This is a genomic window from Propioniciclava sp. MC1683, from assembly GCF_014164675.1.
In the GTDB taxonomy this organism is placed as follows: Bacteria; Actinomycetota; Actinomycetes; order Propionibacteriales; family Propionibacteriaceae; genus Propioniciclava.
The window spans coordinates 57,672-112,845 of record NZ_JACJFX010000004.1 but is presented as its reverse complement, the minus strand read 5'-3'; the positions used below and the strand labels follow the sequence as shown (position 1 = coordinate 112,845).

Below are 55,174 nucleotides of genomic sequence, written 5' to 3'. Positions count from 1 at the left end.
ACGCCGAGGGCGCCGACGACGGCGACGACTCCGACGACGCGGCCCCGCGCCGCCGCCGGCGCCGCCGTGGTGGCCGCCGCCGCCGTCGGGGCTCCGACTCCGAGGACCGCTCCGAGGACGGCGACGACTCCGACGCCGACGACTCGGGCGACGACCAGGCCGAGGGCTCGGCGTCCGAGGACGACGACAGCGACGCCGACGACGAGAACGGCGAGGGCGAGGAGGCGACGCCCAGCAGCGGCCGCCGCCGCCGTCGCCGCCGCCGCCGCGGTGAGGACACCGGGACCGAGGGCGCCGAGGACGGCGTCGACGTCGTGGTGAAGGTGCGCGAGCCGCGCGCCAGCCGCAGCCGTGGCGGGTCCGAGAGCGCCGCCGACCAGATCACCGGCATCGAGGGCTCCACCCGCATGGAGGCCAAGCGCCAGCGCCGCCGCGAGGGGCGCGCCGCCGGCCGCCGCCGGGCTCCGATCCTGTCCGAGGCCGAGTTCCTGGCCCGCCGCGAGTCGGTCGACCGGCAGATGCTGATCCGCCAGGCCGACGACTACACGCAGATCGCGGTGATGGAGGACGGCGTCCTCGTCGAGCACTACGTCGACCGCGCCAGCTCCGCCTCGCTGATCGGCAACGTGTACCTGGGCCGCGTGCAGAACGTGCTGCCCAGCATGGAGGCCGCGTTCATCGACATCGGCCGCGGCCGCAACGCCGTGCTGTACGCCGGCGAGGTCGACTGGGAGACGTTCGGCGTGACCGGCGACGACCGCAAGGTCGAGAAGGTCCTGAAGTCGGGGCAGGCGATTCTGGTGCAGGTCACCAAGGACCCGATCGGCGCCAAGGGGGCGCGCCTGACCGCGAACATCTCGATCCCCGGCCGCTACGTGGTCTACTGCCCGGGCGGCCAGCTGTCCGGCATCTCCCGCAAGCTGCCCGAGAACGAGCGCAACCGCCTCAAGGGCATCCTCGACGAGGCCGTCGGCGACGACGCCTCGGTGATCGTCCGCACCGCCGCCGAGGGCGCCTCGCAGGAGGAGCTCGAGCGCGACGTCAGCCGCCTCAAGGCGCAGTGGGAGGTCATCGAGAAGAAGGTCAAGCAGGGCTCCGCCCCGCAGCAGCTCTACACCGAGCCCGACCTGACCGTCCGCATCGTGCGTGACCTGTTCACCGAGGACTTCACCAAGCTCATCGTCGACGGCAACGGCGAGGGCGAGGACGCCTGGGACACCATGGAGGCCTACGTCACCCACGTGGCACCGCACCTGGCCGAGCGCCTGCGCCGCTGGGACCGCGCGACCGAGGGCGACATCTTCGAGAAGTTCCGCGTGCACGAGCAGGTCGCCAAGGCGCTGGAGCGCAAGGTGCACCTGCCCTCGGGCGGCTCGCTGATCATCGACCGCACCGAGGCCATGACGGTGGTCGACGTCAACACCGGCAAGTTCACCGGCACCCAGGGCAACCTCGAGGCGACGGTCACGTCGAACAACCTCGAGGCGGCCGAGGAGATCGTGCGCCAGCTGCGCCTGCGCGACATCGGCGGCATCATCGTGATCGACTTCATCGACATGGTCCTGCCCGCCAACCGTGAACTGCTGCTGCGCCGCCTCGTCGAGTGCCTGGGCCGCGACCGCACCCGCCACCAGGTGGCAGAGGTCACGTCGCTGGGTCTGGTCCAGATGACGCGCAAGCGGATCGGCACCGGCCTCGCCGAGGCGTTCACCGTCCAGTGCGAGACCTGCAAGGGCCGCGGCTACCACACCCACGAGGCCCCGGTCGCCGACCAGGCGCCGGCCGACGGTGGCGACCGTGACCCGAACGGACGCCGTGGCGCCCGGTCGCGCGGAGGCCGGTCGCGGGGCGGCCGCTCCGAGTCCTCGCCGTCGTCGCCCACCGAGGCGCCCGCCGAGCCAGCGGCCCACGCCGAGGCCCCGGGCGAGCAGGTCGACACCGCGGGTCCCGCGGAGTCCTGACGCGTTGACGTGGGCGTCGGCCCGGCTCAGGCCGGGTCGGCGTCCAGCGCCGCCCGGAGGGCGTCTGCCGACGGGTTGACCAGCACCCGGTCGCCGACGAGCGCGGTGGGGGTGAGCTCGTTGCCGTCGTTGTGCGTGCGCACCGCGGCGTTGGCCTCGGGGTCGGCCCACACGTTGACCCAGGTGACGCGCGGGTCGCCGCCGACCGCGCGGAGGAGGAGCTCGCAGAAGGCACAGCCGGGCTTCCAGAGCACCACGGCGTGGCCGGGTGCCACCCGTCCCTGCGCCTGCGACCACGGGGTGTGGCGTCCGGTGCGCAGCTGGGGCAGCACGAGGGCCGCCCCGAGGGCGAGCACCAACCCGGCGACGACGAGCCCGCGGACCGGGTCCTCCCGCCCGAGGAGCGTCCCCGCGGTGACTGCCGCGAGGACCACCACCCCGGCCGTCGTGACCAGGGTGCGGGTGCGCTCCGGGCCGGCCATCACAGGACGAGCTGGCTGACCGCGTGGATCACGAGGCCGGCGAGGGCACCCACCACGGTGCCGTTGATGCGGATGAACTGCAGGTCGCGGCCCACATAGAGCTCGATGCGCTTGCTGGCGTCGCGGCCGTCCCAGCGCTGGATCGTGTGGCTGATCACCGAGCTGAGCTCGTGGCCGTAGGTGGTGACGAGCCAGGCGGCGGCGTCCGAGGCGGTGGAGTCGACGCGGTCGGCCATGGCCGGGTCGTTCTCGAGGGCCTCACCCAGCTCCTGGACGCCGCGGACCGCCCGCGCGTGCAGGTCGGAGTCGGCGTCGTCGAGGGCCGACTCGAGGCTGCGGCGCACGCTGGCCCACAGCGACACGACGGTCTGGCCGATCTGCGGGTGCGTGAGCAGGCGGGTCTTGAGCGCCTCGAACCGGGCCTGCACCGACGGGTCGGCCTGCAGGTCGCCGGCGATGCGGAGCAGCAGGTCGTCCAGCCCCTTGCGGGCCGTGTGCTCGGGGTCGTCGCGCACCGCGGAGACCCAGTCGAGGGCCTGCCAGTACAGCGCCGAGACCACCCGCTGGTTGACGAAGTGGGGCGACCACCGGGGCGCCCGCTCGTGCAGGATCGCGGTGAAGGCCTTCGGGTTCTTGGTCAGCCAGGTGTGCACCTCGCGCAGCACCAGGTCGACGAAGCCCTTGTGCGCGCGGTCGGCGACGATGGCGTCGAGCAGGGCGCCGGTCACCTGCGAGACGGGCTCGCGGTCGAGGCGGGGGAGCACCACGTCGACGGCCAGGGCGCGCACGTCGTCGTCCTTGATCCGGCCCAGCAGCGCCCGGGCGACCCGGACGCCCTCGCCCACGACCCGGCGGGCGTGGGCCTCGTCGCGCAGCCAGCGCCCACCGCGGCGGGCGAGGCCGGCGTCGGCGATGCGCTCGCGGACGACCTCCTCGGTGAGGAAGTTGGAGGCGAAGAAGGACTGCAACGAGCCGGCCAGCTCGTCCTTCTTGCGGGGGATGATCGCGGTGTGCGGGATGGGGATCCCCAACGGGTGGCGGAACAGCGCGGTCACGGCGAACCAGTCCGCCAGGGCGCCGACCATGGCCGCCTCGGACATCGTGTTCACGTAGCCCCACACGCCGCTGTGGTCGAGCCGGAGGGTGGCGAGGTAGACCACCGCGGCGAACACGAGCAGGGACAGGGCGATCGCCTTCATCCGCCGCAGGCGGGCCAGGCGGACCTCGTCGCCGGCGGTCAGGGACATCAACTGCACTCCTCAAGGTTGCCACGCCCGCGTTCTGGCACCATGGACCACCGTGTCCACCATCGTGTTCGTCCACGCCCACCCCGACGACGAGGCCAGCCAGACGTCGGGCAGCATGACCCGCCTGTCCGCCGAGGGCCACCGCGTCGTCGTGGTGTACGGCACGGGCGGCGACCACGGCACGATCCCCGACGGCCACGACGGCGACCTCGCCGAGCTGCGCCGCGCCGAGGCCGCGGCATCCGCCGAGGTGACCGGCGCCCAGCGCCTGGTCTGGCTCGACCACCTCGACTCCGGCATGACGGGCTGGGACACCAACGGCCACCCCGACGCCTTCATGAACGCTGACGTCGACACGGTGGCGCGCACGATCGCCGACGTCCTCGACGAGGAGGACGCCGACGTCGTCGTCGGCTACGACTGGCACGGCGGCTACGGCCACCCCGATCACATCCAGGTGCACCGGGTGGTGCGGCAGGCCGCGGAGCTGGCCGCTCGGCGTCCGCGGTACCTCGAGGTGACCATGAACCGGGACGCCGCCCGCCGCCTGTTCGCGCTCGCCGTCGAGGCGGGCATGGAGGGGGCGTGGGACGTCGACGCCCCCATGGACGACGGCAACCCGCTCGGGACGCCGGAGGCCGAACTGCACTGGGCCGTGGACGTCACGCCGTGGCTGGACGCCAAGCGCGCGGCCCTCGCGGCGCACGCCTCCCAGCCGGACGCCGCGGGCATGCTCGCGATGCCGGAGCAGGGGTTCGCGGCGATGATGGGCTGGGAGCACTACATCGAGCCCGGCCGCCCCGACGGGATGGTCGTGGGGTGGCCCTTCGCCGGATGAGAAACCTCTCATCTTCCCGTCAACGGATGCTCATGGTGGGCCGGTTGACTGGGGCGAGATCAAGGAGAGGTGTGTGGGCGTGCGCAACAAGGTGACGGTCATCGCGGTGACGGCGCTGCTCGCGAGCAGCGCTGCGATCGGCGCGACGGTGGGGATCCTGGGCGCCTCGCCCGACCACCAGCGCGAACTGGGTGCCGCGATCGTGGTCGGCGCCCGGTCGGGCGCGACGAACCCTCCCGCGACCGAGACCGCGACCGAGGCCGGCGCCGTCGACACCGCCGGCCAGCAGCCCGAGGGTGACGGCCTGGTCGCCCCCGGCGCCTCGTGGTCGGTCGCCCTCGACGAGGTCGTGGCCCAGCGCGAGGCCGAGGCCGAGGCCGCCCGGATCGCCGCCGAGCGGGCTGCCGCCGAGCGCGCGAAGGTCACCGCGGTCAAGAAGGTCGTGCAGAAGCCCGTGTACGGCGACGATGACGAGTGGGACGACGACGACGAGTGGGACGACTGAGTCCCTCCCGCCCCCGCTGAGGCCCCGTCTCCGGGGCCGGGGGCTCACACCAGCCGGTAACCCATCCCGCGCACCGTCTCGAACCGGTCGGTGCCCAGCTTGCGCCGCAGGTAGCGCACGTACACGTCCACGACGTTGGAGCCCGGCTCGAAGTCGTACCCCCACACGTTGGAGAGCAGCTGCTCGCGGCTGAGCACCTGCCCGGGGTTGCGCAGGAACGTCTCGGCCAGCGTGAACTCGCGCGCCGACAGGTCCACGGTCCGGCCGTCCACCTCCGCGCGTCGCGTGCGCAGGTCGAGGGCCAGGCCGCCGTGCCGCAGCACCGCGCCGCCGTCGGCGGCGGGGGAGGAGCCCTGGTCGGTGCGCAGGCGCAGGTGCACCCGCGCGAGGAGCTCCTCGAAGCTGAACGGCTTGGCCATGTAGTCGTCGGCGCCGCCCTGCAGGCCGGTCACCGTGTCGGTGACCGAGGAGCGTGCGGTGAGCATGATCACCGGCACCGTGACGCCCTGGCCGCGCAGCTGCTCCAGAACCTTGAAGCCGTCCATGTCGGGCAGCCCGACGTCGAGGATGACCAGGTCGAAGTTGCCGTGCGTGGCCAGCGCCGCGCCCTCGATGCCCGAGGCGGTCGCGTGGGTGGTGAACCCGGCCGCCCTGAGCCCCTTGGCGACGAAGTCGGCGATGCGGGTCTCGTCCTCGATGATCAGGATCGTGCTCATGCTGGGCCTCCGTTGGGGGTGAGTGGGATGACGATGGTGAACGTCGAGCCCATGCCGAGTGTGGACGCGATGTCGAGGTGCCCGCCGTGGGCCTGGGCGATCGAGTCGACGATCGCGAGCCCGAGCCCGGACCCCTCGACGCGCCCGCGGACGCTGGCCGAGCGGCCGAACCGAGACCGGATCACGTCCAGCTCCTCGGGGGCGATGCCGGTGCCGCGGTCGGCGACCCACAGGTAGGCCTCGCCGAGCGACACCCGGCTGCCGATCTGGATCGGGGAGCCCGGCTCGGAGTACTTCACGGCGTTCGCCGCGAGCTGGAGCCACGCCTGCGTGATCCGCTCGGGGTCGATGAGCGCGTCGGCGTCGGCCACCCGGGACATCGCCCACGGCCGGTCGCCCAGGGCCTTGGCCTTGGTCAGGACCGAGTCGGTCAGCAGGGCCAGTTCGGTGGGCCGGCGCTGGAGGAAGTCCGGCTGGCTGGCCTTGGCGAGCGTCAGGACGTCGCTGACCAGCCCGCCCATCCGGTCCAGCTCATCCAGGGCGATGGCGCGGGCGGCGCGCACGTCGTCGGGTGAGTCGCTGTCCATCAGCTCGAGGTGGCCGCGCACGACGGTGATCGGGGTGCGCAGTTCGTGGCCGACGTCGTCGAGCAGGTCGCGCTGGGCCTGGACTCCGCCCTCGATGCGGTCCAGCATCTGGTTGACGGTGGTCGTCAGGGCCGCCAGCTCGTCGTCCCCGGCGGACGACCACGCGTTCGGAGAGGTCCTCCTCGGAGATCCGGGCCGCGGTGTCGCGCAGCTCCGCGATGGGGCGCAGGAGGTGGCGCATCCAGAGGGCGACGATCACCGACGAGGCCACCAGGGTGGCCAGGGCGATCCAGAGGTAGCCCTGCATCATCTGGTTGAGCAGCCGCCGCTCGGCGTCCATGTCGGCGACGACGACGAGCGCGCCGCTGCGCGCGCTCCCGTCGAACCGCACCGGTGCCACGAGGTAGCGGTACTCGCGCTGGTCGGTCCGGACGACGCCGTCGACCACCGACGCGCCGACCGACAGCGGACCGACCACCTCGACCAGCTGGGGGTCCTGCCGCGCCTTGAGCGGGGCGCCGGCGACCTCCAGGGACGCCGTGCCGTCCACGAAGCCGATGACGTCCTCGGTCGGGGCGAGCACCGTGCGCTCGAGGGTCACGCGCAGCAGCGCCTCGGGGTCGGTGAACGGGCCGCCCGTGGCGGGGTCGATGCCCTTGGTGGCCAGCACCTCGAACTCGTCGGCCACCCGGGCGAACTCGCTCGCGACGCGGGCGTCGGTCTGGCCGCGGAGCAGGGTGTACAGGGTGCCGCCGACCAGCCCGAGCACGACCAGCAGCAGGGCCATGACACCGAGGATCAGGTGCCACCGGATGCTGCCGCGCCCCTGGGGGGCGGGTGCGTTCGAGGTGGGCATGTCCGTCATCGTGCCAGACCCCACCCTGCAGGCCGGTGAGACGACCATGAGAACAGATGAGAGGATGTGGCCCGTGACGAGCAGCGACACCCGCGAGGTGGCCACCCCCGACGGTCCCGGCCTCCTGCACGTGGCCGCACCCGACCAGGTGCGCGGCGTCCTGTTGCTCGGCGGCGGGCACTCCGGCCAGGTGCGCACCGTCGACCTGGACGCCGTGGCGGCCGAGCTGCCCGGCCACGGCTGGGCGGTCGTCACCTACGAGTTGCCCTGGCGCGTGGCGGGCCGCAAGGTCGGCCCCCGCCCGCCGGCGTCAGACCCCGCCTGGCTGTGCGGGGTGGAGGCGGTCCGCGCGACCTGGCCCGGCGTCCCGGTGGTCACGGGCGGCCGCTCGGCCGGCGCCCGCATCGCCTGCCGCACGTGGGAGGCCGACCTGGCCGGCGTCGTCGCGCTCAGCTTCCCGCTGCACCCGCCCGGCAAGCCCGCGCAGTCGCGGCTGGGGGAGCTGGCGCCGGTCGGCGTCCCCGTGCTGCTGGTCTCGGGCGCGCGCGACCCGTTCGGCTCGCCGGCCGAGCTCGAACAGGCGCTGGCCGAGCCCCAGGCGGGGCCGCGCGAGCTCGTCGTGGTGGCGGGCGCCACCCACTCCTTCCCGCGGCCCGCGGGCGCGCGCGTGGCGGCGGCGGTCGCCGAGTTCGTCGGGCGGCTCGCCGCAGACCGCTCGGTTTGACCCTCGTGGTGGCGGGACGTATTCTTGATCCCCGGTGCCCGTGCGGGCGTGCGTCCATGCGTCGCCTCCGGCACCGCGTGAATGCGAGGCGCTCGACGCCTCGTTGTTCGACACAGACGATTTGATTCAGGAAAGCAGGTCAGGCGTGTACGCGATCGTGCGCAGCGGCGGACGCCAGCACAAGGTGGCTGTCGGTGATGTCCTCACCGTCGACAAGATCACCGACGCTGAGGTGGGCTCCACCGTCAACCTCACCCCGCTCATGCTGGTGGACGGCGACGCCATCACCACCGACGCGGGCAAGCTGGAGAAGGTGTCCGTGACGGCCGAGATCGTGGCCGAGCACAAGGGCCCGAAGATCCGCATCCTCAAGTACAAGAACAAGACCGGGTACAAGAAGCGCATGGGTCACCGTCAGCGCTACACCCGCGTCAAGATCACCGGCATCGAGAGCTGAAGGGGTTCACGACATGGCACACAAGAAGGGCGCATCCAGCTCGCGCAACGGTCGTGACTCGAACGCGCAGCGCCTCGGCGTGAAGCGCTTCGGCGGCCAGGAGGTCAACGCCGGCGAGATCCTCGTCCGCCAGCGTGGCACCAAGTTCCACCCGGGCGACAACGTCGGCCGCGGCAAGGACGACACCCTGTTCGCCCTCAAGGAGGGCACCGTCGAGTTCGGTGAGCGTCGCGGTCGCAAGATCGTGAGCATCGCGCAGGCGGATGCCTGAGCAAGCACGTGACAACGGGGGTGGCCTGATGGCCGCCCCCGTTTCGCATGCACGCACCCTCGGACGCCGCGGGCTGCTGCTGGGTGCCGCTGCCGCGGTCGGGGCCGGCTGCGCCCGACCGCCGGCCGCGGAGCCTTCCGACCCCGCGACCACGGGTTCGGCGGCGAGCACCCCTGCAGCGGCGCCGAGCACCGCCCCGACCCCGGCCCCCAGCCCGTCGGCCAGCCCGAGCCCGACGGCCGGGCCGGCCACGGCGTCCCGTACCCTGCCCTCGCGCGCGGAGATCGTGTCGCGGTACGCGGGGCGCGCGGCGTCCGAGTGGGGCTGGGAGGTCGACGGCGTGGTCAACCGCCTCGGTGACCAGAACAGCCCCGCCCCCGACGCCGACGGCGTGGCCCTCACGCTGGACGCGTGCGGCGGCGGCACCGCCGGGTCGGGCTACGACGAGGCCCTGATCGAGACGCTGCGCCGCCACGAGGTGGCCGCCACCCTGTACCTGAACGCCCGCTGGATCGCCGCGAACCCCGCCCTGGCGGCCGAGCTGGCCGCCGACCCACTGTTCGTGCTGGCCAGCCACGGGACGCGCCACGTGCCGCTCTCGGTGGCCGGGCGCAGCGCCTACGGCATCGCCGGGACCGCCGACGTCGGCGAGGTGTACGACGAGGTCACGGCGGGGTTCGACTGGTTCGTCGAGAACACCGGGGCGCTGCCCGCCACGATGCGCCCGGGCACCGCACACTGCGACGAGGTGGCCGCGGCCATCGCCATCGACCTCGGGGCGCCCATCGCGGGGCTGAGCGTCAACCTCGACGACGGCGCCACCCTCGGTCCGGCGGGCGTCGCCCAGCGGCTGGCCAGGGCCCGGGCCGGGGACATCGTGCTGGGCCACTTCAACCGCCCGGCCGGCGGGACGGCCGAGGGCGTGGCGCAGGCGCTGCCCCGCCTGCTGGACGCCGGGACGAGGTTCGTCGGACTCGGCACGCGGGGGCCGAAGGCGCCCTAGGCTTCCGGCATGCGCCAGCCCAACCTCCAGGTCCGTTCCAAGCAGCTCATCAGCGTCGACGGGCTCGACTTCAAGGACCTCAACGGCAACGGCGAGCTCGACCCGTACGAGGACTGGCGCCTGACCCCGGCCGAGCGCGCCGCCGACCTCGTCTCCCGCATGGAGGTGGACGAGAAGGTCGGCCTGATGCTGATCAACACCCGGTTCACCGGCTACGGCGTTCCCGAGGGGGAGGCCACCTCCGACGACGGCGTCCTCGACGAGCGCACCATCGAGGCGGGGACGTCCATCTTCGCGACGCGGAAGGTGTACCCGACCACGCACACGATCGAGCAGATGCACCTGCGCCACTTCATCCTGCGCGACAACTTCTCCCCGTCGCAGCTGGCGGAGTGGAACAACCGGATGAACGAGGTCGCCGAGGGCACGCGGCTGGGCATCCCGACGATCGCGGCGTCCAACTCGCGCAACGAGAACGGCGAGATGGTGTTCGGGATGAACGACTCGGTCGGCATGTTCTCGACGTTCCCGGCGACGATGGGCATCGCCGCGGCGATCCTGGGCGACAAGGCCGCCGGCGGGGACGCCTCGCTGGCCAGCGAGTTCGCCGCCGCCGTCCGTGCCGAGTGGCTGGCCGCGGGTATCCGCAAGGGCTACATGTACATGGCCGACGTCGTCACCGACCCGCGCTGGCAGCGCATCTACGGCACGTTCGGCGAGGACCCGGAGCTGATCTCCGAGATCGTGGAGCGCCTCGTGGCCGGGCTGCAGGGCGACGAGCTGGGCCCCGACAGCCTCGCCACCACGATGAAGCACTTCCCGGGCGGCGGCGCCCGCGAGAACGGCTTCGACCCCCACTACGTCGAGGGCAAGTGGAACTGCTACCCGACCCCGGGCAGCTTCGAGACCTACCACCTCCCGCCGTTCCGCGCCGCGGTGAAGACCTCGTCGTTCATGCCGTACTACTCGGCGCCCTCGATCAAGAAGTCGAGCTGGCAGTCGGTGGACGGTCGTGACATCCCGTACGAGGAGGTCGGCTTCGCGTTCAACCACTACATCCTCAACGACCTGCTGCGCGGCCAGTTGGGGTTTACCGGCTACGTCAACTCCGACTCCGGCATCACCGACAACATGTGCTGGGGCGTGGAGGAGCTGTCGATCCCCGAGCGGTTCGCCAAGACCATCAACGCGGGCACCGACATCGTCGCCGACACCAACAACACCGCCGACCTGCGCGCGGCGATCGACGCCGGCTGGATCTCCCCGGCCCGCGTCGACGCGGCCTGCCGCGCGCTGCTGGAGGAGATGTTCACCCTCGGCCTGTTCGACGAGAAGACCTACGTGGACGCCGCGGGTGCTGACGCCGCGGTCAAGGGCTCGCCGGGCTGGGAGCTGGCTGCGCGGACGCACCGCAAGTCGCTGGTCGTGCTGAAGAACTCGGCCGGCACGCTGCCGCTCGCCCAGGGCGCGAGCGTGTACGTGGAGGTGTTCCACAAGGACCCGCGCCAGTCCGCGGCCAAGACCGCCAAGGCGCGGCAGGAGGCGCGCGAGAGCGCCGTCGTGGAGCTCGTCGAGACCCCCGAGGCGGCCGACGCGCTCTACCTGATCCTCGACCCGCAGTCGGGGCACTACTTCAACGCGACCCCGGGCCTGCTCGAGCTCACCCTGTGCGAGGACCGCATGCTCAAGGCGCTGAACGACGAGTGGTACACCGAGACCACGCTGACCGGCATCAAGAGGGTCACCGAGCTGTGCCGGACCGCGCGGGAACGCGGCCAGAAGGTGGTGCTGTCGGTCAACGTGTCCCTGCCGTGGATCCTCGACTCGGTCGAGCCGCTCGCCGACGCCGTGGTGGCGGGCTTCTCGACGTTCTACGACGCCCAGTACGACGTCATCACCGGGGCCAGCCCGGCCCACGGCCGGCTGCCGATCACGCTGCCGGCGTCCGAGGCCGTCATCGCGGTGGACGCCGACGGCGTCTGCGTCTCGCCCAACGACGTGCCGGGCTACGCCAAGGAGCAGTACATGCCCGAGGGCCTGACGTACGCCTACACCGACACCGACGGCAACGTCTGGCGGCTGGGCCACGGCCTGACCTACTAGGCTCGGCCGGTATGGCACGACTCGACGCCTGGCTGTGGGCCGTGCGCCTGTACAAGACGCGGTCCGAGGCGACCGCGGGGGTGCGCGGCGGGCACGTGCGCGTCAACGACAAGCAGGCCAAGGCCGCCCAGCTCGTCGCGACCGGGGACACCATCCGGGTGCGCCGGGCCGACGAGGAGCGCATCGTCGAGGTCGTCGACCCGACCCTGGTCAAGCGCGTGGGCGCCGCGATCGCCCAGCAGGCCTACCTCGACCACACGCCGGCCAAGCCGCCGCCCATCCCCGAGATGGTGGGGAAGGTGGCGGTGCGCGACCGGGGCGCGGGGCGTCCCACGAAGCGGGAGCGGCGGGTCATGGACGCGTTCCGCGGAACCGGGCCCGGCCGGGGCCGGTAGACTCTGCGCCCATGGCCATTCCCTCGTTCGTCGACCGCGCGACCCTGCGTGTCTCCGGTGGCAACGGTGGCCACGGGTGCGCCTCTGTGCACCGCGAGAAGTTCAAGCCGCTGGGCGGCCCCGACGGCGGCAACGGCGGTGACGGCGGCTCGGTCGTCCTGCGCGTCGACCTCGGGCTGACCACGCTCGTCGACTACCACCGCCAGTCCCAGCGCCGCGCCACCAACGGCCAGCCCGGCGAGGGCGACCACCGCCGCGGCGCCAACGGCGACGACGTCGTGCTGGCCGTGCCCGAGGGCACCGTGGTCAGCGACGCCGACACCGGCGAGGTCCTGGCCGACCTGGTCGGCGAGGGCGCCGAGGTCGTGATCGCGGCCGGCGGCAAGGGCGGCCTGGGCAACGCCGCGCTGGCGACCGCCGCGCGCAAGGCCCCGGGCTTCGCCCTCCTGGGCGAGGACGGCGAGGAGCGCACGATCGTCCTCGAGCTGAAGGTGCTCGCCGACGTCGGGCTCGTCGGCTTCCCCAGTGCGGGCAAGAGCTCCCTCATCGCGGCGATCAGCCGCGCGCGGCCGAAGATCGCCGATTACCCCTTCACCACGCTGGTGCCGAACCTGGGCGTCGTCGTCGCGGGGGAGACCACCTACACCGTCGCCGACGTGCCCGGCCTGATCGAGGGCGCCTCCGAGGGCCGCGGTCTGGGCTTCGACTTCCTGCGCCACATCGAGCGCTGCCAGGCCATCGTGCACGTCATCGACTGCGCCACCTACGAGCCCGGCCGCGACCCGGTCACCGACCTCGACATCATCGAGGGCGAGCTCGCCGCCCACGGCGGCCTGGAGGACCGGCCGCGCCTGGTCGCACTCAACAAGGTCGACATCCCCGACGCCGCCGAGCTGGCCGACCTGGTCACGCCCGACCTCGAGGAGCGCGGGCTGAAGGTCTTCCGCATCTCCACCAAGTCGGGCGAGGGCCTGCAGGGGCTCACCTTCGCGATGGCCGACCTCGTCCGCCAGCGCCGGGACGCCGCGCCCGCCCCCGCGCCGCAACGGATCGTGATCCGGCCCGCGCCGGTGGCCGGCGGCCCCGAGTTCGGCATCCGCCGCATGGGCGACGGCGAGGGCGGCTTCGTCTGGCGCGTCGAGGGCACCAAGCCCGAGCGCTGGGTCAAGCAGACCGACTTCACCAACCCCGAGGCCGTCGGCTACCTCGCCGACCGGTTCACCCGCCTCGGCATCGAGGACGAGCTGCTGCGCCTCGGTGCCCGCGAGGGGGACGCCGTGGCCATCGGCGCCGGCGAGAACCCGGTCGTGTTCGACTTCGCGCCCCAGATCCAGTCCGGCGCCGAGATCCTCACCCGTCGCGGCGACGACGAGCGCCTCCACAGCGAGCGTCCCTCCGTCGTGCGCCGCCGCGAGATGGACGCCGAGTACCACGCGGCCAAGGCCGATGCCGAGGGCAAGCCCCGTGACCCCAAGCAGAGCTGGCGCGCGGCGTCCGACGAGGAGGACGGCTGGTGAGTGCCGCCATCCGGCGCTCCGTCGGCGAGGCGCGGCGGATCGTCGTCAAGGTGGGGTCCTCCTCGCTCACCGACGCCTTCGGGCGCATCGACATGGCCCAGATGAACGCCCTCGTGGACGCCATCGCCGCGGCCCGGGCGTCCGGCCGGGAGGTCGTGGTGGTCAGCTCCGGCGCTGTGGCCGCCGGCCTCGACCCGCTCGGCATGCGGGCCAGGCCCCGCGACCTCGCCACCCGGCAGGCGGCCGCCTCGGTGGGCCAGGGCCTGCTGCTGGCGCGCTACACCTCGCTGTTCGCCGCGCACGGACTCACCGTCGGCCAGGTCCTGCTCACGGTGGAGGACATCACCCGGCAGTCCTCCTACGCCAACGCCCTGCGGACCCTGACCCGGCTCCTCGACCTCGGCGTCGTGCCCGTCGTCAACGAGAACGACACCGTCGCCACCAACGAGCTGCGCTTCGGCGACAACGACCGCCTGGCCGCGCTGGTCGCCCACGTGGTGCAGGCCGACGCGCTGTTCCTGCTCTCCGACGTGGACGCCCTCTACACCGACCACCCCGCACGCCCGGGCGCGCGGCGGATCACCGACGTGCCCGAGGTCGACGAGCTGGTCGTCGACACCTCCCGGAGCGGGTCCACCGTCGGCACCGGCGGCATGGCCACCAAGCTGGAGGCCGCCCGCATCGCCACCCACGCCGGCGTGACCACCGTGCTGGCCTCGGCGACCGCGGTGGCCGAGGCGCTGGCCGGCGAGCCCGTCGGCACCCTGTTCCACCCGTCGGGCCGCCGCCGCTCCCGGAAGATGCTCTGGCTGGCCTACGCGTCCAAGGTCGAGGGCGTCCTGACCCTCGACGCGGGTGCCGTGCGCGCCGTGGTCGAGCGCGGGGCGTCCCTGCTGCCGGCCGGCGTGACCGGCTTCACCGGCGAGTTCCACGCCGGGGACCCGGTGCGCCTCGACGGCCCCGACGGCCAGCTGGTGGGGCACGGCCTGGTCAACTACGACGCGACCGACGTGCCCTCGATGCTCGGCCGTTCCACTCGCGAGCTCGCCGCCGAGCGCGGGGAGGGCTTCGACCGCGAGCTGGTGCACCGCGACGCGCTCATCCTGCGCAAGAAGTTCCGGGGCTGACGCGCTCGGCGTCTAGGGTGTGGCCCATGGCGTCCGACCCCTCCGAGCAGCAGCAACTGGCCGGCTACCTCACCCGCAGCGGGGTGGCCCTGGTCGCCGGTGGCGTCCTGCTGTTCCTCAGTGGCACGTTCGCGCAGGCGGGCCCGCCCTCCCTCGGCCTGATGGGCGGCCTGGGCCTGGGCATGATCGTGCTCGGCGTCGCCCTGCTGTGGTACGCCCGCACCCTGCGCCGGGCCTGAACCAGTCCTCGGGCACGACCGGGGGAGCGGGCGCCGAATCCTAGACTGGCGGCCATGACGACCTTCACCGACCAGGCCCGCGCCGCGCGCACCGCCGCGCGCACGCTCGCCACGGCGTCCCGGGCGACCAAGGACGCCGCGCTGGGCGCGATGGCCGACCGCCTGCTCGCCGCGCAGGACGCGATCCTGGCGGCCAACGCCGAGGACGTGGCCGCCGCCGAGGCCGCGGGCACGAGCGCCGCCCTGATCGACCGGCTCCGCCTCACCCCCGAGCGCCTGCAGGGCATGGCCGACGGCTTGCGCCAGCTCGCCGGGCTGCCCGACCCGATCGGCGACGTGCTGCGCGGCTGGACCAACGCCAACGGCGTCACCGTGCGTCAGGTGCGGGTGCCCTTTGGCGTGGTCGGCATCATCTACGAGGCCCGCCCCAACGTGACCGCCGACGCCGCCGGCATCGCCCTGAAGTCCGGCAACGCGGCGCTGCTGCGCGGGTCGAGCTCGACGCTGGCCTCCAACCGCGCCGTCATGGCCGCCCTGCGCGACGGCCTGCTCGACGCCGGCCTGCCCGCCGACGCCGCGCAGCTCGTGGAGGGGGACCGCTCGGTCACCGCCGAGATGATGGGTGCCCGCGGCCTGGTCGACGTGCTCATCCCGCGCGGTGGGGCCGGCCTGATCAACGCGGTCGTCGAGGGCTCGAAGGTGCCCGTGATCGAGACCGGCACCGGCAACTGCCACCTGTTCGTGGACGCCTCGGCCGACCACGACATGGCCCTCGGCATCCTGCTCAACGCCAAGACCCAGCGCCCCAGCGTGTGCAACGCGGTCGAGACCCTGCTCGTGCACGCGGACGCCGCCCCCGCCTTCCTGCCCAAGGCCCTGGCCGCGCTGGCGGACGCCGGCGTGACGGTCCACGGGACCCCGGCCGTCGCGGCGTACTCGGCCGACGTCGTGCCGGCCGGGGACGGGGAGTTCGACGACGAGTACCTCTCGCTCGACCTCGCCTGCGACGTGGTGCCCGACCTGGACGCGGCCATCGGCCACATCCGCGAGCACACGACCGGCCACTCCGAGACCATCGTCACCGCCGACCTGCGCTCGGCCGACCGCTTCGTCGCCGAGGTGGACGCCGCGGCCGTCCTGGTGAACGCCTCGAGCCGGTTCGTGGACGGGGGCGAGTTCGGGTTCGGCGCCGAGATCGGCATCTCGACGCAGAAGCTGCACGCCCGCGGCCCGATGGCGCTGCCCGAGATGACCGCCACGAAGTACGTGGTCACGGGCCACGGGCAGACCAGGGCCTGAGTTCGGTATGCTCCCGCGCATGAACCTCCTGCTCGAAGCAGCCGCCGGCCACGGGGACCAGACCGGCGCCATCATCACCGGCCTCGTCGTGTTCGCGGGCCTGCTCAGCCTGCTCGGAATCCTCGTCGGCTTCGGCTCGGCCCGTCCGCACGCGGTGGCCGAGCGCGAATGACGTCCACCGGCCTGGCCAACGGCACGGGCCGCGCCACGTGGCGCCTCGGCGTCATGGGTGGCACCTTCGACCCGATCCACCACGGCCACCTCGTGGCCGCGAGTGAGGTGGCGGCGCGCTTCGACCTCGACGAAGTGGTCTTCGTGCCGACCGGCCAGCCGTGGCAGAAGGCCCACAAGAAGGTCTCCTCGCCCGAGGACCGCTACCTCATGACGGTCATCGCCACGGCGTCCAACCCCCGCTTCTCGGTGAGCCGGGTCGACATCGAGCGGCCGGGCGACACCTACACCGTCGACACCCTGCGCGACCTGCGCAAGCTCCGCGGGCCCGACACGCAGCTGTACTTCATCACCGGAGCCGACGCCCTCAGCCAGATCCTGACGTGGCGCGGCGCCGACGAGTTGTTCGAGCTCGCCCACTTCGTGGGCGTCTCCCGGCCCGGCGTCGAACTGGACCAGTCCGACATCGCGCACCTGCCGGCCGACAAGGTCACCCTCATCGAGATCCCGGCGCTGTCGATCTCGTCGACCGCGTGCCGCGAGCGCACGGCGTCCGGCCTGCCCACCTGGTACTTGGTGCCGGACGGTATCGTGCAGTACATCAGCAAGCGGGGCCTGTACATCCAAGGCCCCGATGACAAGGAGATTCATGGCGGCGACTGACCACGCGCTCCACCTCACCCAGTTGGCGGCCCAGGCGGCGGCCGACAAGCAGGCCACCGACCTGGTGGCCTTCGACGTGTCGGAGCGCCTGGCCCTCACCGACGTCTTCCTGATCGTGACCGCGAAGAACGAGCCCCAGGTGGGCGCCGTGGTCGACGCGATCGAGGAGGCCCTGTTCAAGGACGGCTCCAAGGTCCTGCGCCGCGAGGGCGAGGGCGAGAAGCGCTGGGTGCTGCTCGACTTCGGCGACATCGTGGTGCACGTCCAGCACGCCGAGGAGCGGCAGCTGTACTCGCTCGAGCGCCTGTGGCGCGACTGCCCGGCGATCGCGCTCTCCGTCGACGAGGGCGTCGCAGCCGTCGAGGCGTGATGCAGGACGCGCCGCGCACCAAGCTGGTGCTCGTCCGCCACGGCCAGACCGACTCGAACGCGGCCGGGCGGTTCCAGGGGCAGCAGGACGTCCCGCTCAACCGCATCGGGCGCTCCCAGGCCGCCACGCTGGCCGAGCGGCTCGTCCGCCTGAAGGCCGCGCGCGTGGTCACCTCCGACCTGCTGCGCGCCTCCGCGACGGCCGAGGCGATCGCCACGGCGTCCGGCATCGGCGTCGAGGTGGACGCCGGCCTGCGCGAGATCCACGTCGGCTCGTGGGAGGGCCGCACGGCGGTCGAGGTGGCCGTCGAGAACCCGTGGTTCGAGGACGCCCTCCACACCGGCCGCGACTTCCGCCGCTCCGAGACCGGGGAGACCGCCGAGGAGGCGGGTGAGCGAGTCGCCGGCGTGCTGGCCCGGGTGGCGTCCGCGCACCCGGGGGAGACCACCGTCGTCGTCGGGCACGGCCTCGCGCTGCGCGTGGGGCTGTCGTTGTTCCTCGGGCTGGGGCTGGACGCGTCCTTCTCCCTGTCGGGGCTGTGGAACTGCTCCTGGACGATTCTGGAGCACAACCAGCGCTGGCGGCTGCTGAGCTACAACAACGTCGTGGTGAACCACGGCGGACAGCCGCCGTCGGCCTCCTCGCGCTGAGCCGTCAGGCCCAGTCGACCGGGCCCTCGTGGATCGTGTCGCCCACGATGTAGTGGCGCAGCCAGTGCGGGTGCACGCGCACGATCGTGAACGCCGCGTCCGCCGCCTGCGAGTCGGGGAAGCGTGCCTCGTACGCGGCGGCCCATGCCCGCTGCTCGGCGGCGTCGGCCGGGAAGGCGGCGGTGCCCTCGACCTGGATCGAGGACTCCTCGGTCGTGCCGATGACCAGCGCGACCCGGGGGTCGGCGGCGAGGTTGTGGGCCTTGCGGGAGGACACCTGCGTGTCGAAGAGCACGTCGCCGTCGGGCAGGGGCGCCAGCGTCAGCAGGGCGGCCTCGGGGCCGCGCTCGGCGTCATGGGTGGACACCACGCCGAGCGGGTGGTCGGTGACGTAGCGGACGAAGTCGTCCCGTGGGATCGCCATGGCCCATCATGGCGCGCGGTGGGTCAGGCGAGCAAAGCTGCCGCGGCGATCCGAACGCTGGTGGCGTAGAGGGTCTCCCGCTCTTCGGAGCTCATGTCGCGGCTGGAGTCGAACAGGTGGTCGCTGACCGTGAGCACGGTGAGCGCCTCGCCGCCCTCGGCGGCCGCGCAGGCGTACAGGCCGGCGGACTCCATCTCGACGCCCAGGGTGCCGTACTTCGCCAGGCCACTGATGATGTCGGGGTTGGCGAAGTAGAAGTGGTCGGAGCAGTAGACCGGGCCGGTGTGGACGGTGGCGTCGGTGAGGCCCGCTGCGGCGTCCATGGCGCCGCGCAGGAGCGGGTAGGAGGCCGTCCACGACAGCGAGATGCCGGGGACGAAGAGCGTCGACAGCGACGCGTTGGTGTGGGCGGCCGTGGCCACGATGGTGTCGCCGACGGCGACCTTGTCGCTCATGCCGCCGCAGGTGCCCACGCGCACGATGCGCTCGACGCCGTAGAAGCGGAACAGCTCGGTGGCGTAGATGGAGACGCTGGGGATGCCCATGCCCGAGGCCATGACGCTCATCGGGGTGCCCTGCCACGAGCCCGTCCAGCAGCCGATGCCGCGGACGTCGCTGACCAGCTCGGCACCCTCGAGGTGCTCGGCGGCGATGCGGGCGGCGCGCTTGGGGTCGCCGGGCATGAGGACCAGCGGGGCGACCTGGCCCGGCTCGGCGGCGATGTGCGGGGTTGCCATGGGCGTGCCTCTCGTCGTGCGGATCACGGGCCCCCAGACGCGAAAACCCCGGCCGGAGCCGGGGTTCACGAGGGATCGTGGTGGAGCTAAGGGGATTCGAACCCCTGGCCTCTTCCATGCCATGGAAGCGCGCTACCAACTGCGCCATAGCCCCGATGTTCCGGTGCGGAACGAAGAAGAACTTTACCCCGACAACCCCGAGGAGTCCAAATCGGCCCGTACCGGACTCGTCTCAGTCGTTCTCCAGGCGCCCCCGGACGGTGAAGCCCGCGGCGGCCAGGTCCGCCTCGAGCTCGGTGGTGTCGGTGGTGTTGACGCCCAGCACCACGTCGGAGGTCTCGCCCGAGCCCCGGTAGACGGCCAGGTGCTGCACGTTGGCACCGTGCTTGCTGGTGATCGAGCCCATCTGCGCCAGGGCGCCGGGGACGTCGCGGGCCTCGATGACCAGGCGGGTGCCGTGGTCGCGGAAGCCCATGATCTCGATGACCGCGTCGATGAGGTCGGACTCGGTGATCACGCCCACGAGGCGGCCGCCCTCGACCACGGGCAGCATCTCGATCTTGGCCTCGCGCATGACCACGGCGGCCTGCTCGAGCAGGGCCTCGGGGGAGATCGTGATCGGGTCGCGCGACATCACCTTGGCGATCGACAGCTTGTTGACCAGGTAGGTGAGCTCGTTGACCGACAGCGAGGTCGCCTTGCTCGGCAGGGCCGAGTCGATGTCGCCCTCGGAGATGACGCCGACCACGCGGCCGGCGTCCATGACCGGCAGGTGGCGGACGTGCTTGTCCTTCATCAGGGCGATCGCCTCGGGGATCGTCGCGTCGGCACGGACGGTCCACGGGTTGGCGGTCATGCGGTTCTTGACGAACACGGTCATCCTCCCAGGTAGGCGCGCTTGACTTCGTCGGTGCTGGTGAGCTCGGCCGCGGTGCCAGCCAGCACGATCCTGCCGGTCTCCAGGACGTAGCCGCGGTCGGCGACCTGGAGTGCCATGTTGGCATTCTGCTCCACCAGCAGCACCGTCGTGCCGCCGGCGTTGATCTCGCCGACGATCGAGAAGATCTCCTGCACCAGCAGGGGCGCGAGGCCCATGGACGGCTCGTCCAGCAGCAGGATGCGTGGGCGGCTCATGAGCGCCCGGCCGATCGCCAGCATCTGCTGCTCGCCGCCCGACAGGGTGCCCGCGTGCTGCTTGCGGCGGTCGGCCAGGCGCGGGAAGCGCGCGAACACGTCGTCGAGGTCGCCGGCGACGCCCTTGTCCTTGCGGAGGTAGGCGCCCAGCTCGAGGTTCTCCAGCACCGACATCTGCGGGAAGACGCGGCGTCCCTCGGGCACCTGCACCAGGCCGCGCTTCACGCGGGCCTGGGCCGACAGCCTGGTGACGTCCTTGCCGTCGACCAGCACCTGGCCCGCGCGGGGCTTCACGAGCCCCGAGACCGTGCGCAGGGTCGTGGTCTTGCCGGCGCCGTTGGCGCCGATCAGGGTGACGATCTCGCCGTCGTTGACGGTCAGGGAGATGCCCTTCAGCGCCGTGATGCCGCCGAAGCTGACCTCGAGGTCCTTGATCTCAAGCATGGTCGACCTCCTCGCCGAGGTAGGCCTCGACCACCTTCGGGTTCGCGCGCACCTCGGCCGGGGTGCCGGAGGCGATCACGATGCCGTGGTCGAGGACGTAGATGCGCTCGCAGACCTGCATGACCAGGCTCATGTCGTGCTCGATGAGCAGGACGGTGAGCCCGAAGTCGCGCCGGATCTGCCGGATCAGCTCGGTGAGCTGGGCGGTCTCGGTGGGGTTCATGCCGGCCGCCGGCTCGTCGAGCAGCAGCAGGGTGGGTCGCGTGGCCAGGGCCCGCGCGATCTCGAGGTGGCGCTGCCCACCGTAGGAGAGGTTGACCGCGCGCTCGTCGGCGACGTGCTCCAGGTGCATGACCCGCAGCAGCTCCATCGCGCCCTCGCGGATCTCGTCCTCGGCCTTGCGGAAGCCCGGCAGGCGCAGGAACGTCGTCGGCAGGGGGTAGCGCTGGTTCTGCTGGAACGCGATCATCACGTTCTCGAGGACCGTGAGCTCCTTGAACAGGCGGATGTTCTGGAACGTGCGGCCCACGCCGGCGCGGCAGATGGCGTAGGGCGCCTTGCCGCCGATCGACTGGGTCTTCCCCTGCGAGGTGAACACGATGGTTCCCGACGACGGCGGGTAGACCCCGGTGAACAGGTTGAACACCGTGGTCTTGCCGGCGCCGTTGGGGCCGATCAGGCCGACGAGCTCGCCCTGCTCGAGGGTGAGGTCGACGTTGGAGACGGCGGTCAGGCCGCCGAAGCTGCGGGTCAGCGCCGTGACCTCCAGGATGCGGCTCACGGGGCCTCCGTCCCGGACGCCGCGGCGTCCCTTCGCCTGCCGAACCGTGGCAGGAGCCTCAGCGACAGCTCGCGGTTGCCCAGCAGGCCCTGCGGGCGGAAGATCATGATCACGATCAGCAGCAGGGCGTACAGGATCATGCGGACGCCGGGGAAGGGCTGCAGCAGCGTCGAGATGATGGCCAGCAGGAACGCGGCGATCACCGACCCCGACAGGGAGCCCAGGCCGCCCAGGACCACGATGACGAGGATGTCGATCGACTTCAGGAAGCCGAACTGCTCGGGCTTGATCACGTAGAAGTACGAGGCGTACATGCCGCCCGCGATGCCGCCGAAGAAGGCGCCGATCGTGAAGGCGAGCACCTTCGAGCGCGTGGTGTTCACGCCGATGGACTCCGCCGCGATCTCGTCCTCGCGCACCGCGATGGCGTCGCGCCCCTGCCGGGAGCGGATGAAGTTGCTGATCAGCATCACGCTGCCGACGGTGAGGATGAAGAACCAGGTCCAGTCCATGTGCTGGGGGACCGGGGACAGGCCCGCCGCGCCGTTGGTGAACTCGAAGTTCTGCAGCAGGATGCGGATGATCTCGGCCATGCCGAGGGTGGCGATGGCGATGTAGTCGCCGCGCAGGCGCAGCGTCGGGAGGCCGATCAGGAAGCCCACCAGCGCCGCGATCACACCGCCCAGGAGCAGGCCGCCGACGAAGCCGAAGACGTTGTCCCAGCGCATGGTGACCAGGGCGGTGGAGTACGCGCCGATCGCCATGAAGCCGGCGTGGCCCAGGGAGAACTGGCCGGTGAAACCCGTGATGAGGTTCAGCGAGACCGCCAGCACGATGTTGATGCAGATCGTGGCGATCGTCACCTGCATGTAGGCGTCGATGATGCCGGCCTGCACCAGCAGCAGGACGATGACGTAGGTGGCGACCAGCGGCAGCCACAGGGTGAGCGCCTGGCGCACGAGGGGGTTCTTCATCACACCTTCTCCCGGACGTTCTTGCCGAGCAGGCCGGTGGGCTTGAAGATCAGCACGAGGATGAGGATCGCGAACACGACGGCGTCGGTGTACAGGCTCGACCAGTAGCCGGCCACCAGCGTCTCGGACGCCCCGATGAAGTAGCCGCCCAGCAGCGCGCCGGGGATCAGGCCGATGCCGCCGAACACGGCGGCGACGAAGGCCTTCAGGCCGGGCAGCAGGCCCATGAGCGGGTTGATCGCGTTGTAGTAGACGCCCACCAGCACGCCCGCGGCGCCGGCCAGGGCCGACCCGATGGCGAAGGTGAAGGAGATGGTGTTGTCGACGCTGATGCCCATCAGGCGGGCCGCGTCCGCGTCCTGCGACACCGCGCGCATCGCCTTGCCGACCTTGGTGCGCCGCACGATGTACTGCAGCACCACCATCAACAGCACGGAGACGCCGACGATGATGACCTGCTTCATCGTGACCAGCACCCCGCCGACGTTGAAGCTCTGCTCCATGAACGGGGGCAGGACGCCGTAGGTGCGGGTGTCGGCGCCGACGAAGAACATCATCGTGTACTCGAGCAGGAGCGAGACGCCGATGGCCGTGATCAGGACCGCGATGCGCGTCGACTTCCGCAGGGGTTTGTACGCCACCCGTTCGATGACCACCCCGAGCACCGTGCACGCCGCCATGGCGATCAGGAGCGACTCCACGAAGCCGAGCTTCAGGTGGACCATGCAGAAGTAGCCCACGTAGGCGCCGACCATGTAGACGTCGCCGTGGGCGAAGTTGATGAGCTGGATGATTCCGTACACCATCGTGTAGCCCAGCGCGATGAGCGCGTAGATGCTGCCCAGCGCGAGGCCGTTGACCAGCTGTTGTGCGAGTTGCTCCACGGGTGTCGAGTCTCCCCCTGATCGGACGAGGAGTGGGACGGACGCGCCGTCCCACTCCTCGTCGAGTGGTCTACCGGGAAGGTCAGGCCTTCTCGGTCACGGCGACCTCGCCGTCCTTGTAGCCGATGAAGACGACGGCCTTCACCGGGTTGTGGTTCTCGTCGACCGAGAAGGTGCCGGTGACGCCGGCGAAGTCCTTGGTCTCGGCCAGGGCCTTCTGGACGCCCTCACCGGTCTTCTCGGAGGCGCGCGCGACGCCGTCCGCGACGAACTTCAGGGTGTCGTAGCCCAGCGCGTTGAACGCGTTCGGCTCGGTGTTGTACTTCGCCTGGAAGGCCTTGATGAAGTCCTGGACCTTCGGGTCCTGGTCGGCCGAGCTGTAGTGGTTGGTGAAGTACACGTCGGTCAGCTGGGCGCCGGCCTGCTCGGCGAGCACGGGGGAGTCGAAGCCGTCGCCACCGAGGATGGGCTGGGTGACGCCGAGGTCGCGGGCCTGCTTGATGGCCTTGCCGGCCTCGGTGTAGTACCCGGGCAGGTAGATGACGTCGAACTGCTGGCCCTTGAACTTGGTCATGACCGCGTTGAAGTTGTCGGCGCCCTTGGCGTAGGCGTCCTCGGACACGATCTCGCCGCCGGCCTCGGTGAAGGTGGTGCGGAACGCGTCGGCCAGGCCCTTGCTGTAGTCGCTGGAGCTGTCGCGCAGGATGACGGCCTTCTTGGCGTCGAACTTCTTCACCGCGTAGTTCGCCGCGGCGGTGCCCTGGAAGGAGTCGTTGAAGCAGGTGCGGAAGGCGAACTGCTTCACGCCGGTGGCGTCCACCGTCACGTCGTCGGCGGTCGCCGAGCCGGACACGACCGGGATCTTGTTCTGCTCGGCCACGGGGATGGTGGCCTTCATGCCGCCGGAGGTGGCCGGGCCGATCACCGTGATGACCTTGTCCTGCGTCATCAGCTTGGTGGCCAGCGTGGTGGCCTCGGCGGCGTCGGACTTGGTGTCGTACTTGACGAGCTCGATCTGCTTGCCGTCGATGCCGCCGGCCTGGTTGATCTCCTCGGCGGCCATCTCGATGCCCTGGACGTTGGCCTCGCCGTAGGTGGCCACGTCGCCGGAGAGCTCGAAGTTGACGCCGATCTTGATCGTGTCGCCGGCGGGGGCCTGGGCCTGGCCCGCACCGCCGGAGCAACCGGCGAGCATGGCGAGGCCGACCGTCGCGGCCGCGAGGCCGGTGAGGATGCGCTTCATGTGGTGTATCTCCCTGGTCGGCCGCTCCGGATGGGGAGGAGCGGATGCGCCGCATGGTACAAACGCACGGCTCCGGCGGGGGGCCAGTCTCACGGACGTGAGCCGGACGCCCCCGCCGGGGCCAGATTCGTGACCGGTCCGTTATGCAACCTCGGCTGCACGACGGGCCGCCGGGGCTCAGGCCTCGGTGGCCGCCCGCTGGACGGGCTCGTTCTCGGCCACGTCGCCACGGTCGCCGGTCAGGGCGGCGTAGGAGATGCCGGCGATCAGGGCGCCGACGATCGGGGCCACGATGAACGCCCAGACCTGCGTGAGGGCGTCCGCACCCGCGAACCACGCCACGCCCAGCGAACGGGCCGGGTTGACCGAGGTGTTCGACACCGGGATGGAGATCAGGTGGATCAGGGTCAGCGCGAGGCCGATGGCCAGCTGGGCGAAGCCCTTGGGGGCCTTGTTGGAGGTGACGCCGAGGATGATCCAGATGAAGATCGCGGTCAACACGACCTCGGCGACGAGCACGGCGAGCAGGGAGTAGCCGCCGGGGGAGGCGGTCGCCGTAGCCGTTGGTGGCGAGGCCTGACGCGACGGCGTCGAAGCCCGGCTGGCCGGAGGCGATGACGAACAGCACGAGGCCGGCGGGCGGCCTGTCACCCGCCCGGGCGACGTCAGCCCGGGATCGGGAGCGCCGACATCTGCCGGCCCTGCGCCGTGGTGAGGATCAGCGTGGAATCGCCGCGCGGCAGGGGGATGTACAGGTTGCCCTCGACGTACTGTCCGGCCTCGAGCACGCCGGACCCGATCTCGGGGTCGGGCGCCCCGGGGAGCGGCTCGTAGACCTCGGTGCCCACGTTGGAGAAGGCCACGAACCCGTAACTCACCCGACCGCCGTCGGCGGTCACGCGGACGCGCAGGGTGACGCCGTCGACGTCCCAGGAGTGGTCTAGGACCTCCCACCGGCCGTGGCTGGTCGTGCTGCCGGGCATGGTGAAGGGCATGCCGGGGCCCGCGTTGGCGGCCTCGGAGGCGCTCGGGGAGGGGGCGGGCTCGCTCGGCGCGGGCGGGGTGGGCCGCAGGAAGAGGGCCGCGAGGACGACGCCGACGAGCGCGATGCCGACCAGGGCCAGCCACCAGCCGCCGCCACCGCGCTTGGGCGGGGCGTAGGCGTTGATGTCGACAGGACGCCGCTGGTACGGGTCCTGCTGCCACGGCTGGCTCATGGGGCGAGATTACTAGAGGGGTGGTTGTGGACAACGGGCGGGCCCGTGACGGGCCCTGTGGACGGTTGGAACCGGGTGCACGGGGCGCGGGCAGCCCGCCGACAACTAGGGCATGACCGAAGCGCCCGAACGCACCACCGTGACCAGCCTGACCGACCTCGTCGAGGTCGTCCCGAGCCTGCTGGGCTTCCACCCCCACGAGTCCCTCGTCCTGCTGGCGATCCGCGACGGGATGGTCCAGCTCACCGCCCGCACCGACCTGTTCGACGCCCCGCCGGCGCGGGCGCTTGCCCCCGCCTGGCACCGCCTGCCGGGGGCGCACTTCGTCGTGATCGCGTTCTCCGCCGACGCGGGGTGCGCCTGGTGGGGGCTCGACGACGTCGACCTTGCCCTCCCCGGGGACGCCGAGCGCATCCTCGTCCACGCCGACGGGGAGCGGTGGTACGAACACCCCGACGACGAAGGGACGCCCTACGACGCGCTGGGCGGCGTGCTGCTGGCCGAGGCGGCGTACGCCGGGCGGCCGATCCGGGGCTCGCGGGAGGAGCTGTACGCGCTCGTGGAACCCAACCGGACGCCGGCGGAGGTGACGGCGTCCCTCGACCGGGTCGCGGCGCGGGCGGAGGGCCTGTCGGACATCCTCGGCGAGGCGCGCGCCCTGCTGGCCGCGCACGACGACGCCCCGGGCGACCTCGAGATCGACGACGCGACCGTGCTGTGCCTGGCCAGCCACGACCCGTGCTTCCTCGACGAGGCGCTGCTGTCGACCACGCGGGCCAACGCGGCCCCACGCGTGTCGCTGTGGCTGCAGGTCGTGGGCTGCGGGGTGCCGAACTGCGTCGGCGGGGCACTGGCCGCGGCGGCGCTCGCCGCGTGGCTCAACGGCGACGGCGCCCTGCAGTCGGTGTGCCTCGAGGCGATGGACGACCGGCCCGGTCCGGCCGAGTGGGCCCGCTTCCTCCAGGCCGTGAACCTGGGCGCGGTACCTCCCGCGGAGTGGGACTCGCTGGCGGCCGAGCTGCGGCGGGCCCGCGCCTGAGGGCGGCGCCCGCCGGGGCGCCCTACGATACCCCCATGCGACGGATCGTGGTGTGCGGCGAGGCCCTGATCGACCTGGTGCCCGGAGCGGCGTCCGACGACACGCGGGCCTCCACCTGGCGCGCGCTGTCGGCCGGTGGGCCCATGAACAGCGCCATCGGGCTCGCGCGCCTCGGGGTGCCCGTGGAGTTCCTCGGGCGGCTGGGGGACGACGCGTTCGCCGCCCAGCTTCGGGGCCACCTGGCCGCGAACGGCGTCGGGACGACCCTGGCCGTCGCGGCGGCCCAGCCGACCTCGCTGGCCGTGGTGAGTCTCGACGAGGTGGGCAAGGCCTCCTACACCTTCCACTTCGCGGGGACCGCCAACTTCGGCTGGCGGGCCGACGAACTGCCCGAGCTGGGGGAGGGGGACTGGCTGCACGTGGCGTCCTTGGTCACGGTCGTCGGCCCCGGCCACGAGGCGCTGCTGGCCTGGGTGAAGTCGGGGACCGGGCCGCTCTCGGTCGACGTCAACGTGCGCCCGACGGTGATCCCCGACATGGCCGCGTACTGGGCGGCGATCGAGCCGTGGCTGCGCGTGGTCGGGGAGCGTGGGGGCCTGGTCAAGGGGTCGGACGAGGACTTCGAGCACCTGGCCGCCCACTCGGGGCTGCCCGTCGACCCCGCCGAACTGGTCGTGGCCCTGCGCGAGCGCTACGGCGTCACGTGGGCCGTGGTGACCCGGGGGGCGGACGGCGCCGTGTCCGCCGGGCCCGACGGGCTCGCGTCCGTCGCCAGCCCGCCGGTCGACCTGGTCGACACCATCGGCGCGGGGGACACGTTCATGGCGGGCCTGCTGGACGGCCTGGTCGTCCGCGGGCTCCCGCTGGAGGACGCCCTGGGCCGGGGCGCCCTGGCCGCGTCGCTGGTGTGCGAGCGGGAGGGGGCCGACCCGCCCACCGCCGCCGAGCTGGACGCCGCGCGGGCGTAGTCAGCGCACGACGAGGTCGGCCACGACCACCGCGTGGTCGGAGCCCTCGAGGCGGGCGGTCCTGAAGCTGCGGGTCGTCACGTGCTCGTTGGTGAGGACGTGGTCGATCGCGATCAGGGGCGGGCCGAACGGGAGGCTCGTGAACGTGGGCTGCCACCCGGCTCCGGCCTCCTGTGACCCGAGGGTGAGGCCCTCCGCGAGGAGCATGCGCAGCGTGAGGTGCTCGGCGGTCGCATTGAGGTCGCCCACCACGGCGAGCGGCTCGGCCAGGTGGGGGCGGATCGCGTCGCGCAGGATGGCGCCCTCGCGCTCCCACGTCGACGCGCTGCCCAGCATGTTGGCCGGGTGGGCCGCGACCAGGACCAGGGGCGTCCCGGGGGCGGAGACCTCGACCACGTACTGGTCGAACCGGCTGGGGACGCGGCCGCGCTCGGCGAGGGGCAGGCGGGAGAACACGACGGTTCCCGACGGGTCGCGTTCCGCCTGCGGGCCGGAGGCCGCCCGGCCGACCGTCCACGGGTGGCCGGCGAGTGCGTCCGCGACGTCCTCCGACCCCAGGAACCGCTCGGTCGCCTCGGTGACGACCACCACGTCGGCGTCCGCCTCCGCGACGACGCGGGCGAAGCTCGCCGGGTCGGCCCCGCCGAAGCGCACGTTGGCGGCCAGCACCCGGACGGGAGCACCGCCCGGCTCCGGTGTCGTCCGGATCGGCCAGTACGGGCGCGCCCACCCGACCTGCACGATCAGGGCCACGAGCGTCGGGAAGGCCAGCAGCCGGGACCAGCGCGTGCCGCCCAGGAGGAACAGCACCGTCGCGGCGAGCCACAGGACGATGCCGTAGGGGATGAACGAGGCCGCCATCGCCACCCACGCGGTGGACGCCTGGGCCTCCGGCTGCACGTACAGCAACACCAGGGCCGATGCCGTCAAGGCGCACGCCCACCCCAGGGCCAGGGCGAGGTGTCGGAGGGTGCGCACGGCCCCAGCGTGCCACCTGTGGACAACCGAACCGCCCGCGGACACGGTTGTCCACAGCGGTCGGAACCGGGTGCTCGAATGGCCCCGGGATCGCCCAAGATCCGGGCATGCGCCCGTCCCGAGCCCGTCCCGTCCAGGGCGACGTGGTGCGCGCCCGGCTGGACGCGCTGGTCGCCGAGCTCGGTGCGGCCCGCGAGGCGGTCCCCGGGGACGTGCTCGCGCCCGACCCGCCGCCGGTTGTCGACGTGGGGGCCGAGGAGGCGGGTGTCGACCCGGCGCCGCGCCGGGAACTCCCGCGGGCGGGGGTCGCCGCGGCCCTCCGTTCGGCCTGGGTCTTCGGCCGGGCCCACGCGGCCGTCATCGGCGTGATCGGGCTGGTCGCCCTCGTGGGCGCGGTCTGGGCGATCAGCCAGGCGCGCACGGTCCCGATCGCCGTGGCGGCCCCCACCCCTGTCGCGCCCGTCCTGGCGACCCCGTCGCCCACGCCGACCCCCGTGCCGCTGCGCGTGCACGTGCTGGGCGAGGTCGCCTCGCCGGGCGTGGTGCGCCTGCCTCAGGGTTCCCGGGTCGAGGACGCGATCGCGGCTGCGGGCGGCCTCACGCCCGAGGCGCGCCCCGGCGAGCTCAACCTCGCCGCACCAGTCGTCGACGGGGGCCAGGTGGTGATCGGTGACGGCCGCAACCCGGGCGGAGAGATGCGCGCGGGCGCGGCACCGGGAGCCGGGGGCGGCGCTGGTGGCGGTGGCTCGGGGAAGCTCGACCTCAACACGGCAACCGCCGACCAGCTCGACGGCCTGCCGGGCGTCGGGCCCGTGACGGCGTCGGCCATCCTGGCCTGGCGTGAGCAGCACGAGCGGTTCTCCCGGGTGGAGGAGCTGCTCGAGATCGAGGGGATCGGGACGAAGACCTTCCAGCGGCTCGAGCCGCTGGTGACGGTGTGACCGTGGCGTCGGACGAAGAGGACCAGGGCGGGGCCGGTGGCAACCGGGGCGCCACGCAGGTGCTCGTCCTGGGGGTGGTGGCGTGGGCCGCCATGGGGTTGGCGACCTCGGGGGACCAGCGGGTGCTGGCCCTGACCGCCCTGCTCACCGCGGGGGTAGGACTGCTCGCGTGGCGGCGCTGCGACTGGTTCCTCGCCGCCGTCGTCGGTCTGGCTGCCGTGTGCGTGGTGACCGGGGGCGCCCGAGCCGCGGCGCAGGCGGCCGACCCGCTGACCGGCCTCGTGGCCGACGGGGCGAGCGCCGTGGTCGACGTCCGGGTCTCGGGAAACGGGCGCCTGTGGGCGCCGTCCGGGACCCGGCCCGGCCTGTGGCGCGGCTCCGCCCAGCTGGTGCACGTCGAGGCCCGCGACGGGGTGTGGCGCAGCGGCGCGTCCGTGCAGGTGCGGGCGACCGGCGACCTGGCCGCGGCGTGGGCGGGTGTCCCGATGGGGACCACCGTGCGGGCGGCGGTCCGGCTGGGTCCGGCGGAACCGGGCAGCGGGCTGGCCGCCGAACTGCGCGCCACCGACCGGCCGGAGGAGGTCGCCCCGCCCGACCCCGTCGCGGCCGCCGTCGGGGCGCTGCGGCGCGGCCTGGTGGTGGCGTGCGCGGGCCTGTGGCCGGAGCCGAGGGCGCTGGTCCCGGCCTTGGTCGTGGGTGACGTCACGGGCATGACCACCGAGATGCGCGACCGGTTCGTCGTCACCGGCCTCACCCACCTGACCGCCGTCAGCGGGGCGAACCTGACGCTCCTGCTCGGGTTCCTGCGCGCGCTGGCGGTCGGCTGCGGCCTGCGCGGGCGGTGGCTGAACGGAGTGCTGGTCGCGGGCGTGGCCGGGTTCGTCGTTCTCTGCCTGGGTGAACCCAGCGTGCTGCGGGCCGCTGCGATGGGCCTGGTCGGGCTCGCGGCGCTGGGCCGGGCGGGCCGAGGGCGCCAGGGCCTGCGGTTCCTGGGCGTGGCCATGGTCGCCGTGGTGCTGGCCGAGCCCGCCATGGCGCGCTCGCTCGGGTTCGCCCTCTCCGTGCTGGCCACGTTCGGGCTGCTGCGCTGGGCCGGCGCGTGGACCGCCCTGCTGGCACGCTGGATGCCGCGCTGGTGCGCCGAGGCGCTCGCGGTGCCCCTGGCCGCGCAGGTGGCGACCGAACCGGTCGTGGTGTACCTCTCGGGGCAGGTCAGCGTGGTCTCGGTGCTCGCGAACCTGGTGGCCGGGCCGATGGTCGGGCCCGCGACCGTGCTCGGGTTGGCCGCCACGCTGCTCGGCCCCCTCCCGCTGCCGCTCGCCCTCGCACCCGCCTGGGGCGCCGGGTGGTTCGCCCAGGGCATCGCGTGGACCGCGCGCCTCGGCGAGGCACTCCCCGGCGCCGCAGTGCCGTGGCCGGTGACCCCGGCGTCGCTGGCCGTGGTGGTCCTCGGGTGCGTGGTGCTGGTGCTGCTCGCGCCCCGGGTCCTGGTGCGCCCCTGGCTGGCCCTCGGGATCGCCGCGGTGGTGGTCGTGGCCCTGGCCCGGACGCCCACCCCACCGGGATGGCCGCCCCGCGCCTGGGCGGTGGCCTCCTGCGACGTGGGGCAGGGCGACGCGACCCTCGTCGCGGTCGCGCCCGGGCAGGCGGTCCTCGTCGACACCGGGCCCGACCCGGGCCTCCTGCGGCGCTGCCTCGACCAGCTGGGCGTCACCCACGTCCCGCTCCTGCTGCTCACCCACCTGCACGCCGACCACGTGGGGGGCATCCCCGCCCTGGCCGACCGGGGTGTGGCGGTCGTCGCGACGTCCCCCGGCGCAGCGCCGGCTGCGCAGGCGGGGTTGGCCGTCGCCCTGCCGGGGGCCCGGCTGGAACCCGCCGCCGCGGGCTCGGCCTGGGCGATCGGCGCCGCCCGCGTCGAGGTGCTCGCGGCACCGGGCCTGACCCGGGACCTGGTCGCCGGCGAGGGCGAGTCGTCGGCCGAGAACGACGCGTCGTTGCTGCTGCGCGCCGACGTTGGGGGAGTCAGCATCCTGCTGGCCGGGGACGCGGAGGAGGGGGCCCAGGGGCGTCACGTCGCGCTGGGGGATGTGCTGGACGTGGACGTCCTGCTCGTCCCGCACCACGGGAGCGGCCGGCATGCGCCGGGGTTCATCGCCGCGGCGCGTCCGGAGGTGGCGCTGGTGAGCGTGGGGGAGGGCAACGACTACGGCCACCCGGCGGCCCGGACGCTCCGCTCGGTGGAGGTCACCGGTGCGGCCGTGTTCCGGACGGACCAGCGGGGCGCGGTGGCGGTGGCGCGGTCCCCGGACGGAGGCCTGATGGTGACGACCCAGCGGTAGGGCCCGGGGAGGTGGCTCAGCCCCGCTCGGCCCAGAACAGCCGGGAGGGGACCACCTCGAGCTCGGACCAGGCGCCGGAGAACTCGATGCCGGCCGCCATGGCGGTGGGGTAGTGGTGCAGCGCCGCCGCCGCGGCGCGGGGGTCGGGGTCGGGCCCAGCCAGCGCATCCACCAGCGCGGGGACGCCCGGGGCGTGGGCGACCACGGCGGCCGCCGCGACGCCCTCGTCGAGGGTGCCCAACTCGCGGAGCAGGCCGACCGTGCCCGCGTGGTAGAGGTCCTCGACCAGGCGCACCTCGGCGTCCAGGCCCATGCCGTGGGCGGTCTGGGCGGCCCGGTCGGCGGTCGAGGCGAGCACGACCTGGATGCCGGCGTCGGCCAGCAGTTCGCCGAGGTGGCGGGCCTGCTCGTGCCCCTCGGGCGTGAGCTCCCGCCCGTGGTCGCCGCGCACGCCGCGCCCCATGAACTCGGCCTCGCCGTGGCGGATCAGGTAGACGCGCTTCATGCGCCCCACCCTAATCAGAGATGCGGCTCGATGTACCGGCCGTGGCGCTCCACCATGGTCGCGAGGGTCTGCTCGCCGGGCGTCGCCCAGATCTCCTCGTTGAAGATCTCGACCTCGATGTCGCCGGTGTACCCGGCCTCGGACACCCAGCGGGTGATGGTGGCGAAGTCGACGTACCCGTCGCCCACGTGCCCGCGCGAGTTCAGCGCGACGGGGGCCAGCGGCAGGATCCAGTCGCAGACCTGGTAGGACGCGATGCGCCCCTCCGCTCCGGCACGGCGGACCATGTCGCCGAGCTGGGGGTCCCACCACACGTGGTAGGTGTCCACCACCACGCCCACGTCGTGCGCGTCGAAGGACGCCGCGATGTCGAGGCACTGCCCGAGGGTGCTGAGCACGGCCCTGTCGGCCGCGAACAGCGGGTGCAGGGGCTCCAGAACAAGGCGGACGTCCTGCTCGCCCGCGAACCCCACGAGGTCGCCCAGCCGGTCGACGACCCGCTGCCGGGCCGCGACCAGGTCGCGGTCCCCGTCGGGGATGGCCGGTTGCTCGGGGCCCGGCGCGGCGGGAGGCCCGCCGACGACCATGATGAGCTCCCGCGTGCCCAGGGTGGCCGCCTCGACGATCGCGGCGCGGTTGTCGGCCAGCGCGGCCTCGATCCCATCCGCCGTCGTGGCCGTCAGGAAGCCCCCACGGCACAGCGAGGAGACGCGCAGGCCCCGCTCGGCGACCATGCGGGCGGCGTTGTCGAGGCCCGCCTCGGCGACGCGGTCGCGCCACAGCCCGACCGCCCCGATGCCGGCGGCCACGGCGCCGTCGAGGGCCTCGGCCAGGGTCCAGTGCTTCGTGGTCGCCGTGTTCCGCGACAACCGGTGCGTGCTCACGCCTGCAGGTCCTCGATCGCGATGCGGCGACCCTCGGCCGAGCTCTTCAGGCCCAGCTCCGCGAGCTGGACGCCGCGGGCTGCGGACATCAGGTCGAAGCGGTGCGGGCGGTCGTTCACGACGTCGGCCAGGAACTCCTCCCACTGCGCGCGGAATCCGTTGGGGAGCTCGGCGTTGGCCGGGACGTCCATCCACTGGTCGCGGAACTTCTCGGTGGTGGGCAGGTCGGGGTTCCACACGGGCTTGGGCGTGTGGCCGCGCTGCTGGGCGCGGCAGTTGAACAGGCCCGCGACGGCCGAGCCGTGGGTGCCGTCGACCTGGAACTCCACGAGCTCGTCGCGGAAGACGCGGACGGCCCAGGAGCTGTTGATCTGGCCGATGACCGGGTCGCCGTCGGGCGTCCGGAGCTCGAAGATCCCGTAGGCGGCGTCGTGGGCGGTGGCGTCGTAGGCCCGGCCCTGCTCGTCCCACCGGGTGGGGATGTGGGTGACGGCCTTGGCGGTGACGGCCTCGACCCGACCGATGATGCCCTCCATGACGTAGTTCCAGTGGCAGAACATGTCGATGGTCATGCCGCCGCCGTCCTCCTTGCGGTAGTTCCAGCTGGGGCGCTGCGCGGGCTGGTGGTCGCCCTCGAAGACCCAGTAGCCGAACTCGCCGCGCAGGGACAGGATGCGGCCGAAGAAGCCCTCCTCGACCAGGCGACGGAGCTTGACCAGGCCCGGGAGGTAGAGCTTGTCGTGGACGACGCCGGCGTTGACCCCGGCCCGGGCGCGCACGCGCTCCAGCTCGACGGCCTCCTCCAGCGTCTCCGCGGTCGGCTTCTCGGTGAAGATGTGCTTGCCCGCCTCCATGGCCTTGGTGAGGGCGGCGCGGCGCAGGTTGGTCAGCTGGGCGTCGAAGTAGATGTCCACGCCGTCGTCGGCCAGGACCTTGTCCAGGTCGGTCTCCCAGCGCTCCACCCCGTGCCGCTCGGCGATCTCGGCCACGGCGTCCGGACGGCGGCCCACCAGGATCGGCTCGACCTCGATGCGCGTGCCGTCGGGCAGCTCGAGGCCCTCCTCACGCAGCGGCAGGATCGAACGCACCAGGTGCTGGCGGTAAGCCATGCGGCCGGTGATGCCGTTCATGGCGATGGTGAGCTTCTTGGTTCCCATGGGAGGTCCTCTCCTGACAGGCATCGACGGTGGGAATGCGCTTTCCATGAAAGTACACACCGGGCCGTTCCCCCGTCAAGGGGGCGCGCACCCTCAGGTGCGCGGAGGGGTGGAGTCCCGGACGACCGGCGTGACCGACACGACCTGGCTGCCCGTCCCGTCCCCGGGGCCGTTGAGGGCCAGGTCGAGGGCGAGCGTGGCGAGCCGGTCGGTGGGGACCCGCACGGTGGTCAGGCCCGGTTGGACGTCGCGCAACGACGTGATGTCGCCGAAGCCGGTGAGGCCGGCGTCCTCGGGGATGCGCACGCCGGAGCGGCGGGCCTCGTGGAGGGCGCCCAGCGCCATCACGTCGCTCGTGGCCACCACGACGTCGAAGTCGAGCCCGCTCTCCAGCGCCAGGCGCATCGCGACCTCGCCGCCGCCGCGCGTGAGGTCCGACGAGATCTGGTGCGACTCGTCGACCTCCACGCCGAGCTCGGCCATGCGGTCGACGAACGCCGAACTGCGGGCGGCGGCGGTGGAGTGCCGCACCGGCCCGACGAGCACGAGCGGTCGGCGGTAGCCCAGGGTGAAAAGGTGCTCGGCGAGCTGCGCGGACCCCTTGGCGTTGTCCACGATGACGCCGTCCATGCCGGGCAGCTCCATGCCGATCGTGACCAGGCGGCCCCCGCGGTTGATGTAGCGGCCGGCCGCGGCGCCCAGGGTGTCGGCCAGGTCGTCGTCCTTCCAGCGTGCGCCCACGAGGATGATCGCCCGCACGCGCATCGAGTCCAGTGACGAGACCACGTCGCTGAGCGCGTCGATGTTGTTGCCGGTGGTGGCCAGTGTCATGAACAGCCGACCCTCGCGGGCCGCCGTGGCCATCCCGTCGGCGATCGCGGCGAAGTAGGGGTCGGTCAGGTCGTGGACCACGACGCCGATGGTCTGGGTCGCGCCCCGCGCCATGGCCTGGGCGTTCGCGTCGGGTGCGTAGCCCAGTTCCCGCGCCGCCTCGCGCACCCGCTCGGCCAGGTCCTCCCCGACCGTGCGGGTCGAGGAGCCGTTGATCGCCCGGGACGCGGTGGCCAGGGACACCCCCGCGTGGCGTGCGACGTCGCTGAGGGTGGGTGAGCTCCCACGCTGCCTGCGTGCCATGGTCGTCTCCTGGTTGACGGGCTGGACAAGGAAACGCTTACCACGAATGGACGCCGGTGGACAGGGGGCGCGACGACTGTGGGACGGGGGCGGGCGCGAATCTCCCGCGAGCCTTCCAGTTGCCAGTCTCAGAAAACTCCTTGACGACCGTGCAGACGGGAGTTAACGCTTCCGGTAAGCGCTTACCAGCGAAGAAGCAGGATGCACTACCGAGCAGGAGAGGACCTCCACCTATGTCCATCACGAAGAAACTCGCCGCAGGCATCGTGGTGCTCGGCCTGGCCCTTGCGGGCTGTGGCTCCCCGGCACCGCAGCAGGGCGCCGCCGGAGGTTCCGGCGGTTCCGACGGCCCGGTCACCATCAGGTTCGCCTGGTGGGGCAACGACACCCGCAACCGTCTCACGACCGAGGTCATCGCCGCGTTCGAGGCGGTGAACCCCGACATCAAGGTCACCGCCGAGCCCGGTGAGTGGTCCGGCTACTGGGACAAGCTCGCCACGCAGGTGGCCGGCAACGACGAGCCCGACGTCATCCAGATGGATGAGAAGTACATCGCCGAGTACGGCGAGCGTGGGCTGCTGATGGACCTCGAGGCCGCCGGCCTCAAGTTCGACCAGTTCATGGACGGCACCGTCGACACCGGTCGCGTGGACGGCAAGCTCTACGGCATCAACTCCGGCATCAACGCGCCGGTCGTCGTCGCGAACCCGGATGTCTTCGAGGCCGCCGGCGTCGCGATCCCCGACGACAAGACCTGGACCTACGACTCCCTGGCGCAGGTCGCCAAGGAGGTCACCGACAAGACCCCGGCCGGCACCTACGGCACCCAGAACATGTCCTACGTCGAGCCGGTGCTCCGCGCCTGGCTGCGCCAGCACGACAAGGACCAGTTCAACCCCGAGGGCATGGGCTTCGAGCCCGCCGACCTCACCGGCTTCTTCGACTGGGGCATGAAGCTCCAGCGCGAGGGCGCAGCCCCGACCGCGGCGGAGACGTCCGAGGACATGGGCAAGTCGCTCGACCAGACGATGGCCGCCACCAACAAGATCGGCATGTCGGTCTACTGGTCCAACCAGATCAGCGCCCTGCAGAACGCATCGGGCGCGGACATGCAGCTGCTGAGGCCGCCGAGCGTGGCCGGCTCCGCCGATGAGGCGGCGCTCTGGTACAAGGCGTCCATGCTGTGGTCCGGTTCGGCCCGCACCGAGCACCCCAAGGCCGTCGCCAAGTTCATCGACTTCCTGGCGAACAACCCCGAGGCCGGCAAGATCATGGGCACCGAGCGTGGCGTCCCCGCCAACAAGGACGTCACCGGGCACCGGGCCCGGGGGAGGGGGTGGCGGGTGGAATGTCGGTGCGGGCTGGCAGGATGGACCTCGTGAACGACCAACCCCTCTTCGGGCGCGTGGTGCTGGTGAGCGGCCCCGAGTCGCTGCTGGCCGAGCGGGCCGTCGAACGCCTCGTCCGGCAGGCGCTGGCCGAGCGACCCGCGGCGTCCGTGACGAAGGTGGAGGCGGGCGACCTCGACGCGGGCGGCCTGGCCGAGGTGACCGGCGGCTCGTTGTTCGCCGAGGAGTCGGTGGTCGTGGTGCAGCAGCTCTCCGACCTCGACCCCGGCCTGTTCGACGCCGTCCTGGCGTTCGTGTCCGACCCGTCCGAGGAACTGGCGCTCGTGCTCGTGCACCCGGGCGGCGTCAAGGGGAGGGGGCTGCTCGACAAGCTCAAGAAGGCGCGCATCGAGGTCGTCGACTGCCCCACGATCAAGGCGTGGGAGCTGCCCCAGTTCGCCGCCGCCGAGGCGCGCCTGCTCGGCGGGCGGATCGACAGGGCCACCGCCGACCGGCTGGTCGAGGCGCTCGGCGCCGACGTGCGGGCGGTCGCCGGTGCGGTGCGCCAGCTGCTCGCCGACGCCGACGACCGGGTGATCAGCGAGGCGGCGGTGCGCCGCTACTTCGCCGGCCGCGCCGACGTCACGAGCTTCACCGTCGCCGACCACGTGATGGCGGGCCGCCGCAACGAGGCCCTCGGCGCGCTGCGCTGGGCGCTCGAGACCGGCGTCGCCCCCGTGCTGGTCACCTCCGCGCTCGCCAACGCGCTGCGCGCGCAGGGGCGGTACACCGACTTCGTGGGCCAGCGGATGCGCGACGTCGACCTCGCCCGCGACCTCGGGGTGCCGCCCTTCAAGGTCAAGGAGATCGTGCAGCGCTCGCGCGACTGGACGCCGCGGGGCCTGGCCTCTTCCCTCAAGCTCGTGGCCGAGACCGACGCCGCCGTCAAGGGGCAGGCGGCCGACCCGTCGTTCGCCCTGGAGCGCATGGTCATGGGGGTCGCCGGGCTGCGCGGCCGGCGTCCGGATTCGGGGATGGGGCGCTGACCGGCCGACGATTTTGGGGCGACCCCGTGGGCTGGTAAGCTGTTCAATCGCGCCCAGCGTGGGCGCACACCTCATTCATCAACCTGAACTGAAGGCTTAGCCCGTGGCGAACATCAAGTCCCAGAAGAAGCGGATCCTCACGAACGAGAAGGCGCGCCTGCGCAACAAGGCCGTGAAGTCTGCTCTCAAGACGCACATTCGCAAGTTCCGCGAGGCCGCGGCCGAGGGTGACGTGGAGAAGGCCCAGGAGCTGGCCAAGGTCGCGTGCAAGGCGCTCGACAAGGCCGCCACCAAGGGCGTCATCCACGCCAACCAGGCTGCGAACCGCAAGTCGGCCGTCGCGTCGGCCGCTGCCGCTCTCTGACGAACTCCTGCGACGTCGCCCCGCACCGCTGCCGGTGCCGGGGCGACGTCGTGCCGTACCCATGCGAGGATGGGTGAACACGAAAGAGGGGACGCCGCGTGACGACGCCGCAGCCGGGTGGGACCAACCCGGCGATCATCCGGAACTTCTGCATCATCGCCCACATCGACCACGGGAAGTCGACCCTGGCCGACCGCATGCTGCAGCTGACCGGCGTCGTCGACGAGCGGTCGATGCGCGCCCAGTACCTCGACCGGATGGACATCGAGCGCGAGCGCGGTATCACCATCAAGAGCCAGGCTGTGCGCATGCCGTGGCAGGTCGACGGCACCGACCACGTGCTCAACATGATCGACACGCCCGGCCACGTGGACTTCACCTACGAGGTCTCCCGCTCGCTGGCCGCCTGTGAGGGCGCCATCCTGCTGGTCGACGCCGCGCAGGGCATCGAGGCCCAGACGCTGGCCAACCTCTACCTCGCCATGGGCTCCGACCTGCACATCATCCCGGTGCTGAACAAGATCGACCTGCCCGGCGCGCAGCCCGAGAAGTACGCCGAGGAACTCGCCAACCTGGTCGGGTGCGACCCCGACGACGTGTTCCGGGTGTCCGGCAAGACGGGCGAGGGCGTACCCGAGCTGCTCGACGCGATCGTCGCCCAGGTGCCCGCGCCCGTCGGTGACGCCCAGGCCCCGGCCCGCGCGATGATCTTCGACTCGGTCTACGACACCTACCGCGGCGTGGTCACCTACGTGCGCGTGATCGACGGCGAGCTCAACCACCGCGAGCGCATCCTGATGATGTCGACCAAGGCGACGCACGAGGTCCTCGAGGTGGGCGTGATCTCGCCCGAGCCGACCCCGTCCAAGGCCATCGGCGTCGGCGAGGTGGGCTACCTCATCACCGGCGTGAAGGACGTCCGCCAGAGCCGGGTCGGTGACACCATCACCACCCAGAACAAGCCGGCCACCGACGCCCTCGGCGGGTACAAGCACCCGAACCCGATGGTGTACGCCGGCCTCTACCCGATCGACGGCGCCGACTTCCCCGAACTGCGCGAGGCGCTGGAGAAGCTCCAGCTCAACGACGCCGCGCTCACCTACGAGCCCGAGACCTCGGGCGCCCTGGGCTTCGGCTTCCGCATCGGCTTCCTCGGCCTGCTCCACATGGAGATCGTGCGCGAGCGGCTTGAGCGCGAGTTCAACCTCGACCTCATCTCCACCGCCCCCAACGTCGTGTACCGCGTCGTCATGGAGGACGGCAGCGAGCACCAGGTCACCAACCCCAGCGAGTACCCCGAGGGCAAGATCGCCGAGGTGTGGGAGCCGGTCGTCAAGGCCACCATCCTCACCCCGACCGACTACATCGGCACGATCCTCGAGCTCTGCCAGCAGCGCCGCGGCACCCAGACCGGCATGGACTACCTGTCGTCGGACCGGGTCGAGATCCGCTACACGCTGCCCCTGGCCGAGATCGTGTTCGACTTCTTCGACGCCCTCAAGTCGCGCACCAAGGGCTACGCGAGCCTCGACTACGACGAGGCCGGCGAGCAGGTCTCCGACCTGGTCAAGGTCGACATCCTGCTGCATGGCGACCCCGTCGACGCGTTCAGCTCGATCGTGCACAAGGACGCCGCCTACGGCTACGGCCTGGCGATGGCCAAGAAGCTCAAGGAGCTCATCCCGCGCCAGCAGTTCGAGGTGCCGATCCAGGCCGCCATCGGCGCGCGCGTGATCGCCCGCGAGACCGTGCGCGCCATGCGCAAGGACGTGCTCGCCAAGTGCTACGGCGGCGACATCAGCCGCAAGCGCAAGCTGCTGGAGAAGCAGAAGGAGGGCAAGAAGCGCATGAAGATGGTCGGCCGCGTCGAGGTCCCCCAAGAGGCGTTCGTCGCCGCGCTGTCCACCGGCGAGTCCCGCGAGCCCAAGTAGCTCAGGCCGGGAAGGCGTCCCGGGCGGCCTGCTTGCCCAGCGCGGCCAGGCGTCCGTCGAGCGTGCCGTGGTCGCGCAGCTGCGTGGCCAGCTCGGCTAGAGCCCCCAGCGCCGAGAAGGCGAAGGACCCACCGACCGTGATCCGGGCCACGCCGGCCTCGGCCAGCTCGGCGACGGTCGGCCCGCCGGGCACCAGCAGGGCGTTGACCGGCACGCCCACGGACGCCACCACCGCGCGGACGTCCTCCACCCGGCGCAGGCCGGGGGCGTAGACGACGTGGGCGCCGGCGTCCGCAAAGGCATGCAGGCGCGCGATCGTGTCGGCGAGGTCCTCGACCCCGTGGAAGTAGTTGTCGGCCCGCGCGGTCAGCACCACCGCGTCGCCGCAGGCCTCGATCGCCGTGGCCACACGCTCGGTCGCCTCGGCCACGCCGCGGAAGCGGGTGCCGTCCCAGTCCTCGATGGACGCCCCGGCCACCCCGAGCGCGCGGGCCCGGCCGAAGGTGTCGCGCACGCCCTCCGGGTCGGGGGCGTAGCCGTCCTCCAGGTCCACGGTGACGGGCAACCCTGTCGCCTCCGCCATCGCCCGGGCATTGGCGAGCATCGCGTCGCACCCCACCGCACCGTCGCGCACCCCGTGCGCCACGCCCAGGCCGCTGCTCGTCGTGCCGAGGGCGGCGAAGCCGAGCGAGGCGAGGACGCGCGCGGAGCCGAGGTCCCAGGCGTTCGGCGCGACGAGGGGGTCGCCGGGGCGGTGGCGGTCGAGGAAGCTCACCCGCGTGATCGTAGGGTCAGCCGCGCCGCTGCAGCCACCAGGCGGCGAGCACGCCGCCGACGGCACCGCCGAGGTGGCCCTGCCAACTGACGCCGGGCAGGGTCGGGAACACGCCCCACAGCATGCCACCGAAGAAGCCGAACACGGCCGCGGAGATGAGGATCTGCTTCCAGTTGCGGTTGAACAGGCCGCGGACCAGCAGGAACGCCAGCCAGCCGAACACCAGGCCGGACGCCCCCGCGGTCACCGTGCTGGGGGCCGACAGCAGCCACGCGAAGAGCCCCGACACCAGGATCGACGCGAGCGTCGCGACCCAGAACGGACGGCGTCCGGCCATACGCGCCAGCACGCCCAGCACGAGGAAGGGGAGCGAGTTGGCCATCAGGTGCTCGAACCCGAAGTGCAGGAAGGGCGCGGTCAGCACCTGCGGCAGCTCGGCGATGACGCGCGGGCTGACGCCGAAGCCGTCGAGGGCCCCGAGCAGCACAACGTCGAGCGCCTCGAGCACCCACAGCAGCACGAGCCAGCCACCGACGAACACGACCGACGACCCGAGGGTCGGGCGGGCGGGCGCCAGCGTCGAGGCGGGGGGCGGCACGGCCACGCGGCCGTAGCTGGGCGGGGGCGGGGTCCATCCGTACTGCTGGGACATGACCCCAGTGTGCCCAGACGACCCAAGGCGCCCGCGCCGTCGACACTAGGCTGCCGCCATGGACAACGTGCTGGTCGTGAACTACACCTACATCGCCGACCCCGACGCCATCGCCGAGCACCGCCCCGCCCACCGGGCGTTCCTGGCGACGCTCGCCGAGACGGGCACCCTCCTGCTGTCCGGCCCGATGGCGCCCGGCGTGGGTCAGCCCGACGCGGGCCTGCTGGTTCTGCGGGGCGAGACCCCCGACGAGGTCCTGGCCGCGCTGGCCGACGACCCGTTCCAGCAGAAGGGGATCGTCGCGAACATCGAGGTGCGCGGCTGGAAGCCCGTGCTGGGCGCTTGGCTGGAGAAGGTCTCCGACTAGTCCCGGGGCTCCCAGCGGGCGACCATCACGTCGTAGGGGCCGGCCTCGACCGGCGGGGCGTCGGGCGGCAGCTGCGCCAGGGCCGACTCCGGCACGCGCAGGTGCCGTCGAGCGGCTCGCCGAGGGGATCCATGCCCACCAGTGTGCCCACTACGCTGGCCGCCATGCAGGCTGACATCGGCATCATCGGCGGGTCCGGCTTCTACTCGTTCTTCGACGACGCGACGCGCGTCGAGGTCGACACCCCGCTCGGGCCCCCGTCGGGGCCGCTCACGGTCGGTGAGGTCGCCGGACGCCGGGTCGCGTTCCTGCCCCGGCACGGGGAGCGCCACCAGTACGCCCCCCACACGGTCAACTACCGCGCCAACCTGTGGGCCCTCAAGGCCGTCGGCGTGACCCAGGTCCTCGCCCCGTGCGCGGTGGGCTCGCTGCAGCACCACCTCACGCCCGGCACCTTCGTCGTGCCCGACCAGGTCGTCGACCGCACCTACCGCGCGGGCCACACGGTCTGGGAGGCCGAGGGGCCCGTCGTCCACGTCCCGTTCGCCGACCCCTACTGCGCGCGGGGCCGGGCCGCAGTGCTGGGCCAAGCCGACGCGGACACCGAGCTCGTGGACGGCGGCACGCTCGTCGTGATCAACGGCCCGCGGTTCTCCAGCCGGGCGGAGTCGCAGTGGCACTCGGCGGCCGGCTGGTCGGTGGTGGGGATGACCGGCATGCCCGAGGCGTCCGTGGCCCGCGAGCTGGCGCTGTGCTTCACCTCGGTCGCGTGCGTCACCGACATGGACGCCGGCCTCGAGGGCGACGAGGGCGTCACCCACGCCGAGGTGCTCGAGGTGTTCGCCGGCAACATCGAGCGCCTGAAGGCCCTCCTGTTGCGCACCGTCGGGGTCATGCCGACCGGCGACTGCACCTGCCACCACGCGCTGGACGGGATCCCGCTCCCGTTCCCACTGCCCGAGGTTGGCGCCGGCGTCCGCGTGCTCGACGCCTGAGCCGCACGTTCAGCGACGGTCGGCGTCGACGAGGCCGAAGAGGTCCTCGGCGAGCGTGGTCAACAGCGGCAGGAGCCCCGCGTCGTCGCCCTGGAGCAGGGTGGCCGCCTCCCAGCGGGTCCGCTGGTCGGCGACCCGGGTGCCCAGCCCATCCGCGTGGTCGAGGAGGCGCTTCTCGCCGGGGTGGTACGCGCGGTTGAGGGCGAACAGGGCGTCGAACCACGCCGTCTGGAAGGCCGCCCGCCGGTGGACGACCGAGGCCCAGTCGCGACGCTTCTGCGCCTTCCGCAGTTGCTCGAGGTAGCCCGCCAGCTCGGTCCGCGTGCCGCCGAGGATCCGGTGCGCGGTCGCCTCGGGATAGGTGGCCAGCCGCGCCCGGCGGCGGGTCAGGTCGCCGTACGGGTCCGCCAACGGGACGCCACGGGCAAGCGTGTGCAGGAACGCGGTCGTGTAGCCGTTGGGATCCAGGCCGGGGTCGAACGCCTCGTCGACCCGGAACTCGGCGAGGTCGAAGTGCATGACCTCGACCAGACGCCCGTCGTGGTGCAGGCGGTCCTCGACGCCCCACGTGTCGTCGTGGGTGACGGTGCCGCCGTCGGCGAACGGGGCCAGGACGCCCGCGCGCACGCCCTCGGGGGCGGGGGGGCCGCTGCGCAGCGCATACAGATCGGTGTCGGACGCCGCGTCGGCGACCCCCGTGGCGCGGGAGCCGCCCAGCAGCACGGCGCGGACGCCGGGGATCCGGAGCAGGGCGTGCGCGATCTGGTCGTCGGTGCTCGGGGCGGGCATGCGCCCAACCTAACGTGCCCCGGGTCGCCTACAGTGCGTGCGTGACTCCTTCCGCGCTGCCCGACGGCGAGCCGGCCCCCGACGACGGGGCCCTGCCGGCGTCCGCACTCGCCGAGGTCGGGGCGCGCGGGCTGTCGGCGTACGTGCACGTGCCGTTCTGCGCCACGCGCTGCGGCTACTGTGACTTCAACACCTACACCGCGGCCGAGCTGGGGTCGGCGCCCGGGGCGTCCCGGGAGGCCTACCTAGAATCGGTGGCCCGTGAGGTCGCCCTGGCCCGGGGCGTACTGGGCGACCCGCCCCCGTTCGCCACCGTCTTCTTCGGCGGCGGCACCCCGACGCTGCTCGACCCGGCCGAGCAGGGCGGGATCCTGGCCCGGCTCCGCGACGAGTTCGGCCTCGCCCCCGACGCCGAGGTGACGACCGAGGCCAACCCCGACTCGGTGACCCCCGCCTCCCTCGAACGGCTGGTCGAGGCCGGGTTCACGCGCATCTCGTTCGGCATGCAGTCCTCGGCGCCGCACGTGCTGCGGATGCTGGAGCGCACCCACACCCCCGGCCGCGCGCTGGAGGCCGTGCGCTGGGCCCGCGAGGCGGGCTTCTCCTCGGCCAGCCTCGACCTCATCTACGGCACCCCGACCGAGACGCTCGACGACTGGCGAGCCACCGTCGAGGACGCCCTGACCGCCGAGCCCGACCACCTCAGCGCCTACTCGCTCATCGTCGAGGACGGCACCCGCTTCGCCGCACGCGTCCGCCGCGGCGAGGTGCCCCTGCCCGACGAGGACGACCTCGCCGACAAGTACGAGGTGGCCGACACCCTGCTCCGGCAGGCGGGGCTGGAGTGGTACGAGGTCTCGAACTGGGCGCGCCCCGGCCACGCCTGCCGCCACAACCTCGCCTACTGGCGCGGCGACGACTGGTGGGGCTTCGGCCCCGGCGCGCACAGCCACGTGGGCGGCGTCCGGTTCTGGAACGTCAAGCACCCGCGCACCTACGCCGGACGCCTCGCCGACGGGCTCTCGCCGGCCGCGGGTCGCGAGCGCCTCACCGCCGAGGACCGGCGGATCGAGCGCATCCTGCTGGAACTGCGCCTGCGCGAGGGCCTGCCCCGGGCCGTGCTCACGGACGCCGAGGCGGCCCGGGTGCCCGACCTCGCCTCCCGCGGGTGGCTGCACGTGTGGGACGACCGGGTCGCCGTCACCGACGACGGCCGCCTCCTCGCCGACGCCGCGGTGCGGGAACTCCTCGGCTGAGCGCGCCCGACGTAGGGTGTCGGGCGTGAACCGCTACTCCTCCGACGTCCTGGCCAAGGGCTGGCAGCAGGCCAACCGGCCCACGGCCACCAAGACCCCCGTTGAGCGCGACATGGTGCTCGAGGAGCCCACCTCGGGCTTCGTCGGCGCCGTCGTCGGCTGGGAGAACGGCGTCGTCATCCTCGAGGACCGCAAGGGCAAGCGGCGCAGCTTCCCGTTCGGCCCCAACTTCTGGCTCGACGGCAAGCCGGTCGACCTGACCGCCCCGGCCCGTCCGGCGCCCACCGCCCGCGACCGGGCCCAGCAGTACAACCGCACGCACACGGCGTCCGGCTCGCGGGTCGGGCCCGCCGAGAAGGCCAAGGTCGCGCTGCCCAGCCGGATCTACGTCGAGGGACGCCACGACGCCGAACTCGTCGAGAAGGTCTGGGGCGCCGACCTGCGCCACGTCGGCGTCGTCGTGGAGTACCTCGGCGGCATCGACGACCTGCCCGCGATCGTCGCCGACTTCGCGCCCGGCCGTGGACGCCGGCTCGGCGTGCTCGTCGACCACCTCGTGCCCGGCAGCAAGGAGTCGCGCATCGTCGCGCAGGTCACCGGCGAGCACGTCTTCGTGACCGGCCACGAGTACATCGACATCTGGGCCGCGGTGAAGCCCGCCCGCGTCGGGCTGACCGCGTGGCCGGACATCCCGCGCGGCACCGACTGGAAGAAGGGCACGCTGGCCGCCCTCGGCTGGCCGCACACCGACCAGGCCGACGTCGCCTCCGGCTGGAAGCGGATCCTCGGCAGCGTCACCGGCTGGAAGGACCTCGACCCGCGCCTGCTCACCGAGGTCGAGAAGCTGATCGACTTCGTCACCGAGGACCACCTCGACCGGGAGTCCTGATGCGCACCGACGAGGTCGCCGACCTCATCCGGGACGTCTGCGAGCGGGTGATCCTGCCGCGGTTCCGGGCGCTGGCGAGCCACGAGGTGATCCAGAAGCGCCCCGGCGACGTCGTCACCGTCGCCGACCGCGAGGCGGAGGCGGAGCTCACCGCCGCCTTCGGCCGGGCCACCCCGGGCGCGTTGGTGGTGGGGGAGGAGGCCTCCTTCGCCGACCCGACCGCCCTGCGCGCGCTGCCCGACGCCGAGCACGCCTGGGTCGTCGACCCGGTCGACGGCACCCGCAACTTCGCCGCGGGCACCCACGACTTCGGCGTCATGGTCGCCGAGGTCCGGCGCGGGGAGGCCACCCGCGGCTGGATCTGGCAGCCGCTCCACGACGCCCTCTACCTCGTCGAGCGCGGCGCCGGCGTCACCTGCAACGGGACGCCGCTGGCCCGGCTCGACCCGGGGCCCGGCCCGTGGGAGGTCGCCGTGTGGCCGCGCCTGCGGCACACCCGGGCGCCCGGCCTGCGGCTGCGCCCGACGCGCGGCTCGTGCGCGATCGACTACCCGGCGCTCGCGCGCGGGGAGCTGCACGGGCTGGCGTACCGCTCGATCCACCCCTGGGACCACCTCGCGGGCACGCTCATGGTGACCGAGCTGGGCGGGGCGGCGTGCGTCGACGGGCGCGCCTACGCGCCCGGGGTCACCGGGAGGATGCTGACGGTCGGGGCCTCGCCCGAGGTCGTGGAGCTGGCGTCGCGCCGGCTCGCCCCCTGAGGGGCCCGCTCAGCGGTTGATCAGCGGCAGCGTCGGGCGCTGGCGTGGCCGCCCGGCCTCGCGCATGCGGGTGATCGCCTGCGCGACGAACTGCTCGGCCGGCTCCTGCGGCCACGGCCAGTCGGGAGCCCACGCGCCGGCCGCACCCCTGCCCGCGTGGTACAGCGCCTGCGCGCGCTCGTGCAGCCACTGCATCTCGCCCCGCTGCGTGCCGGCGCCGTCCATGTTCAGCGCCGGCCCGTGCCCAGGGATGATCACGCAGTCGCGGGGCAGCATGCCGGCCACCCAGTCCAGGGAGGCGCCCCACTCCCCGGGCCACGAGTCGGTGCCGGCGGACGGCTCGGCGGAGGTCTCGAGCAGGTCGCCGAGGAAGGCCACCTTGCGCCCGGGCACCACGGCGACCACGTCGTGGTCGGTGTGACCGCGGCCGAAGTGGGCCAGCTCGACGTGGCAGTCGCCCAGGTTGACCGCGGACGCCATCGCGATCGTCCGCGACGGCGCTGGGGTGCCCTCCGCGCAGGCGCGGGCCAGGTGCTCGTGGCCGAGGGTGACCAGGTCCCCGAACGCGGCGAGGCCGCCGACGTGGTCATAGTGGGCGTGCGTGACGACGACGTGGGTCAGGGGGACGCCCCCGGCCACGGCTTCGGCCGCGGCCCGGATGGCGCGGCCCTGCTCGGGGGAGCTGCCGGTGTCGACGAGGAGGGCCCCGGTCGACCCCACGACGAGGCCGACGTTCACCCCCTCGGGCTCGGCCACCGCGACGTGCACGCGGTCGGCGACGGGCACGAACGGTCCCAGGCTGTACTCCACCCGGCCACCCTAGCGAGGGCGCCCGACCCGATGGCGTAGACTGGCACTCTGTCAGGTCGAGTGCCAAGGAGGTGGAGCGTGCTGGACGACCGCAAGCTGGCCATCCTGCGCGCCATCGTCACCGACTACGTCTCCAGCCAGGAGCCCGTGGGCTCCAAGGCCCTCGTCGAGCGGCACAACCTGAACGTCTCCCCGGCCACCGTGCGCAACGACATGGCGGTGCTGGAGGAGGAGGGCTACATCACCCAGCCGCACACCTCGGCCGGGCGCATCCCCACCGACAAGGGCTACCGCCTGTTCGTCGACCGCCTGTCCACGGTCAAGCCGCTGACCTCGGCCGAGAAGCGCGCGATCACCCAGTTCATGGCCGGTGCCCTCGACGTCGACGACGTCGTGCGCCGCACGGTGGCCCTGCTGGCGCAGATCACCCGCCAGGTCGCGATCGTCCAGTACCCGGTGCTGTCGAGCATGGTCATCCGCCACGTCGAGGTGCTCCGCCTGGGCGCCGACCGCGGCCTGGTGATGTGCGTCAGCGCCACCGGTGCGGTCGAGCAGCGCCTCGTCGTGCTCCCGCCCGAGGGCGACCGGCACGACGACGACCTCGCGCTCGTCCGGGGCCGGCTCGCCGAGCTGCTCGTCGGGGCCACGCCCCGCGAGGCCGTCGACCGGCTGGCCACGTTCACCGACCAGCTGCCGCCCGCGGCGTCCGGCCTCGCGGCCACGATCGTGGCCGCCCTGCTCGACATCGTGACCGACGACCCCGGCGCCCGCGTCGCCGTCGCCGGCGTGCCCAACCTGACCCGGTTCGGCGACCAGTTCGAGACCACCGTCAAGCCGGTGCTCGAGGCCCTGGAGGAGCAGGTCGTCCTGCTGCGCCTGCTGGGCGAGGCCACCTCGCCCACCGACGTGACCGTGCGGATCGGGCACGAGAACCCCTACGCGCCGCTGCAGGCCACCTCGGTCGTGGCGTCGGGCTACGGCACCGACGAGCGCGCCTGGGCCACGCTGGGCATCGTGGGCCCCACCCGTATGGACTACCCTTCGGCCATCGCCTCCGTGCGCGCTGTCGCACGGTACGTTGGCCGGTTCCTCGCCGAAGCCTGATCCCGCACACCAAAGGAACATGTTGAGCGACTACTACGAGGTCCTGGGCGTCCCCCGGGACGCGACTGCCGAGCAGGTCAAGAAGGCGTACCGCAAGCTCGCGATGAAGTACCACCCCGACGTGGCCGACGACCCCGCCTCGGCGGAGAAGTTCAAGGAGATCGGCGAGGCCTACGCCGTGCTGTCCGACGACAAGAAGCGGCAGATGTACGACTTGGGCGGCGACCCGATGCGTGGCGGCGGTGGCTTCGGCCCTGGCGGCTTCGGCGGGTTCGGCCCGGGCGGGGCGGCCGGTTTCGACGTCGGCGGACTGTTCGACGCCATGTTCGGCGCGCAGGGGTCGCGGGGACCGCGCAGCCGCGTCCGCAAGGGGCAGGACGCCCTCGTGCGGCTCAACCTGACCCTGGCCGAGGCGGCGTTCGGGACGACCAAGCCGATCCGCGTCGACACCGCCGTCATCTGCCCCACCTGCACGGGCAAGGGTGCCGCCGACGGCACCGAGCCGGTCACGTGCGGTACCTGCCACGGCGCCGGCGACGTGCAGACGGTCCAGCGCTCGTTCCTGGGCGACATCCGCACGGTCCAGCCGTGCCCCACCTGCCGCGGCTACGGCACGACGATCCCGCACCCCTGTGGCGAGTGCTCCGGCGAGGGCAGGGTGCGCTCCACACGGACGATCAACGTCAAGATCCCCGCGGGCGTGAGCACCGGCAACCGCGTGCACCTCGACAGCCAGGGCGAGGTCGGACCCGGCGGTGGTCCCTCGGGCGACCTCTACGTCGAGCTGTCGGTCAGCAACCACGACGTCTTCAAGCGCGACGGCGACAACCTCGAGATGGTGGCGCGTCTACCCATGACGGCGGCGGCCCTGGGCACCGAGGTCTGGATCGACACGCTCGAGGCCGACGTCGAGGGCACCCTCGAGGAGGAGTCCCGCGTGCGCCTGGAGGTCCCGGCCGGGACGCAGTCGGGCACGCGCCTGGTCGTGACGGGTCGCGGCGTGCCGCGGCTGCGTGGCGCCGGACGCGGCGACCTCGGCGTTACGCTGTTGGTGCAGACACCGCAGTCGCTGGACGAGACCCAACGCGACCTCCTGCGCAAGCTGGCCGAGGCGCGCGGCGAGACCCGTCCCGCGGCGACGGTGTCGCGCGGCGCCACGAACAAGGGCTTCTTCAGCCGCCTGAAGGACGCCTTCGCGGACTGACGCCGAGGACACACCGCCGAGCACCCGAGCGAGCCGAGGAGACATGACCGAAGCCCTGTTCCTGGCCGACCTGCACTCCCCGCAGGTGGGCGACACCGTGACCGTCGACGGCGACGAGGGACGCCACGCCGCTGCGGTGCGCCGCATCCGGGTGGGGGAGACCATCATGGTCGCCGACGGCGCCGGGACCGGCGTGCGTGGCGAGGTCACCGCGACCGACCGCGCCTCGGTGACCCTCGAGGTGGCGGAGGTGCTGACCAGCCCCGAGGCCCCCATCCGCTACCACGCGGTGCAGGCCCTCGCGAAGGGCGACCGGGCCGAGCTGGCCGTCGAGATGCTGACCGAGCTCGGCATCGACCGGATCATCCCGTGGCAGTCGAGCCGGTCGGTGGTGAAGTGGACCCACGACCGTGAGGAGCGGCAGCTGGGCCGCTGGCGGACGACCGCCCGCGAGGCCACCAAGCAGAGCCGGCGCCTGCGCGTGCCCATCATCACCTCCGCGATGACGACGCGCGAGCTGGTCGAGCTGATCCCGACCATGGCGGTCACGTTCATCCTCCACGAGGGGGCCGAGCTGACACTGCGTCACTTCGACCTGCCCGAGGAGGGCGACGTCCTGATCATCATCGGCCCCGAGGGCGGGCTGACCGACGAGGAGGTCGCGACCCTCGAGGCGGCCGGCGCCCGGCAGCTGCTGCTGAGCGACGGCGTCCTGCGCACCTCGACCGCCGGGACGGTGGCCCTGGCCCAGCTGCAGGCCTTCCAGAAGCGGGTCAGCCAGCCCAAGTGAGGCCGGGGAGCACTCCCCAGGTGCCGTCCGCGGGTCGAGGACCGCGCGGCGCCACAGCTATGCTCGACCGAGCGCCGCACCCCCGACAGGCGCGAGGGAGGACCTGGCCTGATGCTGACCGTCACCAGCGGGCACCGCAGTGACGTGGGGCGCGTGCGCCACCACAACGAGGACAGCGTGCTGGTGGGGGAGCGTCTGTGGGCCGTCGCGGACGGGATGGGCGGGCACGCCGCGGGCGACACCGCCAGCGCCATGGTCATCGACGGGCTGCGCCCCCTCGACGGCCGGCCCGCCCTGCGCCCCGGCGACCTCGTCGCGGCCCTGCACGACGTCAACGAGCGCATCCTCGCCCACGGGCACGCCAACCCCGCCGTCCGGGGCCTGGGCAGCACGGTCACCGGGGTCGCCGTCGTCAGCGTGGGTGGGGCCGACCACTGGGCGGTGTTCAACGTCGGTGACAGCCGGGTCTACCGCTACGCCGACGGCACGCTGGCCCGCGCCACGGTCGACCACTCCGAGGCGGAGGAGCTCATCCTCGAGGGCGTGATCACGCCCGAGCAGGCGCGCACGCACCGCGCCCGCAACATCGTCACGCGCAGCCTCGGGCAGCCCGACGCGCCGCAGGTCGACCTGTGGCTGCTGCCCCAGACCCCCGGCGAGCGCTTCCTGGTCTGCTCCGACGGCCTCAACGGCGAGCTGGACGACCCCGTGATCCACGACATCCTCGCCGCCTCGCCCGATCCCGGCCTGGCCGCCGAGGCCCTGGTCGAGGCCGCGATCCGCTGCGGCGGCCGCGACAACATCACCGCGATCGTGGTCAACGTCGAGGGCGACGACCCCGAACTCGGCACCACCAACCCCCGCCCCAAGGAGGTCCCCGCATGAGCGCCTGGCCGTTCTCCTACGCCCCGGGCGGTCTGGTCGGCTTCGCCACAGACCGGCTCGCCGTCCTGGTCGACCTGCCCACCGACGACGAGCTGGTCGCCCGCGTGGCGGCCGTGGTCGCCGGCGGCGCCCCCACGCTGGACGCCGTGCTCGACGTGCTCGTCAGCCGCGGGCTGCGCGCGGTGGAGACCTTCGGCCTGGCCGAGCTCGGCGAGGACGGCGCGCGCGTGCTCGTCCGCGGCGGGTGCCGCGCGGTCGGGCCCGACCACGAGGCGTCCTCGGGGCCCGGCGGGCTCTGGGCCGAGTCGACCTGGACCGGTGTCGACCGGGTCCGCCTCGTCACCCCCGACGCCGACCCGCGCACGCTGCCGCTGGCCGGCGGCATGGTGCTCGCCTCCGCGCTCGGCTTCGGCACCGACCCCCTCCCCGTCCCGGCCGAGCCCGTGCCGGCGACCGATCCCGAGCCCGACGACGAGCCCGAGCCCGAGGAGGCCCCCGAGCTCGCCGCGGAGGAGGAGCCGGCGTCCGAGGTCGAGGCGGCCCTCGAGCCCGACCTCGCCCTGGCCCCGGAACCCGACCTCGCGCCCGAGCCGGAGCTGGCGCCCGAGCCCGACCTGGCCCCCGAACCCGACCTCGACCCGGAGCCCGAGCCCGCGGTGCTGCCCGACCCCGAGCCCCTGCCCGAGGCGGAGCCGGACCCGGAGCGCGAGCCCGAGCCGGTGGGCGCGGGCGGCCTGACGCTGGCCTCGCCCCTGACGGGCCCCGTCCCCGAGGAAGCGGGCGCCGCCGGCGGCGAGGGCATCATCTCGGCGCTGCCGTGGTCCTTCGACGAGGACGCCCCGCCCGCGCCTCCGCAGCCCCGCCCCGAGCCGGAGCCGGCCGACGAGCCCACCCCGGCCTACGACACGACCGACGTGGGCGCCCTCCGGCAGGGCGCCGGCGGGGAGACGCTCGTCGTGGCCGTGCAGTGCCCCGACGGCCACGCCAACCCGGTGCACGCCACGACCTGCCGCGTGTGCGGCACGCACCTGACCGGGCAGCAGCCCGTCGAGGTGCCCCGCCCCAGCCTCGGCGTCCTCCGGCTGGCCAACGGCGACGTGGTGGCGCTCGAGCGCGGCGCCGTCTTGGGCCGCAACCCGCGCCTGCCGCAGGGTTGGACGGGGGAGCAGCCCCACCTCGTCCGCATCGACGACCCCGACCGCGACGTCTCGAGCCAGCACCTCGAGGTGCGCCTCGACGCGTGGCACGTGCTGGTGCGCGACCTGGGGTCGACCAACGGCACCGAGGTGGCGCTCCCCGGCAGCGACCCGGTCCTGCTGCGCGCCCACGAGCAGCTCTCCATCGAGCCCGGCACCCGCATCGTGCTCGCCGGCGTGTTCGACGTCACCTACGAGGCGGGTGCGTGACCCAGACCCCGGTGGCCCCGGAGATCCCCGGGCTGGCGCACGTGCGCCGGCTGGGGTCCGGGGGCTACGCCGACGTCTTCCTCTACGAGCAGCGCATGCCGGCGCGGCGCGTGGCGGTGAAGGTCATGAAGGTCGCGGCGTCCAGCACCGCCGACCAGGACCGCTTCGCCGCCGAGGCCAACGCCATGGCCCTGCTCGAGCACCCGAACATCGTCCCGGTGTACGAGGCCGGCGTGACGGCCGAGGGGCGCCCCTACCTCGTGATGATGTACTACCCGCAGGCCTCGCTGGCCGAGCGGGCCAAGCGCGAGCGGTTCAGCGTCGCCGAGGTGCTGCGCATCGGCATCCAGATCAGCTCAGCGGTCGAGACCGCGCACCGGGCCGGCCTGCTCCACCGCGACATCAAGCCGGCGAACATCCTGACCAGCCAGTACGGCACGCCCGGGCTGACCGACTTCGGCATCGCCTCCCACATGAGCGAGGCCGCCGACGACGACGCGGGCGTCTCCGTCCCGTGGTCGCCGGTCGAGACCCTGTACGCCTCCGGCCCGGCGACCGTCCGCTCCGACGTGTACTCGCTGGCCGCCACGCTGTGGCACCTCCTCGTGGGCCGCTCGCCCTTCGAGCAGCCCGGCGGGGACAACTCGACGTACGCGCTGATGAAGCGCATCCGCGACGTCCCGGCACCCTCCACGGGGCGCACCGACGTGCCCGCGTCCCTCGACCGGCTCCTGCGCGCGGCCCTGGCCAAGGAGCCCAACGTGCGCCCGGCGTCCATGCTCGCCTTCGCGCGCTCACTGCAGGCGATCGAGCAGGAGCTCCGCCTCACGCGCACCGAGATCGTCCTGGCCGCCGACGACACCACGATGCGCGTCGCCGACGCGCTGCCGGTCCCCGACGCGACCCGGCTGAAGCCCCAGCAGGTGGCGCCCGTCGTCGATGCGACCGAGGCGCGTGCGCCCGTCGTGGCCAAGAACCCCAGCGTCCGCGAGGCGACCCAGCTGCGCGCCGACCTGACCTCGCCGCGCGGCGTGGGCCGCGAGGCCGACCCCGACACCCACCTGCGCCCGGCCGCCGACGGGGGAGCCCCCCAGGGCGAGGAGGCGCAGCCCCGGCCCCGGATCGGCCGCGGTGCCCTCCTGACCGTCGGCGCCCTGGTCCTCGGGCTGGTCGTGGTCGTCGCCCTGCAGCTCGCCGGCCCCGGACGCACCGGCCCCGACCCGGCCCCCACCGGGTCCGTCCCGCCGCCCGAGCTGGGGCGCGCGATGCCGGCCCCCGGCGCGGCCGAGGTGGTCGCGACCCGTTCCGGCGACGCGGTCACGTTCACCTGGACCTACGACCACGCGCTGCCCGACGACCACTTCCTCGTCGTCGTCGACGGCGGCGAGCCGCGGTCCGTGACCGGGGCCACCCTCACCGTCGAGTCCGCCGAGCGGTCCTGCGCGCAGGTCAAGGTCATGCGCGAGGACGGCAGCGGATACCAGGCCGAGTACTCACCGGAGGCATGCGGATGACCCACCCCCTGACCATCGACTTCCTGGGCGAGATCTACCACCCCGACCCGGAGGTGCCCTTCACGATCGGCCGGGAGGCCGACCTCGTCGTCGACGACGAGAACGCGTTCCTGCACCGCCAGTTCCTCTCCGTGACCTGGGCCAGCGGGCTGTGGTGGCTCAACAACGTCGGCACCCAGCTCACGGCCACGGTCAGCCACGACGAGGGCCGGGTGCAGGCCTGGCTCGCGCCCGGGGCGTCCCTGCCGCTGGTCTTCACCCACACCGTGGTGTGGTTCACCGCCGGCTCGACCACGTACGAGTTCGAGCTGCACCTGGCGGAGTCGCTGCTGACGCCGCTG

Annotated in this window: 61 protein-coding genes and 1 tRNA gene (2 of these 62 only partly in view); 37 read left to right on the top strand and 25 right to left on the bottom strand. The window is 72.9% G+C overall.

Going from position 1 to position 55,174, the window contains the following annotated elements:
- Window positions 1-1,961: the 3' portion of an Rne/Rng family ribonuclease gene (locus H5397_RS03860; RefSeq protein WP_182814989.1), read on the top strand. 673 nt of this gene lie to the left of the window's left edge; 1,961 of the gene's 2,634 nt are visible here — the last part of the coding sequence; its start codon lies off the left edge, out of view; the stop codon is at window positions 1,959-1,961.
- Between the two features lie 26 nt (window positions 1,962-1,987).
- Here the strand turns inward: H5397_RS03860 and H5397_RS03855 are convergent, their stop codons facing one another.
- Together H5397_RS03855 and H5397_RS03850 are read right to left on the bottom strand one after the other, a co-directional pair.
- Window positions 1,988-2,443 carry a hypothetical protein gene (locus tag H5397_RS03855; RefSeq protein ID WP_182814988.1) on the bottom strand — a complete coding sequence of 152 codons (456 nt, stop codon included), beginning with the start codon at window positions 2,441-2,443 and terminating at the stop codon, window positions 1,988-1,990.
- Window positions 2,443-3,690, bottom strand: a complete 1,248-nt coding sequence (locus tag H5397_RS03850; RefSeq protein WP_220491967.1) for a DUF445 domain-containing protein — start codon at window positions 3,688-3,690, stop codon at window positions 2,443-2,445. The genes H5397_RS03855 and H5397_RS03850 overlap by 1 nt, the downstream gene beginning before the upstream one ends.
- 52 nt (window positions 3,691-3,742) lie before the next feature.
- Here H5397_RS03850 and H5397_RS03845 point away from each other — a divergent pair, with 52 nt between their 5' ends.
- The gene (locus H5397_RS03845; protein WP_182814987.1) at window positions 3,743-4,528 is read left to right on the top strand and encodes a PIG-L family deacetylase; all 786 of its coding nucleotides are present in this window, start codon (window positions 3,743-3,745) and stop codon (window positions 4,526-4,528) included.
- Window positions 4,529-4,607: 79 nt separating this feature from the next.
- Window positions 4,608-5,033, top strand: a complete 426-nt coding sequence (locus tag H5397_RS03840; RefSeq protein WP_182814986.1) for a hypothetical protein — start codon at window positions 4,608-4,610, stop codon at window positions 5,031-5,033.
- 44 nt (window positions 5,034-5,077) lie between these two features.
- Here the strand turns inward: H5397_RS03840 and H5397_RS03835 are convergent, their stop codons facing one another.
- From H5397_RS03835 to H5397_RS17990, 3 genes are read right to left on the bottom strand one after another with little or no spacing between them, the layout of a single operon-like run.
- Window positions 5,078-5,749 (bottom strand): response regulator transcription factor, encoded by a 672-nt coding sequence (locus H5397_RS03835; RefSeq protein ID WP_182814985.1) that lies wholly within the window; start codon window positions 5,747-5,749, stop codon window positions 5,078-5,080.
- Complete coding sequence (locus H5397_RS03830; protein ID WP_309224271.1) at window positions 5,746-6,357, bottom strand: HAMP domain-containing sensor histidine kinase; 612 nt, start codon at window positions 6,355-6,357, stop codon at window positions 5,746-5,748. Before H5397_RS03830 ends, H5397_RS03835 begins: the two co-directional genes overlap by 4 nt.
- Complete coding sequence (locus H5397_RS17990) at window positions 6,281-7,192, bottom strand: hypothetical protein (protein ID WP_255438600.1); 912 nt, start codon at window positions 7,190-7,192, stop codon at window positions 6,281-6,283. The genes H5397_RS03830 and H5397_RS17990 overlap by 77 nt, the downstream gene beginning before the upstream one ends.
- Window positions 7,193-7,265: 73 nt before the next feature.
- On the opposite strand from H5397_RS17990, the gene H5397_RS03825 reads away from it, so the two are divergent.
- From H5397_RS03825 to H5397_RS03760, 14 genes are all read left to right on the top strand, one after another.
- On the top strand, window positions 7,266-7,916 hold the full coding sequence (locus H5397_RS03825) for an alpha/beta family hydrolase (protein WP_220491966.1): 651 nt from the start codon (window positions 7,266-7,268) through the stop codon (window positions 7,914-7,916).
- A gap of 145 nt (window positions 7,917-8,061) precedes the next feature.
- Window positions 8,062-8,373: a 50S ribosomal protein L21 gene (gene rplU, locus H5397_RS03820; RefSeq protein ID WP_182814983.1), complete on the top strand. Its 312-nt coding sequence runs from the start codon at window positions 8,062-8,064 to the stop codon at window positions 8,371-8,373.
- Between the two features lie 13 nt (window positions 8,374-8,386).
- Complete coding sequence (gene rpmA / locus H5397_RS03815; protein ID WP_182814982.1) at window positions 8,387-8,644, top strand: 50S ribosomal protein L27; 258 nt, start codon at window positions 8,387-8,389, stop codon at window positions 8,642-8,644.
- A 28-nt stretch (window positions 8,645-8,672) separates the two neighbouring features.
- Window positions 8,673-9,647 carry a polysaccharide deacetylase family protein gene (locus H5397_RS03810; RefSeq protein WP_182814981.1) on the top strand — a complete coding sequence of 325 codons (975 nt, stop codon included), beginning with the start codon at window positions 8,673-8,675 and terminating at the stop codon, window positions 9,645-9,647.
- Window positions 9,648-9,656: 9 nt separating this feature from the next.
- Window positions 9,657-11,750 (top strand): glycoside hydrolase family 3 protein, encoded by a 2,094-nt coding sequence (locus tag H5397_RS03805; RefSeq protein ID WP_182814980.1) that lies wholly within the window; start codon window positions 9,657-9,659, stop codon window positions 11,748-11,750.
- Window positions 11,751-11,761: 11 nt separating this feature from the next.
- A complete protein-coding gene (locus H5397_RS03800) occupies window positions 11,762-12,145 on the top strand; it encodes an RNA-binding S4 domain-containing protein (protein ID WP_182814979.1) in 384 nt (127 codons plus the stop codon).
- Window positions 12,146-12,156: 11 nt separating this feature from the next.
- Window positions 12,157-13,662, top strand: a complete 1,506-nt coding sequence (gene obgE / locus H5397_RS03795) for a GTPase ObgE (protein WP_182814978.1) — start codon at window positions 12,157-12,159, stop codon at window positions 13,660-13,662.
- Window positions 13,659-14,789, top strand: a complete 1,131-nt coding sequence (proB, locus tag H5397_RS03790) for a glutamate 5-kinase (RefSeq protein WP_208091152.1) — start codon at window positions 13,659-13,661, stop codon at window positions 14,787-14,789. Before obgE ends, proB begins: the two co-directional genes overlap by 4 nt.
- Before the next feature lie 26 nt (window positions 14,790-14,815).
- Window positions 14,816-15,028, top strand: coding sequence for a hypothetical protein (locus H5397_RS03785; protein ID WP_182814977.1), 213 nt, complete (start codon window positions 14,816-14,818; stop codon window positions 15,026-15,028).
- 54 nt (window positions 15,029-15,082) lie between these two features.
- On the top strand, window positions 15,083-16,327 hold the full coding sequence (locus H5397_RS03780; protein ID WP_182814976.1) for a glutamate-5-semialdehyde dehydrogenase: 1,245 nt from the start codon (window positions 15,083-15,085) through the stop codon (window positions 16,325-16,327).
- Between the two features lie 19 nt (window positions 16,328-16,346).
- Window positions 16,347-16,499, top strand: coding sequence for a hypothetical protein (locus H5397_RS03775; RefSeq protein ID WP_182814975.1), 153 nt, complete (start codon window positions 16,347-16,349; stop codon window positions 16,497-16,499).
- Window positions 16,496-17,161 (top strand): nicotinate-nucleotide adenylyltransferase, encoded by a 666-nt coding sequence (gene nadD, locus H5397_RS03770; RefSeq protein ID WP_182814974.1) that lies wholly within the window; start codon window positions 16,496-16,498, stop codon window positions 17,159-17,161. The genes H5397_RS03775 and nadD overlap by 4 nt, the downstream gene beginning before the upstream one ends.
- Window positions 17,148-17,531, top strand: a complete 384-nt coding sequence (rsfS, locus tag H5397_RS03765; RefSeq protein WP_182814973.1) for a ribosome silencing factor — start codon at window positions 17,148-17,150, stop codon at window positions 17,529-17,531. Before nadD ends, rsfS begins: the two co-directional genes overlap by 14 nt.
- Window positions 17,531-18,181, top strand: a complete 651-nt coding sequence (locus tag H5397_RS03760) for a histidine phosphatase family protein (protein ID WP_182814972.1) — start codon at window positions 17,531-17,533, stop codon at window positions 18,179-18,181. The genes rsfS and H5397_RS03760 overlap by 1 nt, the downstream gene beginning before the upstream one ends.
- 4 nt (window positions 18,182-18,185) lie before the next feature.
- On the opposite strand, the gene H5397_RS03755 is transcribed toward H5397_RS03760, so the two are convergent.
- From H5397_RS03755 to H5397_RS03705, 11 genes are all read right to left on the bottom strand, one after another.
- The gene (locus tag H5397_RS03755) at window positions 18,186-18,605 is read right to left on the bottom strand and encodes a pyridoxamine 5'-phosphate oxidase family protein (RefSeq protein ID WP_182814971.1); all 420 of its coding nucleotides are present in this window, start codon (window positions 18,603-18,605) and stop codon (window positions 18,186-18,188) included.
- Window positions 18,606-18,628: 23 nt separating this feature from the next.
- Window positions 18,629-19,342, bottom strand: a complete 714-nt coding sequence (locus tag H5397_RS03750; protein WP_182814970.1) for a purine-nucleoside phosphorylase — start codon at window positions 19,340-19,342, stop codon at window positions 18,629-18,631.
- 78 nt (window positions 19,343-19,420) lie between these two features.
- Window positions 19,421-19,496, bottom strand: a tRNA-Ala gene (locus H5397_RS03745).
- Window positions 19,497-19,574: 78 nt separating this feature from the next.
- Entirely contained in the window at window positions 19,575-20,222 is a 648-nt protein-coding gene (locus H5397_RS03740; protein ID WP_220491965.1) for a CBS and ACT domain-containing protein, read from the bottom strand.
- Window positions 20,219-20,920 carry an ABC transporter ATP-binding protein gene (locus tag H5397_RS03735; RefSeq protein ID WP_182814969.1) on the bottom strand — a complete coding sequence of 234 codons (702 nt, stop codon included), beginning with the start codon at window positions 20,918-20,920 and terminating at the stop codon, window positions 20,219-20,221. The genes H5397_RS03740 and H5397_RS03735 overlap by 4 nt, the downstream gene beginning before the upstream one ends.
- The gene (locus tag H5397_RS03730; protein WP_182814968.1) at window positions 20,913-21,701 is read right to left on the bottom strand and encodes an ABC transporter ATP-binding protein; all 789 of its coding nucleotides are present in this window, start codon (window positions 21,699-21,701) and stop codon (window positions 20,913-20,915) included. The genes H5397_RS03735 and H5397_RS03730 overlap by 8 nt, the downstream gene beginning before the upstream one ends.
- Window positions 21,698-22,675: a branched-chain amino acid ABC transporter permease gene (locus tag H5397_RS03725; RefSeq protein WP_182814967.1), complete on the bottom strand. Its 978-nt coding sequence runs from the start codon at window positions 22,673-22,675 to the stop codon at window positions 21,698-21,700. The genes H5397_RS03730 and H5397_RS03725 overlap by 4 nt, the downstream gene beginning before the upstream one ends.
- Window positions 22,675-23,559 carry a branched-chain amino acid ABC transporter permease gene (locus tag H5397_RS03720; protein WP_182814966.1) on the bottom strand — a complete coding sequence of 295 codons (885 nt, stop codon included), beginning with the start codon at window positions 23,557-23,559 and terminating at the stop codon, window positions 22,675-22,677. Before H5397_RS03720 ends, H5397_RS03725 begins: the two co-directional genes overlap by 1 nt.
- Before the next feature lie 82 nt (window positions 23,560-23,641).
- Window positions 23,642-24,802, bottom strand: coding sequence for an ABC transporter substrate-binding protein (locus H5397_RS03715; protein WP_182814965.1), 1,161 nt, complete (start codon window positions 24,800-24,802; stop codon window positions 23,642-23,644).
- A 177-nt stretch (window positions 24,803-24,979) separates the two neighbouring features.
- Window positions 24,980-25,321, bottom strand: coding sequence for an aquaporin (locus H5397_RS03710; protein ID WP_309224267.1), 342 nt, complete (start codon window positions 25,319-25,321; stop codon window positions 24,980-24,982).
- A gap of 146 nt (window positions 25,322-25,467) precedes the next feature.
- A complete protein-coding gene (locus tag H5397_RS03705) occupies window positions 25,468-26,019 on the bottom strand; it encodes a hypothetical protein (protein WP_182814964.1) in 552 nt (183 codons plus the stop codon).
- Between the two features lie 112 nt (window positions 26,020-26,131).
- Here H5397_RS03705 and H5397_RS03700 point away from each other — a divergent pair, with 112 nt between their 5' ends.
- Complete coding sequence (locus H5397_RS03700) at window positions 26,132-27,058, top strand: DUF4192 family protein (RefSeq protein WP_182814963.1); 927 nt, start codon at window positions 26,132-26,134, stop codon at window positions 27,056-27,058.
- A 35-nt stretch (window positions 27,059-27,093) separates the two neighbouring features.
- Window positions 27,094-28,026 (top strand): carbohydrate kinase family protein, encoded by a 933-nt coding sequence (locus tag H5397_RS03695; RefSeq protein WP_182814962.1) that lies wholly within the window; start codon window positions 27,094-27,096, stop codon window positions 28,024-28,026.
- On the opposite strand, the gene H5397_RS03690 is transcribed toward H5397_RS03695, so the two are convergent.
- On the bottom strand, window positions 28,027-29,004 hold the full coding sequence (locus H5397_RS03690) for an endonuclease/exonuclease/phosphatase family protein (RefSeq protein ID WP_182814961.1): 978 nt from the start codon (window positions 29,002-29,004) through the stop codon (window positions 28,027-28,029). It lies immediately after the preceding gene.
- A gap of 107 nt (window positions 29,005-29,111) precedes the next feature.
- Here H5397_RS03690 and H5397_RS03685 point away from each other — a divergent pair, with 107 nt between their 5' ends.
- Both H5397_RS03685 and H5397_RS03680 read left to right on the top strand, forming a co-directional pair.
- On the top strand, window positions 29,112-29,945 hold the full coding sequence (locus H5397_RS03685) for a helix-hairpin-helix domain-containing protein (RefSeq protein WP_182814960.1): 834 nt from the start codon (window positions 29,112-29,114) through the stop codon (window positions 29,943-29,945).
- Window positions 29,946-29,947: 2 nt separating this feature from the next.
- Window positions 29,948-32,287: a ComEC/Rec2 family competence protein gene (locus H5397_RS03680; RefSeq protein ID WP_182814959.1), complete on the top strand. Its 2,340-nt coding sequence runs from the start codon at window positions 29,948-29,950 to the stop codon at window positions 32,285-32,287.
- A 16-nt stretch (window positions 32,288-32,303) separates the two neighbouring features.
- On the opposite strand, the gene H5397_RS03675 is transcribed toward H5397_RS03680, so the two are convergent.
- From H5397_RS03675 to H5397_RS03660, 4 genes are all read right to left on the bottom strand, one after another.
- Window positions 32,304-32,792 carry a histidine phosphatase family protein gene (locus tag H5397_RS03675; RefSeq protein WP_182814958.1) on the bottom strand — a complete coding sequence of 163 codons (489 nt, stop codon included), beginning with the start codon at window positions 32,790-32,792 and terminating at the stop codon, window positions 32,304-32,306.
- Window positions 32,793-32,806: 14 nt separating this feature from the next.
- A complete protein-coding gene (locus H5397_RS03670; protein ID WP_182814957.1) occupies window positions 32,807-33,676 on the bottom strand; it encodes a sugar phosphate isomerase/epimerase in 870 nt (289 codons plus the stop codon).
- A complete protein-coding gene (locus H5397_RS03665) occupies window positions 33,673-34,833 on the bottom strand; it encodes a Gfo/Idh/MocA family protein (protein ID WP_182814956.1) in 1,161 nt (386 codons plus the stop codon). Before H5397_RS03665 ends, H5397_RS03670 begins: the two co-directional genes overlap by 4 nt.
- Before the next feature lie 93 nt (window positions 34,834-34,926).
- Complete coding sequence (locus H5397_RS03660) at window positions 34,927-35,967, bottom strand: LacI family DNA-binding transcriptional regulator (RefSeq protein WP_182814955.1); 1,041 nt, start codon at window positions 35,965-35,967, stop codon at window positions 34,927-34,929.
- 233 nt (window positions 35,968-36,200) lie between these two features.
- Between H5397_RS03660 and H5397_RS03655 the strand changes: the two genes are divergently transcribed.
- The 4 genes from H5397_RS03655 (at window position 36,201) to lepA (ending at window position 40,636) form a co-directional block, all read left to right on the top strand.
- The gene (locus tag H5397_RS03655; RefSeq protein ID WP_182814954.1) at window positions 36,201-37,349 is read left to right on the top strand and encodes an ABC transporter substrate-binding protein; all 1,149 of its coding nucleotides are present in this window, start codon (window positions 36,201-36,203) and stop codon (window positions 37,347-37,349) included.
- Window positions 37,346-38,341: a DNA polymerase III subunit delta gene (holA, locus tag H5397_RS03650; protein ID WP_309224266.1), complete on the top strand. Its 996-nt coding sequence runs from the start codon at window positions 37,346-37,348 to the stop codon at window positions 38,339-38,341. The genes H5397_RS03655 and holA overlap by 4 nt, the downstream gene beginning before the upstream one ends.
- 103 nt (window positions 38,342-38,444) lie before the next feature.
- A complete protein-coding gene (rpsT, locus tag H5397_RS03645) occupies window positions 38,445-38,705 on the top strand; it encodes a 30S ribosomal protein S20 (RefSeq protein WP_182814952.1) in 261 nt (86 codons plus the stop codon).
- A gap of 98 nt (window positions 38,706-38,803) precedes the next feature.
- The gene (lepA, locus tag H5397_RS03640) at window positions 38,804-40,636 is read left to right on the top strand and encodes a translation elongation factor 4 (RefSeq protein WP_182814951.1); all 1,833 of its coding nucleotides are present in this window, start codon (window positions 38,804-38,806) and stop codon (window positions 40,634-40,636) included.
- 1 nt (window position 40,637) lies between these two features.
- Here the strand turns inward: lepA and H5397_RS03635 are convergent, their stop codons facing one another.
- Both H5397_RS03635 and H5397_RS03630 read right to left on the bottom strand, forming a co-directional pair.
- Window positions 40,638-41,411: an isocitrate lyase/phosphoenolpyruvate mutase family protein gene (locus tag H5397_RS03635; protein ID WP_220491963.1), complete on the bottom strand. Its 774-nt coding sequence runs from the start codon at window positions 41,409-41,411 to the stop codon at window positions 40,638-40,640.
- Between the two features lie 16 nt (window positions 41,412-41,427).
- On the bottom strand, window positions 41,428-42,063 hold the full coding sequence (locus tag H5397_RS03630; RefSeq protein ID WP_182814950.1) for a rhomboid family intramembrane serine protease: 636 nt from the start codon (window positions 42,061-42,063) through the stop codon (window positions 41,428-41,430).
- A 58-nt stretch (window positions 42,064-42,121) separates the two neighbouring features.
- Here H5397_RS03630 and H5397_RS03625 point away from each other — a divergent pair, with 58 nt between their 5' ends.
- Entirely contained in the window at window positions 42,122-42,430 is a 309-nt protein-coding gene (locus tag H5397_RS03625) for a YciI family protein (protein ID WP_182814949.1), read from the top strand.
- Between the two features lie 164 nt (window positions 42,431-42,594).
- Window positions 42,595-43,425: an S-methyl-5'-thioadenosine phosphorylase gene (locus H5397_RS03620; protein WP_220491962.1), complete on the top strand. Its 831-nt coding sequence runs from the start codon at window positions 42,595-42,597 to the stop codon at window positions 43,423-43,425.
- A gap of 9 nt (window positions 43,426-43,434) precedes the next feature.
- Here the strand turns inward: H5397_RS03620 and H5397_RS03615 are convergent, their stop codons facing one another.
- Window positions 43,435-44,214, bottom strand: coding sequence for a DUF4037 domain-containing protein (locus H5397_RS03615; RefSeq protein ID WP_182814947.1), 780 nt, complete (start codon window positions 44,212-44,214; stop codon window positions 43,435-43,437).
- A gap of 41 nt (window positions 44,215-44,255) precedes the next feature.
- Here H5397_RS03615 and hemW point away from each other — a divergent pair, with 41 nt between their 5' ends.
- Genes hemW through H5397_RS03600 form a run of 3 tightly spaced genes read left to right on the top strand, consistent with a single transcriptional unit; the run spans window position 44,256 to window position 47,120 of the window.
- The gene (gene hemW / locus H5397_RS03610) at window positions 44,256-45,470 is read left to right on the top strand and encodes a radical SAM family heme chaperone HemW (RefSeq protein WP_182814946.1); all 1,215 of its coding nucleotides are present in this window, start codon (window positions 44,256-44,258) and stop codon (window positions 45,468-45,470) included.
- A 25-nt stretch (window positions 45,471-45,495) separates the two neighbouring features.
- On the top strand, window positions 45,496-46,359 hold the full coding sequence (locus H5397_RS03605; protein WP_182814945.1) for a DUF3097 domain-containing protein: 864 nt from the start codon (window positions 45,496-45,498) through the stop codon (window positions 46,357-46,359).
- A complete protein-coding gene (locus tag H5397_RS03600) occupies window positions 46,359-47,120 on the top strand; it encodes an inositol monophosphatase (RefSeq protein ID WP_220491961.1) in 762 nt (253 codons plus the stop codon). The genes H5397_RS03605 and H5397_RS03600 overlap by 1 nt, the downstream gene beginning before the upstream one ends.
- Before the next feature lie 9 nt (window positions 47,121-47,129).
- On the opposite strand, the gene H5397_RS03595 is transcribed toward H5397_RS03600, so the two are convergent.
- Window positions 47,130-47,930, bottom strand: a complete 801-nt coding sequence (locus H5397_RS03595) for an MBL fold metallo-hydrolase (RefSeq protein WP_182814944.1) — start codon at window positions 47,928-47,930, stop codon at window positions 47,130-47,132.
- Between the two features lie 78 nt (window positions 47,931-48,008).
- On the opposite strand from H5397_RS03595, the gene hrcA reads away from it, so the two are divergent.
- From hrcA to H5397_RS03560, 7 genes are all read left to right on the top strand, one after another.
- Window positions 48,009-49,034 (top strand): heat-inducible transcriptional repressor HrcA, encoded by a 1,026-nt coding sequence (hrcA, locus tag H5397_RS03590; RefSeq protein WP_182814943.1) that lies wholly within the window; start codon window positions 48,009-48,011, stop codon window positions 49,032-49,034.
- Window positions 49,035-49,053: 19 nt separating this feature from the next.
- Entirely contained in the window at window positions 49,054-50,238 is a 1,185-nt protein-coding gene (gene dnaJ / locus H5397_RS03585) for a molecular chaperone DnaJ (protein ID WP_182814942.1), read from the top strand.
- 43 nt (window positions 50,239-50,281) lie between these two features.
- Window positions 50,282-51,028, top strand: coding sequence for a 16S rRNA (uracil(1498)-N(3))-methyltransferase (locus tag H5397_RS03580; RefSeq protein WP_182814941.1), 747 nt, complete (start codon window positions 50,282-50,284; stop codon window positions 51,026-51,028).
- A gap of 111 nt (window positions 51,029-51,139) precedes the next feature.
- Window positions 51,140-51,913 carry a PP2C family serine/threonine-protein phosphatase gene (locus H5397_RS03575; protein WP_182814940.1) on the top strand — a complete coding sequence of 258 codons (774 nt, stop codon included), beginning with the start codon at window positions 51,140-51,142 and terminating at the stop codon, window positions 51,911-51,913.
- On the top strand, window positions 51,910-53,319 hold the full coding sequence (locus tag H5397_RS03570; RefSeq protein ID WP_182814939.1) for an FHA domain-containing protein: 1,410 nt from the start codon (window positions 51,910-51,912) through the stop codon (window positions 53,317-53,319). Before H5397_RS03575 ends, H5397_RS03570 begins: the two co-directional genes overlap by 4 nt.
- On the top strand, window positions 53,316-54,833 hold the full coding sequence (locus H5397_RS03565) for a serine/threonine-protein kinase (protein ID WP_182814938.1): 1,518 nt from the start codon (window positions 53,316-53,318) through the stop codon (window positions 54,831-54,833). The genes H5397_RS03570 and H5397_RS03565 overlap by 4 nt, the downstream gene beginning before the upstream one ends.
- Window positions 54,830-55,174, top strand: the 5' portion of a protein-coding gene (locus H5397_RS03560) for a hypothetical protein (RefSeq protein ID WP_182814937.1). It continues 351 nt past the right edge of the window; only the first 345 of its 696 coding nucleotides appear in the window; its start codon is at window positions 54,830-54,832; its stop codon lies off the right edge, out of view. Before H5397_RS03565 ends, H5397_RS03560 begins: the two co-directional genes overlap by 4 nt.

Coding starts and splice junctions, on each gene's coding strand:
- obgE (WP_182814978.1), top strand. CDS start 12,157: ATGGCCATTCCCTCGTTCGTCGACCGCGCGACCCTGCGTGTCTCCGGT.
- H5397_RS03575 (WP_182814940.1), top strand. CDS start 51,140: ATGCTGACCGTCACCAGCGGGCACCGCAGTGACGTGGGGCGCGTGCGC.
- H5397_RS03775 (WP_182814975.1), top strand. CDS start 16,347: ATGAACCTCCTGCTCGAAGCAGCCGCCGGCCACGGGGACCAGACCGGC.
- H5397_RS03705 (WP_182814964.1), bottom strand. CDS start 26,019: ATGAGCCAGCCGTGGCAGCAGGACCCGTACCAGCGGCGTCCTGTCGAC.
- H5397_RS03735 (WP_182814969.1), bottom strand. CDS start 20,920: ATGCTTGAGATCAAGGACCTCGAGGTCAGCTTCGGCGGCATCACGGCG.
- H5397_RS03700 (WP_182814963.1), top strand. CDS start 26,132: ATGACCGAAGCGCCCGAACGCACCACCGTGACCAGCCTGACCGACCTC.
- H5397_RS03620 (WP_220491962.1), top strand. CDS start 42,595: ATGCAGGCTGACATCGGCATCATCGGCGGGTCCGGCTTCTACTCGTTC.
- H5397_RS03685 (WP_182814960.1), top strand. CDS start 29,112: ATGCGCCCGTCCCGAGCCCGTCCCGTCCAGGGCGACGTGGTGCGCGCC.
- H5397_RS03715 (WP_182814965.1), bottom strand. CDS start 24,802: ATGAAGCGCATCCTCACCGGCCTCGCGGCCGCGACGGTCGGCCTCGCC.
- H5397_RS03725 (WP_182814967.1), bottom strand. CDS start 22,675: ATGAAGAACCCCCTCGTGCGCCAGGCGCTCACCCTGTGGCTGCCGCTG.
- H5397_RS03570 (WP_182814939.1), top strand. CDS start 51,910: ATGAGCGCCTGGCCGTTCTCCTACGCCCCGGGCGGTCTGGTCGGCTTC.
- H5397_RS03805 (WP_182814980.1), top strand. CDS start 9,657: ATGCGCCAGCCCAACCTCCAGGTCCGTTCCAAGCAGCTCATCAGCGTC.
- H5397_RS03835 (WP_182814985.1), bottom strand. CDS start 5,749: ATGAGCACGATCCTGATCATCGAGGACGAGACCCGCATCGCCGACTTC.
- H5397_RS03615 (WP_182814947.1), bottom strand. CDS start 44,214: ATGCCCGCCCCGAGCACCGACGACCAGATCGCGCACGCCCTGCTCCGG.
- H5397_RS03755 (WP_182814971.1), bottom strand. CDS start 18,605: ATGGCGATCCCACGGGACGACTTCGTCCGCTACGTCACCGACCACCCG.
- H5397_RS03695 (WP_182814962.1), top strand. CDS start 27,094: ATGCGACGGATCGTGGTGTGCGGCGAGGCCCTGATCGACCTGGTGCCC.
- H5397_RS03655 (WP_182814954.1), top strand. CDS start 36,201: ATGTCCATCACGAAGAAACTCGCCGCAGGCATCGTGGTGCTCGGCCTG.
- H5397_RS03785 (WP_182814977.1), top strand. CDS start 14,816: ATGGCGTCCGACCCCTCCGAGCAGCAGCAACTGGCCGGCTACCTCACC.
- H5397_RS03630 (WP_182814950.1), bottom strand. CDS start 42,063: ATGTCCCAGCAGTACGGATGGACCCCGCCCCCGCCCAGCTACGGCCGC.
- H5397_RS03600 (WP_220491961.1), top strand. CDS start 46,359: ATGCGCACCGACGAGGTCGCCGACCTCATCCGGGACGTCTGCGAGCGG.
- H5397_RS03740 (WP_220491965.1), bottom strand. CDS start 20,222: ATGACCGTGTTCGTCAAGAACCGCATGACCGCCAACCCGTGGACCGTC.
- H5397_RS03580 (WP_182814941.1), top strand. CDS start 50,282: ATGACCGAAGCCCTGTTCCTGGCCGACCTGCACTCCCCGCAGGTGGGC.
- H5397_RS03855 (WP_182814988.1), bottom strand. CDS start 2,443: ATGGCCGGCCCGGAGCGCACCCGCACCCTGGTCACGACGGCCGGGGTG.
- H5397_RS03665 (WP_182814956.1), bottom strand. CDS start 34,833: ATGGGAACCAAGAAGCTCACCATCGCCATGAACGGCATCACCGGCCGC.
- H5397_RS03750 (WP_182814970.1), bottom strand. CDS start 19,342: ATGGCAACCCCGCACATCGCCGCCGAGCCGGGCCAGGTCGCCCCGCTG.
- H5397_RS17990 (WP_255438600.1), bottom strand. CDS start 7,192: ATGCCCACCTCGAACGCACCCGCCCCCCAGGGGCGCGGCAGCATCCGG.
- H5397_RS03760 (WP_182814972.1), top strand. CDS start 17,531: ATGCAGGACGCGCCGCGCACCAAGCTGGTGCTCGTCCGCCACGGCCAG.
- H5397_RS03625 (WP_182814949.1), top strand. CDS start 42,122: ATGGACAACGTGCTGGTCGTGAACTACACCTACATCGCCGACCCCGAC.
- H5397_RS03780 (WP_182814976.1), top strand. CDS start 15,083: ATGACGACCTTCACCGACCAGGCCCGCGCCGCGCGCACCGCCGCGCGC.
- rpmA (WP_182814982.1), top strand. CDS start 8,387: ATGGCACACAAGAAGGGCGCATCCAGCTCGCGCAACGGTCGTGACTCG.
- H5397_RS03810 (WP_182814981.1), top strand. CDS start 8,673: ATGGCCGCCCCCGTTTCGCATGCACGCACCCTCGGACGCCGCGGGCTG.
- H5397_RS03660 (WP_182814955.1), bottom strand. CDS start 35,967: ATGGCACGCAGGCAGCGTGGGAGCTCACCCACCCTCAGCGACGTCGCA.
- nadD (WP_182814974.1), top strand. CDS start 16,496: ATGACGTCCACCGGCCTGGCCAACGGCACGGGCCGCGCCACGTGGCGC.
- dnaJ (WP_182814942.1), top strand. CDS start 49,054: ATGTTGAGCGACTACTACGAGGTCCTGGGCGTCCCCCGGGACGCGACT.
- rsfS (WP_182814973.1), top strand. CDS start 17,148: ATGGCGGCGACTGACCACGCGCTCCACCTCACCCAGTTGGCGGCCCAG.
- H5397_RS03850 (WP_220491967.1), bottom strand. CDS start 3,690: ATGTCCCTGACCGCCGGCGACGAGGTCCGCCTGGCCCGCCTGCGGCGG.
- H5397_RS03800 (WP_182814979.1), top strand. CDS start 11,762: ATGGCACGACTCGACGCCTGGCTGTGGGCCGTGCGCCTGTACAAGACG.
- H5397_RS03675 (WP_182814958.1), bottom strand. CDS start 32,792: ATGAAGCGCGTCTACCTGATCCGCCACGGCGAGGCCGAGTTCATGGGG.